The organism is Streptomyces sp. NPDC014006 (genome assembly GCF_043088925.1).
Lineage (GTDB): Bacteria > Actinomycetota > Actinomycetes > Streptomycetales > Streptomycetaceae > Streptomyces.
Window position 1 is genome coordinate 57,126 of record NZ_JBICAJ010000008.1, and the last position, 56,225, is coordinate 113,350.

A 56,225-nucleotide genomic window follows, 5' to 3' on the forward strand; every position below is an offset into this window, starting at 1 on the left:
TCCGTCGACAACCCGGCGCCCTTCATCGAGGCCCCTCGCAAGCGCACCAAGAAGACCCCGAAGTCGACCCGGGGGAACTTCGAGATGGCGGCCTGGCTCTTCATGCGCCTGTCCGGCGTCGTGCTGGTCGTCCTGGTCATCGGCCACCTGCTGATCCAGCTGGTGCTGGACGGCGGCGTGTCCAAGATCGGCTTCGCCTTCGTGGCCGGCCGCTGGGCCTCGCCGTTCTGGCAGGTCTGGGACCTGCTGATGCTCTGGCTGGCGATGCTGCACGGCGCCAACGGCCTGCGCACGGTCATCAACGACTACGCGGAGCGCGCGAACACCCGCCTGTGGCTCAAGGGCCTGCTCTACACCGCCACGGTGTTCACCATCCTGCTGGGCACGCTGGTGATCTTCACCTTCGACCCGAACATCCGCTAGGCACGGGGCTGCGAGAATCATGAAGATCCACAAGTACGACACCGTCATCGTCGGCGCCGGTGGCGCCGGTATGCGGGCCGCCATCGAGGCGACCAAGCGCAGCCGCACGGCCGTCCTGACGAAGCTCTACCCCACCCGCTCCCACACGGGCGCCGCGCAGGGCGGCATGGCCGCCGCGCTGGCGAACGTGGAGGAGGACAACTGGGAGTGGCACACCTTCGACACGGTCAAGGGCGGTGACTACCTGGTCGACCAGGACGCCGCCGAGATCCTGGCGAAGGAGGCCATCGACTCCGTCCTCGACCTGGAGAAGATGGGCCTGCCGTTCAACCGGACCGCGAACGGCACCATCGACCAGCGCCGCTTCGGCGGTCACTCGCGCAACCACGGCGAGGCGCCGGTCCGCCGCTCCTGCTACGCGGCCGACCGCACCGGCCACATGATCCTCCAGACGCTGTACCAGAACTGCGTCAAGGAGGGCGTGGAGTTCTTCAACGAGTTCTACGTCCTTGACCAGCTGATCACCGAGGTCGACGGCGTCAAGCGCTCGGCCGGTGTCGTGGCGTACGAGCTGGCCACCGGTGAGATCCACGTCTTCCAGGCGAAGTCCGTGATCTACGCCTCCGGCGGCTGCGGCAAGTTCTTCAAGGTGACGTCCAACGCGCACACCCTGACCGGTGACGGCCAGGCCGCGGTGTACCGCCGGGGCATCCCGCTGGAGGACATGGAGTTCTTCCAGTTCCACCCGACCGGCATCTGGCGCATGGGCATTCTGCTCACCGAGGGTGCCCGCGGTGAGGGCGGCATCCTGCGCAACAAGGACGGCGAGCGCTTCATGGAGAAGTACGCGCCCGTCATGAAGGACCTGGCGTCCCGTGACGTCGTCTCGCGCTCGATCTACACGGAGATCCGTGAGGGCCGCGGCTGCGGTCCCGAGGGCGACCACGTCTACCTGGACCTCACCCACCTCCCGCCGGAGCAGCTGGACGCCAAGCTGCCCGACATCACGGAGTTCGCGCGCACCTACCTCGGCATCGAGCCGTACACGGACCCGATCCCGATCCAGCCCACCGCGCACTACGCCATGGGCGGCATCCCGACGAACGTCGAGGGTGAGGTCCTGGCGGACAACACCACCGTCGTCCCGGGCCTGTACGCGGCCGGCGAGGTGGCCTGCGTGTCCGTGCACGGCGCCAACCGTCTGGGCACGAACTCCCTGCTGGACATCAACGTCTTCGGCAAGCGGGCCGGCATCGCCGCCGCGGAGTACGCGCAGAAGGCGGACTACGTCGAGCTGCCGGAGAACCCCGAGTCCCTCGTCGTGGAGCAGATCGAGCGTCTGCGCAGCTCGACCGGCACCGAGCGGGTGGCGGAGCTGCGGCGCGAGCTGCAGGACACCATGGACGCCAACGTCATGGTGTTCCGCACCGAGCAGACGATCAAGACGGCAGTCGAGAAGATCGCCGAGCTGCGTGAGCGCTACAAGAACGTGGCGATCCAGGACAAGGGCAAGCGGTTCAACACGGACCTGCTGGAGGCCATCGAGCTGGGCAACCTGCTCGACCTGGCCGAGGTCATGGCGGTGTCCGCGCTGGCCCGCAAGGAGTCCCGTGGCGGTCACTACCGCGAGGACTACCCGAACCGCGACGACGTCAACTTCATGCGCCACACCATGGCGTACCGCGAGGTCGGCGCCGACGGGACCGAGTCCATCCGTCTCGACTACAAGCCGGTCGTCCAGACCCGCTACCAGCCGATGGAGCGTAAGTACTGATGGCTACCCCTGTTCTGGACAAGGACGAAGCGGCCGGCCGGCCCGAGCCCGGTTTCGCCGACTCCCCCTACATCACCGTCACCTTCCGGGTCCGCCGGTTCAACCCGGAGGTCTCCGCCGAGGCGACCTGGGAAGACTTCCAGCTGGAGATCGACCCCAAGGAGCGCGTCCTCGACGGCCTCCACAAGATCAAGTGGGACCTGGACGGCACGCTGACCTTCCGCCGCTCCTGCGCCCACGGCATCTGCGGCTCCGACGCGATGCGGATCAACGGCAAGAACCGTCTGGCGTGCAAGACGCTGATCAAGGACATCAACCCGGAGAAGCCGATCACGGTCGAGCCCATCAAGGGCCTGACGGTCCTGAAGGACCTCGTGGTCGACATGGAGCCCTTCTTCCAGGCGTACCGGGACGTGATGCCCTTCCTGATCACGAAGGACACCAACGAGCCGACGCGCGAGCGTCTGCAGTCCGCCGAGGACCGCGAGCGCTTCGACGACACCACGAAGTGCATCCTGTGCGCCGCGTGCACGTCGTCCTGCCCGGTCTTCTGGAACGACGGCCAGTACTTCGGCCCGGCGGCCATCGTCAACGCGCACCGCTTCATCTTCGACTCGCGTGACGAGGCCGGCGAGCAGCGCCTGGAGATCCTGAACGACAAGGACGGCGTCTGGCGCTGCCGCACGACGTTCAACTGCACGGACGCCTGCCCGCGCGGCATCGAGGTCACGAAGGCGATCCAGGAAGTGAAGCGCGCGCTGATCACGCGCCGCTACTAAACCTGCCCGCCGGTCGCCCGGCTCGGCCCCGAGGGCCCCGTTTCCGACTCCGGAAGCGGGGCCCTCGCCGCGTCCGGGGCGGCTGCTCCGTGCAGCGCGGGCGTATCCGGTCCCGCATGTCGGCGGGCATACCAGGTTCCGTGTATCGCGGGCGTCTCGGACATCGCATACGGCACGGCAACGGCCCTCCGTCCGGAACCTTCCAGCGCGGAACGGAACGCGTCCGCACCGACGAGCACGCATCGCGCCGGTCGGCGGAAGGCGGACGGGGCTGTCGGGCGTTTTTGTCGGGTTTCCTCACTGACGAGCTCTAATGTGACGACATGTCTGACGAAGAGTCGTACGAGCTGCTCGGGTTCGACAACGTGGTGTTGCCTGTCGGGGAGCTCGGGGAAGCCGTGGGGTTCTACGAGCGGGCCGGGTTCGTCGTCGGGTTCCGGCTGGACGAGGCCGGGATCGCACTGCTGAAGGTCGGCGGGGAGACGCCGGGCGTGCTGCTGCGGCAGGAGGACGCGCTGGGGCACCGGTCGCCCGCGTGGCCCACCCCGCGGGTGTGGGTGGAGGTGCCCGATGCGCGACTCGCCGCGCTGCGGCTCGTCGGGGCCGGGATCACGCCGCTGGAGATGCCCTTCGCGGTGGCCACCGGGTGGACCGTCGAGATCGCCGACCCCTGGGGCAACGTCATCGGGTTCACGGACTACACCAAGCGGCCGGAGCTGGCGCGCCGGGGCTGAGCCGACCCAGAGTTGAACGCGTTCAAAAACAGGTCTACAGTCATCACTGTCAGCGTTTTGAACGCGTTCAAGAAGGGGTGGGGCATGGACCGCACCGTCATCGCCTACGTCATCTACCTGGTCGTCAGCATCGGGCTGACCGTCTGGGTGGCCCGGACCCTCAGCCGCAACGGGCGGATCTTCCTGGCCGATGTCCTGCACGGCAACGAAAAGCTCGCCGAGGCCGTCAACCACCTCCTGGTCGTCGGCTTCTACCTGGTCAACCTCGGCTTCGTCGCCCTCTACCTGAGCGGCGACGAAACCATCGAGGACACCCGCGGCATCTTCGAGGCCCTGTCCACCAAGATCGGCGTGGTCCTGCTCGTGCTCGGCGTGATGCACCTGGGCAACGTGTACGTGCTCAACCGGATCCGGCGGCGCGGTGTGATGGAGCGCGAGCAGGTGCCGCCCGTCCCGCCGCAGGGCTGGGTGGCGCCGAGCACCGGGGCGTGAGCGTCGTGACCGGCGCACCGGCACTGCGCGGGCTCACCGTCCTGTACGACGCCCGGTGCGCCCTGTGCACGTTCCTGCGGGACTGGCTCACACGGCAGCCGCAGCTGGTGCCGCTGGAGCTGGTGCCCGCCGGGTCGGACGAGGCCCGGCGGCGCTTCCCGGGCCTCGACCACGGGGCCACGCTCGAGGAGGTCACCGTCGTCGGCGACGGCGGCCAGGTCTACCGGGACACCGCCGCCTGGATCGTCGTGCTGTGGGCCCTGCGCGAGCACCGCCCGCTCGCCCACCGCCTCAGCACCCCGGCGGGCGCGAAACTCGCCCGGGGTGCCGTGCTCGCCGCCGCCAAGTGGCGGAGCCGGCAGGAGGGGTGGGGCGGCCGGGTGTACCGGCGCGGCGACGGGTGGTCGTACGAACCCGGGGCCGGCTGGACGTACAACCCACCCGGCTGTGACGACGGCGCCTGCGCCACTGACTAGGCTCTGGTGTCGTGCCCGCCAAGAACGACAGCCCGCATGAGGGCCCCGTGACCCCGAAGTCCGAGAAGTCGGAACAGACCCGTGCGCTGATCCTGGAGACAGCGATGCGGCTGTTCCAGGAGCGGGGCTACGACAAGACGACCATGCGGGCCATCGCCCAGGAGGCCGGCGTCTCCGTCGGCAACGCCTACTACTACTTCGCCGGCAAGGAGCACCTGATCCAGGGCTTCTACGACCGGATCGCCGCCGAGCACCAGGCGGCGGTCCGCGGCGTCCTGGAGCGGGAGAGCGACTTCGAGGCGCGGCTCGCCGGCGTGCTGAGGACATGGCTGGACGTGGCGGCGCCGTACCACGAGTTCGCGGTGCAGTTCTTCAAGAACGCCGCCGACCCGGACAGCCCGCTCAGCCCCTTCTCGCAGGAGTCGGAGCACGCGCGCGAGGAGGCGATCAGCGTCCACCGGGAGGTGCTGCGCGGGGCGGCGAAGACGAAGGTGCCCGAGGAACTGCGCGATGCCCTGCCCGAGTTGATGTGGCTCGCGCAGATGGGGCTCGTGCTGTACTGGATCTTCGACCGGACCCCGGGCCGCGAGCGCAGCTACCGGCTCGCCGAGCGGGGCGCGCGCATCACCGCGCGGGGCGTGGCACTGGCCCGCTTCCGGGTGCTGCGCCCGCTGGTGCGCGAGGTCCACGAGCTGTTCACGGACTTCCTGCCGGGCATGACGAAGATGCTGCCGGCGCCGGGGGGCGAGGACCGGGCCCGGTGATCGGGGCCCGGCCCTCGTCGGCCTCTCGACGGAATACCGTCAGATCCACGTCAGCTGCCACAGCCGGAACACGCCGTTGCCGTCGGACAGGTACTGGCCGCCGCTGACGTCCACCTTCGTGACCACGTACTCCTTGCTCTGCCACAGCGGGATCACCGGCACGTCGTCGGCGATCCGTCCCTGCAGCCGGCGGAAGTCCACGGCGGAGCGGCTGCGGTCGGCGTACTGCTGCGAGGCGCGGATCAGGGCGTCGACCGTCGTGTCGCCGTAGCCGGTGTTCATGGTGGCGTCGCTGCCGATGAGCGGGCTCGTGAAGGTGTCCGGGTCGGGGTAGTCGGCGACCCAGCCGACGGCGTACGCGTCGAGCTTGCCGGTCGCCCAGTGCTTCTGGAAGTCGGTCCACTCATAGCCCTTGACGTCGACCTGGAACAGGCCGCTCGCCTCCAGTTGCCGCTTGAGCTCCTTCGCCTCCTGCTCGGCGGCGCCGCTGCCGATGCCGTAGCCGTAGGTGAAGCGGACCGGCAGGCTGACGCCGGCCTCGGTGAGCAGCTTCCGCGCCTTGGCGGTGTTCTGCTTGGGGTAGCTGTCGAAGAACGACGCGGTGTGGCCGATGATGCCGGTCGGGATCAGCGAGTACAGCGGTTCCACCGTGCCGTCGTAGACGTCGCCGGCGAGCTGCTCGCGGTTGATCAGCCAGGCCACGGCCCGCCGCACGCGCGCGTCGTGCAGCGGGGCGCCCTTGTGGGTGTTGAAGTACAGGTTGCGGGTCTCGGAGCTGTCGGCCTCGAAGACGCGCTGGCCGGGGTCGCTGGCGTTGAGCCCGGCGAGGACTTCCGGCGGCAGCTGGCGGGTGGCGACGTCGACCTGCTTGGCCTTCCAGGCGCCCTGCAGGGCCGTCGGGTCCTTGTAGTAGCGCAGCTCGATGGGCGCGCCGGTGTTCTTGATGGCGCCCCGGTAGCGGGAGTTGGGCTTCAGGACGGCCTTGCCGCCCTTGGTGTACGACGCCAGTTCGTACGGTCCGGTGCCGTCGACGGCGGTGCCTTCGCGCAGCGCGTCGGCCGGGTACTGCTCGGCGTCGACGATGGAACCGGCGCCGGTGGCCACCTTGAACGGGAAGGTGGCGTCCGGTGTGGACAGATGGAAGGTGACCGTGCGGCCCTGGGCGTCCACCGAGGCGAGCGTGGACAGCAGGGACCCCGGACCCACTTCTGAGTTGATCTTCTTGATGCGGTCGAACGAGAACTTCACGTCCTTCGCACTCACCGCGCGGCCGCTGGGGAACGACAGGTCGTCCCGCAGTTCACAGCGGTAGGTGCGCAGGCTGCCCGCGGCGAAGGAGCAGCTCTTGGCCGCGTCCGGCACGGGTTGCGTACCGCCCGGCTCATAGGTCAGCAGCGACTGGAAGACGTTGCTGAACAGAGCCCAGGAACCGGCGTCGTAGGCGCCGGCCGGGTCGAGTGACGTGATGGTGTCCGTCGTACCGACCACGATCGTCTTGTTCTTGTCGTCCTGTGACGGCAGCATCTGCCAGCCGACCACACCGACGGCCGCCAGGACGAGTACAGCCGCCAGAACGCGCATGCGAGGTGATCGCATGGTCGTGTTGCCCTCCCACGGGCCCGATCAGGGCCCCCTGTGCATGTGCCACTCCCCCAAGTGGCGGCCACTCCCCTATTAGTGGCGCGGCTCAATTAATCACAGGAGTTTCATGTGAGGGAAGAGGATTTGGTTGATTCGTGAAGGTTCGTTCAGGCGTGCCGTGAGGCCAGTTCGATCACCGTGATGTCCGAGGGAGCGCCGACGCGGGTCGGCGGTCCCCAGGCGCCCGCGCCGCGGCTGACGTACAGCTGGGTGTCGCCGTAGCGCTCCAGGCCGGCCACGGTCGGGTTGGCGGCCGCCGCGACGAGGTTGCCGGGCCAGAGCTGGCCGCCGTGGGTGTGGCCGGAGAGCTGCAGGTCGACGCCGTGCCGGACGGCCTCGTGGATTTGCACCGGCTGGTGGGCGAGCAGTACGCACGCGCGCGTGGTGTCCCGGTCGCCGAGGGCGCGGGTGAAGTCCGGGCCGTGGCCCTCGCTCTCGCCCTGTACGTCGTTGACGCCGGCGAGGTCGAACCACGGCATCTCGGTGCGGGCGTTCTCCAGGGGGTGCATGCCGAGCCGCCGGACCTCCTCGACCCAGCTTGCGGCGCCGGAGAAGTACTCGTGATTGCCGGTGACGAAGTACGCGCCGTGCCGGGCCCTCAGCCGGGCGAGCGGCGCCGCGGCCGGGCCGAGGTCCTTGACGCTGCCGTCGACGAGGTCGCCGACGACCGCGATCAGGTCGGGCTGGGTGGCGTTGACCGTGTCGACGACCTTCTGGGCGAAGCCGCGGCCCAGGATCGGGCCGAGGTGGATGTCGCTGACCACGGCGATCCGGTAACCGTGCGCGGCGCGTGGCAGCTTGGCGAGCGGCACTGTGACCCGCTTCACGCTCGGGCCGCGCAGCACGCCGTAGGTGCCGTATCCGACGGTGCCGACGGCCGCGGCAGCCGCCGCGCCGGCGACGAAGCGGGAGACGACCAGACGGCGGGAGGGATCGGCGGCGGGCGTGGGTGGCCGCGGCGGCTCCGCGGACTCCGGGAGCGTGGCCGCGGGGGCGGATTCCGGCCGCGGTACGGCAGCCCCGGCTCTCCCGCGCCGCCGCGGCAGCCGCAGGAGCAGCGGCCGTAGCAGCTCGCCCGCGAGGACGGCCAGCAGCAGGTAGATCGACAGGGCCAGCCACAGGAAGCCCGGCCAGGCGAGGACCCGCTGAAGCCAGAAGGGGGCGCCGGTGCGCTCGGCGACGAGCGCGCCGACGGCCAGCGCCCAGCCGCCCGCGATCAGGACGGCGCCCAGGCGGCGGGTGCGGCCGGGACCCTCGGTCGTGTCGCGGAACAGGCGCCGCCACACGTACCAGTTCGCCGACACGACGACGGCCAGCGCGAGCAGCGCCACCAGCGCGAAGACGATGACCACCGTGCGTGTCCCCCGTTGCTGTCCGGTTCCGGCCGGTCGGTTATGACATGCGGCGCAGTGCGCGCACTCCACGCAACCCGATGACCCCGATGGCCGTCCCCAATACGAAGGAAACGACCGCGAGCAGCAGGTGCACCCAGAAGTACGCCGTCGGGTGCCCGTCGTCGAAGGCGAGCCCGCTGCTGTCCTTGATCAAATTCTTGATGAAAGTGACCCAGATGACGAGGCTCCAGACCCCGAAGGCGAGCAGGAACCACGAGACCCGGCGGCTGAGCTTCATACCTCCAGTATCGCCGCCAAGTGTCCGCTTCCGCGTCCGGGGTGGGGGGCGGGACGGGACTTCGACGGGCGCGGGAGGTACGTTCTGCGTCGTGCCCGCTCACCGCACGACCGGCAGGCGATCCCTGCTGGTCACCTCCGCGACCCTGTTGTCCCTCGCGCTGACCGCCCCGGCGGCCCTCGCGGCCCCGGCTCCCCCGCCCAGTCCGTCCGTCACACCCCCCGCCTCCATGTCCCAGGTGGGCGGCGCGCAACTCGGCCGGCCGGGTACGCAGGTCAACCTGGCCGCCGGTGTCCCGGTGCTGCCCAAGGACGTCACCGCGCGTTCCTGGATCGTGGCCGACGCCGAGTCGGGTGAGGTGCTGGCCGCGCACAACGCGCACTGGCGGCTGGCGCCGGCGAGCACGATGAAGATGCTGTTCGCGGACACGGTGCTGCCGAAGTTTCCCGCCTCCACACAGCACAAGGTGGTGGCGACCGACCTGGCGGGCATGGGCGCCGGCTCCAGCCTGGTCGGGATAAAGGAGAACGAGACCTACACGGTCCACGACCTGTGGCTCGGTGTCTTCCTGCGCTCCGGCAACGACGCGGTGCATGTGCTGTCGTCGATGAACGGCGGCGTCGAGGCCACCGTGAAGGAGATGAACCAGCACGCCGAGGAGCTCCAGGCGCTCGACACGCACGTGGTCAGCCCCGACGGTTACGACGCGCCCGGGCAGGTCTCCTCGGCCTACGACCTGACGCTGTTCGCCCGTTCCGGGCTGCAGAAGAAGGACTTCCGCGAGTACTGCTCGACGGTGAAGGCCGAGTTCCCGGGCGAGACGAAGAAGGACAAGTCGGGCAAAGTCATCCGTCAGCCCTTCGAGATCCAGAACACCAACCGCCTGCTGAGCGGCACCGACCACGACGTCCCCGTCTACCAGGGCATCGCGGGTGTGAAGAACGGCAACACCACCAACGCGGGCGCCACCTTCACCGGCGTCGCCGAGCGGGGCGGGCATGTGCTGCTCGTCACGGTGATGCACCCGGAGAAGAGCGAGCACAACGAGGTCTACAAGGAGACCTCGCGGCTGCTCGACTGGGGCTTCCAGGCGGCCGGGAAGGTGCAGCCGGTGGGTGAGCTGGTGGCGCCCAAGAGCGTGAGCGGCGCCGCCCAGCCCGGCGCGACGGCTTCCTCCGGTACGGCGGGCGGCACCGCGTCCGGCGGGGTCTCGGGCGGCAGGGCGGCGGCGAGCGCCGCGACCGCGAGCGGCTCCAGCGGCATGGGGATCGCGTTCGGCATCGCCGGCGGGGTGCTGGTACTGCTGGGCGGCGGCGCGTTCGTCGTCAACCGCCGTTGGCCGGCGGGGCGTCGGCACTGACACCCTCGCTCTCGTCGGCGCTGACGTCCTCTTCCTCGTCGGCGCCGGCGCCCTCCTCCTCCTTGCTGCGCGTCGCCGTCCACGCGGCGCAGTACAGCAGCAGCTTGCAGGTGAAGTTGATCCACAGCAGCAGGGCGACGGGGACGCCGAACGCGCCGTACATGCTCTTCGCGGCGACGCCCTGGATGTAGCCGCTGAGCAGCAGCTTGAGCAGTTCGAAGCCGACCGCGCCGAGCAGGGCCGCGACCGTCAGGCGGTGGCGTGTGGGCTCCACGCCGGGCAGCAGGGTCAGCACGTACAGCAGGAGCAGGAAGTCGGCGAGGACGGCGACGGCGAACGCGGCGACGCGCAGCAGGGCGCTGCCCCAGCCGTGTTCGTCGAGACCGGCCTGGTGGGCGATCCAGCCGACGGCGGCGGAGGCGACGGTGGAGGCGGCGAGCGTGACGAGCACCGCGCCGCCGAAACCGAGCAGGATGCCGCCGTCCTTCGCCCTGCTCACCAGAGGGTTCTCCGCCGTGTCCGGCAGCTCCCACACCGCGCGCAGGCAGTCCCGCATCTGGCCGACCCAGTTGATGCCGGTCAACAGCAGCACCGCGCCGGCGATGAGGCCGACGGTGCCGGCGTTGTCCACCAGGCCCTTGATGTCGAGCTGGTCGGAGATGCCGGGGACCTGCTGGGCGATCTTGTTCTCGAGGGTCTTCTGCTGGTCCTCGCCGAGGGTGGCGGCGGCGACCGCGGCGGCGACCGTGAGCAGCGGGAAGAGCGAGACGAAGCTGACGAACGTCATCGCGGCGGCCAGCCGTGTCCACTTCACGCGGTCCAGCCGCTCGTACGACCGCCACGCGTGCGTCGTCATCAGCCGCTTCAGGGGCGGTCCGATGACGGGGAGTCCTGTCAGCCAGTCCATGCTCGTGATCTCCCCTGGCTACGGCCCGGTGATGCACGGCCGTTGTCTCACTTATCACCCGTTTCGTTCAGAGTCGGGATGTTAGTAAACTACCGGCGCATTTAGTGTCGATAGCGTCTTTTCATGGCAACCGACACCGTGCCCGTCACCGGGTGGGGCCGCACCTCCCCCACCGCCGCCCGGCTGATCCGCCCCCGCGACTACGCACAGGCCGTGGCCGCCGTCCGCGACTGCGGGGCCCGCGGAGGCATCGCGCGCGGGCTCGGCCGGGCGTACGGGGACGCGGCGCAGAACGCCGGCGGCTGCGTGTTCGACATGACGGGCCTGGACCGCATCCACGTCGTGGACGCCGACGACGGGACCGTGCTGTGCGACGCCGGGGTCTCCCTGCACCGGCTGATGCAGGTGCTGCTGCCGCTCGGCTGGTTCGTCCCGGTCGTCCCCGGCACCCGCCAGGTGACGGTCGGCGGGGCGATCGCCGGTGATGTGCACGGCAGCGACCACCCCGTCGCGGGGGCCTTCTCCCGCCACGTGCTGTCCTTCGAACTCCTCACCGCCGACGGCTCCGTGCACACCGTCGGCCAGGGCACCCCGCTGTTCGACGCGACCGTCGGCGGTCTGGGCCTGACGGGGGTGATCCTCACGGCCACGCTCCGGCTGCCGCCCGTCGAGACGGCCCTGATGTCGGTCGGCACCGAACGCGCCCGTGACCTCGACGAGGTGATGGCCCGCCTGGCGAACGCCGCCCGGCGCCACCGCCACGCCACCGCCCGGATCGACCTGCTCGCCCGCGGCGCGGCCACCGGCCGGGGCATCGTCACCCACGCCGACCACGCGCCGGCGGCCGCCCTGCGCCCGGGCACGCGCGCGTGGCGTGAACCGCTGGCCTTCCGCCCCCGCCGGCTGCCCGCCCCGCCCGCCTTCCTCCCCACGGGACTGCTCGGCCGCACCACCGCCGCCCTGACCGGTGAACTCCGGCACCGCAGGGCGGCACACGCGCGTACCGAACTGCGGCCGATCCCCGCCTTCTTCCACCCCCTGGACGGCGTGCCGCACTGGAACCGCGTCTACGGGCGCGGCGGCCTCGTGCAGTACCAGTGCCTCCTCGGGTACGGCGAGGAGGACGCCCTGCGCCGTATCGTGCGCCGTCTCGGCGCGCACCGCTGCCCGTCCTTCCCGGCTGTGCTGAAGCGCTTCGGGGAGGCCGGGTCGGGCTGGCTGTCCTTCCCGGCGCCGGGCTGGAGCCTCGCCCTGGACCTCCCGGCGCACCTGCCCGGCCTCGCCGCCCTCCTCGACGGCCTGGACGAGGAGGTCGCCGCGGCGGGCGGCCGGGTCTGCCTGGCCAAGGACGCCCGGCTGCGCCCGGACCTGCTCACCGCGATGTACCCGCGCGTGGCCGACTTCCGCCGGCTGCGCGCGGAGCTGGACCCGGACGGGGTGTTCACGTCCGACCTCGCCCGCCGCCTGAGCCTGTAGACACCCCTCGCCACCTCCAGGAGCCATTCGTGAAGGACGCCTTCGGTCTTCCGCAGTCCCTGCTCGTCCTCGGCGGCACGTCCGAGATCGCGCTGGCCACCGCCCGCCGGCTGGTCGCCCGCCGCACCCGCACGGTGTGGCTGGCCGGGCGCCCCTCCCCCGGCCTGGAGCGGGCCGCCGAGAGCCTGCGCGCCCTCGGCGCCGACGTGCGCACCGTCGCCTTCGACGCGCTCGACCCCGAGGCCCACGAGACGGTCCTCGGCAAGGTGTTCGCGGAGGGCGACATCGATCTGGTGCTGCTCGCCTTCGGGGTGCCCGGCGACCAGGCGCACGACGAACGCGAGCCGTCCGCCGCGGTGCGCGTCGCGCAGACCAACTACACCGGCGCCCTCAGCGCGGGCCTGGTCAGCGCCGGCGCCCTGCAGGGCCAGGGGCACGGCTCGCTCGTCGTGCTGTCCTCCGTGGCCGGTGAGCGGGCCCGCCGCTCGGACTTCATCTACGGCTCCAGCAAGGCCGGCCTGGACGCCTTCGCGCAGGGCCTCGGCGACGCGCTGCACGGCACCGGCGTGCACGTCATGGTCGTACGGCCCGGGAGCGTGCGGACCGCGCAGACGGGCGAGCGGGAGGAATCACCGCTCGCGACGACGCCGGAGGCGGTCGCCGCCGCCATCGAACTCGGCCTGCGCCGCCGCTCGGAGACGGTGTGGGTGCCGGGCACCCTGCGCGTGGTGATGACGGCGCTGCGGCACCTGCCGCGGGGGGTGTTCCGCAGGCTGCCGCTCTAAAGGGCGCCTGTGTTCCGCAGGCTGCCGCTCTAGGGGGCGCCGCCCGGGGAGACGGCCTCTAGCGCAGGGAGCCCTGTTCGACGCTGCCGGCCTGGGGCGGGACCACCGCGCCGCCGAAGGTGAACTCGCGCAGCTTGCGCCACACGCCGTCGGCGCCCTGCTCGTACAGGGCGAAGCCGGTGCAGGACCAGTCGGCCGCGTAGTCGGCGAGCTCGGCGTAGGCGCGGTCCATGGCGGCGTCGTCGATGCCGTGCGCCACCGTGACGTGCGGGTGGTAGGGGAACTGCAGCTCCCGCTCGATGGGACCGGAACCGTCCCGGACCTGCTGCTGGAGCCGGGTGCACTCCTGGGCACCCTCGACGACCTTGACGTACACGACCGGGGACAGCGGGCGGAAGGTGCCCGTGCCCCTCAGCCGCATCGGGAAGGGGCGGCCGGCCGCGGCGACCCGGGCGAGGTGGACCTCGACGTCCGGCAGGGCGGCCTCGTCGACCTCGGTCGGCGGCAGCAGCGTGACATGCGTGGGGATGCCGTGGGCAGCGGCGTCACCGAAGCCCGCGCGCAGCTGTTGGAGCAGGCTGCCGTGAGGCTCCGGGACCGCGATCGACACGCCGATCGTTACGGTCCCCACGTCGTCTCCTGTCGTCGTGCTGTCCCGGCGGGTCCGGGGCAGGGGTGGCTGCCGCGGCAGCCATCGGTTATCGACTGTACGGCTGCCGCCGCGGTGTTGCGCGGGTGCGGACGTGTGCTGTACGGCTCACCGCGCAGGGTGAGCCGCCGTACCGTTTCCGCTTCGGTGTCGTGCCGGTCGGGTCAGTGCTTGGCCGGCAGGAATCCGACCTTGTCGTAGGTCTGCGCCAGCGTCTCCGCGGCCACGGCACGCGCCTTCTCCGCGCCCTTGGCGAGGATCGAGTCCAGCGTCTCCGGGTCGTCCAGGTAACTCTGAGTGCGCTCCCGGAACGGCGTCACGAACTCGACCATGACCTCGGCCAGGTCCGTCTTGAGCGCGCCGTAGCCCTTGCCGTCGTACTTCTCCTCCAGCTCGGTGATACCCGCCCCGGTGAGGGTCGAATAGATGCTGAGGAGGTTCGACACGCCCGGCTTGTTCTCCGGGGCGAAGCGGATGACGGTGTCGGTGTCGGTGACCGCGCTCTTGACCTTCTTCGCCGTGGTCTTCGGCTCGTCGAGGAGGTTGATGAGGCCCTTCGGCGTGGACGCCGACTTGCTCATCTTGATCGACGGGTCCTGAAGGTCGTAGATCTTCGCCGTCTCCTTGAGGATGTACGGCCTGGGCACGGTGAAGGTCTCGCCGAAGCGGCCGTTGAAGCGCTCGGCGAGGTCACGGGTCAGCTCGATGTGCTGGCGCTGGTCCTCACCGACCGGGACCTCGTGCGCCTGGTACAGCAGGATGTCGGCGACCTGCAGGATCGGGTAGGTGAACAGGCCGACGGAGGCCCGGTCGGCGCCCTGCTTGGCGGACTTGTCCTTGAACTGGGTCATGCGGGAGGCCTCGCCGAAGCCGGTGAGGCAGTTCATGACCCAGGCGAGCTGGGCGTGCTCGGGCACGTGGCTCTGCACGAAGAGGGTGCAGCGGTCCGGGTCCAGGCCGGCGGCGAGCAGCTGGGCGGCGGCGAGGCGGGTGTTGGCGCGCAGGTCCGCCGGGTCCTGCGGGACCGTGATCGCGTGCAGGTCGACGACCATGTAGAAGGCGTCGTGGGACTCCTGGAGGGCCACCCACTGGCGCACGGCGCCGAGGTAGTTGCCGAGGTGGAACGAGCCGGCGGTGGGCTGGATGCCGGACAGCACACGGGGTCGATCAGAGGCCATGGGGCCATTCTCTCAGAGCGGGCGGGTCGGACGGGAACCGGTCGGAAACAGGTGGGAACCGGATCGTCGCGCAGTGTGCAACAAGATCGTCCTACCGGTGAGACGGAGGACACAGTGCGCACGCCCCACGGCCCGGGCGGCGGCTGCCGCTACGTCTGCGCGGCGGTCATGGCTGCCGCGTGCTGCTCGCCCTTGCGGCGGGCCCGCTTGCCGTAGGCGGCCGTCCACAGGGCCAGGGCGCCGAGGACGCCGTAGATCAGGACGGGGCTCAGGGTGACCATGGTGTCGGTGCTCAGAGTGCAGGCCAGCGCGATGCGCACCCCGGCCTCCAGGCAGTAGGCCACGCCCCAGACCGTCGTCATGGTCCGCAGGGTCGTGCGGAAGCCCTCGTACTCCCACAGGCCGTTCCACCAGGCGGTGCTCGCGGCCGTGCCGTCGGTGGCGAACTTGCGGCCGAAGTAGAACATCAGCGGGCGCGGCGCCAGCAGCGTGACCAGGCACAGCAGACCGAACAGCCCGGTGACGGCCGAGTCCTTGATCAGCAGGGACAGGGCCGAGCGGGGGCCGACGACCGAGACCACGGCCGTGATCACCAGGAACACCAGGGTCACGACGGCGAACTCGTCCAAACGGCGCCGCCAGGCCAGGTGGACGGCGCTGTCGAGCACCGGCCAGGCACCGCTCGCGAGCAGCGCGGCGAACTCGCTCCAGCCGTGATCGCGCAGGGCGTTGTAGGTGAGGATCGGGGCGGCCACGTTGAGCCCGATGGTGAGGGCCCAGCCGCCCAGGGCGGCGCCCCGGGACCGGGCGGGCGGCGCCGGGCGGTCCCCGGCCGGTGGAGCCGGGCTGTCCGGCGCGGTGGGCGTGCCTGGTGCGGTGGTGGCGTCCTGAGCCGTCATCGTTCCCCCGATGCGTTGTGACGCGGCCGACTGCCGCGTGTGCAGGCGTCCCGGGGCCGCGGGTCGATGCGGTACGGCGGGTGGTCGGCGCGCGGCGGCCGGCCGGGAGCGGGCTTGATCATTCATGACCGCGATCGGCTTGCGCAATAGGTGGCGGAGCCTCCGCATACGACGAAACGGGGACGCCGGGGCCGGGCCGTGTATCGGAAGAGGGACGTGCCCCTGGGCGGACCGGGTGGAGGTGACCGGTGGGGGGCGGGACGCAAAGGTGGCGGGACGGCTTCGGCAACGGGCGGTGCCGGCGGGCGCGTTGGCGGCGCTGCTCGCGCTGGGGACGGCATCCGCGCCACCGGCGGTCGCCGCGGGGCACCCGGTCGCCCGGACCGGTGCCGGGCGCGTCCGGGGACTTGCCGCCGGGGCCGCCGGGTCGCTGCTGATACGCCGCGCGGCGGCCCGGCGCAGTGCCGGGCCGCCGCGGGACGAGCCTCGTCAGGAGCTGATCGATTCGTGAGCTCCCGGGTGGGTCAGCCCAGGTCGATCTCCGGGTAAAGCGGGAAGCCGGCCACCAGGTCGGTGGCGCGGCGGGAGATCTCGTCGGAGATCTTCTCGTCCAGGACGTGGGCCGCCTTGGACGGGGCGCCGGACTTGGTGGTGCCGGGCTCGGCCGCCGTCAGGACACGGTCGATCAGGCCGGCCACCTCGTCCATCTCCGCGGTGCCCAGGCCCCGGGTGGTCAGCGCGGGGGTCCCGATACGGATGCCGGAGGTGTACCAGGCGCCGTTGGGGTCGGCCGGGATCGCGTTGCGGTTGGTGACGATGCCGGAGTCGAGCAGGGCCTGCTCGGCCTGACGACCGGTGAGGCCGTAGGAGCCGGCGACGTCGATCAGGTTGAGGTGGTTGTCCGTGCCGCCGGTGACCAGGGTGGCGCCGCGGCGCATCAGGCCCTCGGCGAGCGCGCGGGAGTTGTCGACGATCCGCTGGGCGTAGTCCTGGAACGCGGGCTGCCGGGCCTCGGCGAGGGCGACGGCCTTGGCGGCCATGACGTGCGGGAGAGGGCCGCCGAGGACCATCGGGCAGCCGCGGTCGACCTGGTCCTTGAGCGAGTCGTCGCACAGGACCATGCCGCCGCGCGGGCCGCGCAGCGACTTGTGCGTGGTCGTGGTGACGATCTGCGCGTGCGGGACCGGGTCGAAGTCTCCGGTGAGGACCTTGCCCGCGACCAGGCCGGCGAAGTGCGCCATGTCGACCATGAGGGTCGCGCCGACCTCGTCGGCGATCTCCCGCATGATCCGGAAGTTCACCAGACGGGGGTACGCGGAGTAGCCGGCGACGATGATCAGCGGCTTGAACTCGCGGGCCTGGGCGCGCAGGGCCTCGTAGTCGATGAGGCCGGTGGCCGGGTCGGTGCCGTAGGAGCGCTGGTCGAACATCTTTCCGGAGATGTTCGGGCGGAAGCCGTGGGTGAGGTGGCCGCCGGCGTCCAGGGACATGCCGAGCATCCGCTGGTTGCCGAAGGCCTGGCGCAGCTCGGCCCAGTCGGCGTCGCTCAGGTCGTTGATCTGGCGGACGCCGGTCTTCTGGAGGAACGGTGCCTCGACGCGGTCGGCGAGGACGGCCCAGAAGGCGACCAGGTTGGCGTCGATGCCGGAGTGCGGCTGGACGTAGGCGTGCCGGGCGCCGAACAGCTCGCGGGCGTGCTCGGCGGCGAGGGACTCGACGGTGTCGACGTTGCGGCAGCCGGCGTAGAAGCGGCGGCCGACGGTGCCCTCGGCGTACTTGTCGCTGAACCAGTTGCCCATCGCCAGCAGGGTGGCCGGGGACGCGTAGTTCTCCGAGGCGATCAGCTTGAGCATCTCGCGCTGGTCGGCGACCTCCTGGCGGATGGCGTCGGCGACCCGCGGCTCGACGGCGCGGATGACATCGAGGGCGGCGCGGTAGGCAGTGGACTCGGTGGACAGAGGCTCGGCTGGCATAGGGACCTCCGGACGTGGGCGTTCAGCGTTCACGGTACGGCCCAGGCGCACGGCACTGTGTCATTCCGGGCCGCTCCCCGATGGTCCATCCCATCCCAGCGCGCCAGTCACGGCCCGCTGTCAGCCTACCCGGCGCGTCGGAGAGCGCTGGGGGGCCGTCCACCATGCGGGCCGGCTAGAGGATCACGTGTGGCAGGAAGCGGGCGTACTCGTCGGTGATCAGGCCGGAGGACTCGCGGATGCCGAGGCCGGCCGCCTCGTCCTCGACGACCCAGGCGCCGAGGACGACGTGGTTGCCGTCGAAGGCGGGCAGCGGGGCGAGCTGCTGGTAGCAGCAGGGTTCGTCGCGGAGGGCGGGTGCGGTGCCCGGTTCGTGGACCGTGACGCCGTCGCCCTCGCGGCCGAGCAGCGGCTTGGCGACCCAGCCGGTTCCTGCGGCCAGTTCGCGGGGGCCGTCGAGGTAGGACGGGAGCAGATTGGGGTGGCCGGGGTACAGCTCCCACAGGATCGCCAGCAGCGCCTTGTTGCTCAGCAGCATCTTCCACGCGGGCTCGATCCACAGGGTGGAGCCGGTGCCGCCGCCGTTGTCGAGGGTGCCGAGGACATGGGCGGCGAAGCGGTCGGTGGTGAGCCACTCCCAGGGGTACAGCTTGAAGCAGCTGCGGATGAAACGGAGCCGGTTGTCGACGAAGCGGCCGGACAGCGCGTCCCAGCCGATCTCCTCCATGGAGATCCAGTCGGTGTCCAGGCCGGCCTGCTCGGCGGTCTCCTTGAGGTAGGCGACCGTCATCAGGTCCTCGCCGAGTTCGTCGGCGGCGGAGTGCGCGAAGTACAGGGGGCTGCCCGGCGGCAGCAGCCCGGCCTGTCGGCGCCAGGCGGCGACGAGACGTTCGTGGAGGGAGTTCCACTGGTCGGCGCCGGGGAAGCGGTCCTGCATCCAGAACCACTGCGGGGACGCGGCCTCCACCAGGGAGGTGGGCGTGTCGGCGTTGTACTCCAGCAGCTTGGCGGGGCCGGTGCCGTCGTAGCGCAGGTCGAACCGGCCATAGACGGAGGGCAGTTCGGCGCGGCGCCGCCAGGCATCGGTGACCGCATCGGCGACGCGCGGGTCGGTGATGCCGAGGTCGGCGAGGCGGCCTTCCCTCACGATGTGGCCGGCGGCGGCCAGGCACATACGGTGCAGTTCCTCGACGGTCTCCTCCAGCGCCTCGACCTCGTCGAGGGAGAAGACGTAGTAGGCGCTCTCGTCCCAGTAGGGGCGCAGGGAGTCGTCGGGGTAGCGGGTGAGCGGGTAGATCAGGCCCTGCGCCTCCACGGTCCGCTGCCAGCCGGGGCGGGGGGCGACGGTACGCCGTTCCATGGGTCAGCCGCCGCCGCTGCCCTTGCCGCCGCCGAAGCCGCCGCGGTCGACGCCGTAGCCGTGGCTGCCGCCGCTGCCGCCCGAACCGCCGCCGCCCTTGCGGGGCTTGCTGAAGGAGCCGCCGTCGACCCAGCCGCTGTTCCTGTTGCCGCCGTAGTACCAGGTGCCGGTCCCCGTGCCCGACTTGCAGTTCTTGTCGGAGACGACCTTGTAGCCCTTGAGGGCGTTGTAACTGTCGCGGTCCACGCAGCGTTTGTCCGGGTCCGAGGAGCAGGCGGTGAGGGCTGCGGCGAGCAGTCCCATCCCGCCCAGGACCACCGTGCCGGAGCGCAGTTGTCGCCGTGCGTCGGCCATGTCTTTCCCCCGTGATTGCGGTCGTTGCTCCGTCGAGAGGATGTCTCGTTCTCGGCTGTCAGCCTAGAGACCGGTGAGAGGGGACGTACAGGAGCCCCCGCCCGGCCGCTCGCCTAGAGTCGCTGAATGCTCTTCGGAATGTTGTGCGCGCTCGGTGCGGCGGTCTGCTTCGGTACGGCGACGGTGTTGCAGGCGATCGCGGCGCGGGCGGCCGCCGCTCCGGGCCGCGGCGGGGACGCGGCGCTGCTGCTGCGGGCGGTGCGGCAGTGGCGGTATCTGGCGGGCCTCGCGCTGGACGGGGTCGGCTTCCTGCTGCAGATCGCCGCGCTGCGCTCGGTTCCGATCTACGCGGTCGGCGCGGCCCTCGCCGCGTCGCTGGCGGTGACGGCGGTCGCCGCGGCGCGGCTGCTGCGGACGCGGCTGAGCGGGGTGGAGTGGGCCGCGGTGGCGGTGGTGTGCGCGGGCCTGGCGATGCTGGGACTGGCCTCGGGCACGGAAGGCGACGACAGCGGACCGGCGTGGCTGGACTGGGCGATGCTGGTGACGGCGGCCGGGGTGCTGCTGCTGGGCGCGGCGGCCGGGCGGCTCACCGGGCGGGCGCGGGCGCTGCTGCTGGGGCTGGGGGCGGGTTTCGGCTTCGGCGTGGTGGAGGTGACGGTCCGGCTGATCGACTCCCTCGACCCGTACGACCTGCTGCGGAACCCGGCGGCGTACGCCCTGCTGCTCGGCGGGGGCGCCGCGTTCCTGCTGCTGACGTCGGCCCTGCAGCGGGGTTCGGTGACGACGAGCACGGCCGGCATAGTGATCGGCGAGACGGTGGGCCCGGCCCTCATCGGCGTGGTCTGGCTCGGCGACCGCACCCGCGAGGGCCTGGCCTGGCTGGCCGTCCTCGGCTTCGCGGTGGCGGTGGCCGGAGCCCTCGCCCTGGCCCGCTTCGGAGAGGCCCCGGAAACCGCGCCCGAGGGGGCGTGAGCCACGGCGCCTCCGGGGGACGCCGGGGACACGGGCGGCCCGGCGGGGGCTGACGGCGCGGGCACCCCAATGCCCCTTCCCCGACGACGGGATGGCCCGTTCAGGGCATCACGCGGCACAAGGCCTCCAGGGTGTGGGGCCAGGTGTGGTCGGAGGGGGTGCCGTAGCCGACCACCAGGGCCTCGAAGGGGTCGGTGGTCGTGTCGGGGTGGCGGTAGTAGTCGAGGCCGGTGAGGGCGAGGCCCTGCCAGGCCGCCGCCTGCACCACCGCCTGCTCGGTGCCGGGCGGCAGCCTCAGTACGGCGTGCAGCCCGGCCGCGATGCCGGTGACGCGGACCTGCGGTGCCCGGGCGGCGAGCGCGGCGACCAGGGCGTCGCGGCGGCGCCGGTAGCGCAGCCGGGCGGCGCGGATGTGCCGGTCGTAGGCGCCGGAGGTGATGAACTCGGCCAGGGTGAGCTGGTCGAGGACGCCGACGGAGCGGGTGCCGCCGCGGCCGAGGACCTCCGGCACGAGTGACTCGGGGAGCACCATCCAGCCCAGACGGAGTCCGGGCGCGAGGGACTTGCTGGCGGTGCCGAGGTAGACGACGTGGTCGGGACCGAGGTCCTGGAGCGCGCCGACGGGCTGGCGGTCGTAGCGGAACTCGCCGTCGTAGTCGTCCTCCAGGATCAGTCCGCCGGTGCGCCGCGCCCACTCCACGACGGCGGCGCGGCGCTCGGGTGGCAGGGCGCCGCCGAGCGGGAACTGGTGGGTGGGGTTCAGCAGCACCGCGTCGGCGTCGCCGAGGGCGTCGATCCGGGGCCCGGCGTCGTCGTGGGGCAGCGGGACGGTGCTCAGGCCGGTGCGGTGCACCAGGTCCCAGTGCACGTCGAGGCCGTACGACTCGACGCTGAGGCTGCGCAGGCCGCGGCCGTGCAGGACCTCGGCGAGGAGTTTCAGACCGCCGCCGAAGCCGTTGCAGACGACGATGCGGCCGGGGTCGGCGCGTACCCCGCGGGCGCGGGCGAGGTAGCCGGCGAGCGCGGTGCGCAGCTCGATGCGGCCGCGCGGGTCGCCGTAGCCGAGGACGTCGTGGGGTGCGGCGGCCAGGGCGCGGCGGGCGGCCTTGAGCCACTCGACGCGCGGAAAGGAGGAGAGGTCGGGCACGCCGGGGACGAGACTGTGCGTGGGCCGGCCGGGCTCGCGGCGGCGGGGTGCCGGGTGCTCGTGCGCACGGGGCGCCGCGGCGTGCTCGGCGACCCGGGTGCCCGAGCCCTGCCGGGCGGTGAGCCAGCCCTCGGCGACGAGGTCGGCGTACGTGTCGGCGACGGTGTTGCGCGCGATGCCGAGGTCGGCGGCGAGCGAGCGGGAGGACGGCAGCCGGGTGCCGGGCGCGAGCCGTCCGCCCCGCACGGCCTCGCGCAGCGCGTCGGTCAGGCCGCGGCGCACACCGGGACCGGACGGTTCCAGATGCAGGTCGACCCCGAAAGTGGCCCAAGGTTTCGCCATGGGAATGGACCATACCCCTGGGCTGCTTCGCTCCTAGAGTCGAGTGCATGACCTCAGAGAACATCGCTTACTCCCCCGAGACCCCGGCCCGCCTGAACTGGTCGCAGCAGGCGCCCGAGGTGTACAAGGCGATGGTCCGCCTGGACGTCGCCGCCCGTAAGGGCCTCGACCCGAAGCTGGCCGAGCTGGTGAAGATCCGCGTCTCGCAGCTCAACCACTGCGCGTTCTGCCTCGACATGCACACCAAGGACGCGCTCGCGGCCGGCGAGAGCGTGGAGCGGATCGTGCAGCTCAGCGCCTGGGAGGAGTCCCGGCACTTCTACACGGGCAAGGAGCTGGCGGCGCTGGAGCTGGCCGAGGCGGTCACCGTCCTCACCGACGGTTTCGTGCCGGACGAGGTGTACGAGCGGGCCGCCAAGGAGTTCGAGGAGGCGGAGCTCGCGCAGCTGATCGCCGCGATCACGGTGATCAATGCCTGGAACCGGTTCGGCGTGACCTGCCGTATGACCCCGGGCCACTACACCCCGGGCCAGCACGCGTGACGGTGCGCACGACCCTGCTGGACCCCGGGGTGCGCGAGGCGATGCAGCGGCTGGGCGCCGCCGCCAAGCAGGGCCTGGGCGACCCCGCCCTCGCCGAACTGGTCATGATCCGCGCCTCGCAGCTCAACCAGTGCGCGTTCTGCCTGGACATGCATCTGACGATCGCCCGCAAGAGCGGCGAGTCGGAGGAGCGGATCCAGCTGCTGAACGCCTGGCGGGAGGCGGGCGACCAGTACAGCGTCCGGGAGCGGGCGGCGCTGGAGCTGACGGAAGCCGTGACCGTCCTCACCGGGGGAACCTCCGGTACGGCGTCGGGGGTAGGTTTCGTACCCGACGCGGTGTACGACGGTGCCGCCGCGCACTTCGACGAGCGCGAACTGGCCCATCTCCTCGGCCTGATCGCGGTCATCAACAGCTGGAACCGGCTGATGGTCAGCCGCCGCATCCCTCCGAAAGGCCCCGCATGGTGACCAAGGCCGACACGTTCCGCGCGCTGCACCACCACCGCGCGCCGGGCGACCCCCTCGTGCTGCCGGGCCCGTGGGACGCCGCGAGTGCCCGGGTCTTCGCCGAGGCCGGTTTTCCGGCGCTCGCCACCCCGAGCGCCGGCGTGGCCGCCGCTCTCGGGTACGCCGACGGTGAGACCCCGGCCGACGAGATGTTCGCCGCCGTCGCCCGGATCGTGCGGGCGGTGGACGTCCCGGTGTCGGCGGACATCGAGGACGGCTACGGACTCGCCCCGAAGGAGCTGGTGGAGCGGCTGCTGGAGACGGGCGCCGTGGGCTGCAACCTGGAGGACTCCACGGGCGGCCGGCTCAAGGACCCGCACGAGCATGCCGAGTTCCTCGCCGAGGTGCGGGCCGTCGCAGGGCAGCAGCTCGTCCTCAACGCCCGGATCGACACCTTCGTCCATGGCGACGGCGACCCGGAACGGGCCGTCGAGCGGGCCGCGTTGTACGTCGCGGCGGGCGCGGACAGCGTGTATCCGATCCTCGCCCCCGTCGACGTACTGCCGCTGCTGCGGGCCGGGATCGAGGGGCCGCTGAACGCGCTCGCCCGGGTGGGCGAGGGCCCCGCGCCCGCCGAACTGGGCGAGCGCGGGGCCACCCGGATCACCTTCGGACCGGGGCTCCAGCGGCGGGCGGCACAGGCCCTGCGCGAGATCGCCGAAGGGCTCTAGCCGTCAAGGGCGCCGGCCGTCAGGACAGCCACGCCTTCCACGTGGAGGGGTGGTTGTCCACCCACTTCTTCGCCGCCTGCTCGGGCGACAGCTTCTGCTCGGCGATCATCAGGGCGACCTCGTTCTGGTCCTCGGTCGTCCAGCGGAACTTCTTCAGGAAGGCCGACGCCTTGCCGCCGCGGTGCGCGAAGTCCGCGTTGAGGTACTTCTGCAGCGGGGTGTGCGGGTAGGCGCAGGCGACCTTCGCCGCGTCCGCGTCGCAGCCCTCCTTGTACGGCGGCAGCTTCACCTCGGTCATCGGCACCCTCTTGAACAGCCACTGGGGTGCGTACCAGTAGGTCAGGAAGGGCTTCTTCTCCTTGGCGAACTGCTTCATCTGGGTGATCTGCGCCGCCTCGGAACCGGCGAAGACGACCTGGTAGTTCAGCTTCAGGTTGGTCACCAGCGCCTTGTCGTTGGTGACGTACGACGGGGAGCCGTCCATCAGCTGGCCCTTGCCGCCGCTCTCGGCGGTGCGGAAGAGCGAGGCGTACTTGTTGAGGTTGCGCCAGTCGGTGATGTCGGGGTGCTGCTTGGCGAGGTACGTCGGCACGAACCAGCCGATGTGGCCGGTGACGCCGAGTCCGCCAGCCCGGGCGATGGTGTGCTTGTCCTCGACGTACCGCTTCTCCTGGTCCGGGTGGCCCCAGTCCTCCAGGATCGCGTCGACGCGGCCCTGGCTGAGCGCGTCCCAGGCGGGCACCTCGTCGACCTGGACGGTGTCGACGCGGTAGCCGAGCTTGTGCTCCAGGAGGTACTGGGCGACGGCCACGTTGGACTGCGCGCCCACCCAGGACTGCACGGACAGGGTGACCGTCTTGGCGCCCCTCGCGTTCGCGAACGGCGAGGCCTGCTTGGTCATGTCGGCGGCGCCGCAGCCGGTGAGCAGCAACAGGGAGCCGGCCGCGGCGACGGCGGCTGTCGTACGAAGTCGCATGTCAGGCTCCCTTCCCCGCGCGGCGGTCCGTCGGCTGGGTCACCCGGTCGAGCATCAGACCGAGGCAGACGATGGCGATGCCGGCGACCAGGCCGGTGGCGAGGTCGCCCTGCGCGAGACCGAAGACGACGCTGTAGCCGAGGGCGCCGCTGCCGACCAGGCCGCCGATGATGACGACGGCGAGGACGAGGACCACGCCCTGGTTGAGCGCGAGCAGCAGCGCGGGCCGGGCGAGCGGCAGCTGGACCTGGCGCAGCTGCTGGGCCGGGGTCGCGCCGAGCGAGCGGGCCGACTCCAGCGCGGCCGGGTCGACCTGGCGCAGGCCCTGCGTGGTGATGCGGACGACGGCGGGCAGCGCGTAGACGACGGCGGCGGCGACGGCCGGGGCGCGGCCCACGCCGAACAGGGCGACGACCGGGATCAGGTACACGAACTGCGGCATCGTCTGGAAGACGTCCAGCACAGGCCGCAGCAGCGTCTCGAAGCGGTCGCTGCGGGCGGCCGCGATACCGGTGGCGAAGCCGATGACGAGGGTGACCGCGACGGCCGCGAGCACCTGCGACAGCGTGTCCATGGACGGCTTCCACACGCCGAGCGCACCGATCACGCCCATGGCGAGGGTGGCGGTGAGCGCGGTGCGCCAGGTGCCGATCAGCCAGGCGAGCGCGGCGACGATCAGCAGCACCGACCACCACGGCAGCCACAGCAGCGTGGAGCGGACGGGGTCCAGCACCCAGGTGGTGAAGTGCGCGGCCCATTCGGCGGTACCGCCGATCACGGGCACGCCGGAGTACAGGTGGGAGGTCATCCAGTCGACGACCCGGTTGACCGGCTCGGCGATGCCCACGGTCCAGCCCGACGGCCACTCCAGGGCGCCGGCGAAGCGGCCCGCGAGGGCGACGGCGACCACGGCGGCGAGCGCGCCGGCGGCGAGGGAGCGCCGCACCTGCGGCATGCCGGCGCCGGCCGCGCCGGTCACCCGGTCCAGGACGACGGCGAGCAGCACGATCGGGATGCCGGCGGCGAGGGCGGCGCCGACGTCGACGGAGGCCAGCGCCTGGTAGACGCGGTCACCGAGACCGCCGGCGCCGATCACGGACGCGATGACGGCCATGGACAGCGCCATCATGATCGTCTGGTTGAGGCCGAGCAGGAGTTCCTTGCGGGCCAGCGGGATGCGCGCGGTCAGCAGCCGCTGCCGGGCGGTGGCACCGAGCGAGTCGACGGCCTCCAGCACCTCCTTGTCGGCGCCGCGCAGACCGAGCGCGGTCAGCCGGGCCATGGGCGGGGCGGCGTAGACGACGGTCGCGAGGACGGCCGCGGGGACGCCGATGCCGAAGACCAGGACCACGGGGAGCAGGTAGGCGAAGGCGGGCAGCACCTGCATGGTGTCCAGCAGCGGGCGCAGGGCCCGGTCCAGCCGGTCCGACAGCCCGGCGGCCAGCCCCAGCACCGCTCCGACCAGTACGGACGCGACGACGGCCACGACCATGAGGGCGAGCGTCTGCATGGTCGGCACCCACATGCCGAGCAGCCCGCAGGCGAGGAACGCCACCGCCGTGCCGAGTGCGAGCCGCGCTCCGGCGGCCCGCCAGGCCACCAGCGCGCCGAGCGCGGTGACACCGGCCCAGCCGAGGCCGAGGAGCAGCAGGTAGACGGCGCGTACGGAGATGACGACCGCGTTGCTGACGTAGCCGAAGAAGTACAGGAACAGCGGGTGGCTGTCGCGATGGTCGATGATCCAGTCGCTGACCTTGGTGAGCGGCTGGGTGAGGTCGACGGTGAGCGCGCTCGGCCAGGCGGTGCCGGGCCAGTGGCTGGTCGCCGGCGGGACCAGTACCGCGGCGATCACGGCGAGCACGGCGAGCTTGCGGACCGCGGGGTGCGTGAGCAGCGCGGGGGCGGTACGGGGGCGCGTGGCGGTGACCGTTGCCATCAGACGCCCTCCGTGCCGGCGGCCGGGGCAGCAGCGGCGTCCGGGGCAGCAGCGGCTGCGGCCGGGGCGGTGTCGGCGGCGCCCGCGACCACGCCGAGCAGGGCGTCGGCGTCCACGACGCCCAGGCAGCGTCCGTGGTCCACGACCCGGGCGGGTTCGCCCGCACGGGCCACCGCCTCGATCGCTTCCGAGACCGTGGCGTCCGGGCGGACCGCCGGGCCGCTGCCGGCCTCGTCGGCCGTCGCCGGCCGCATGGCCTTGCGCACCGTCACGACCTGTTCGCGCGGCACGTCGCGGACGAACTCGCGGACGTAGTCGTCGGCCGGGGTGGCGACGATCTCCTCGGGCGTGCCGAGCTGGACGACGCGGCCGTCGCGCATCAGGGCGATGCGGTCGCCGAGCTTGAGGGCCTCGCTGAGGTCGTGCGTGATGAAGACCATCGTGCGGCCCTCCTCGCGGTGCAGCCGGACGACCTCTTCCTGCATGTCCCGCCGGATCAGCGGGTCGAGCGCGCTGAACGGCTCGTCGAACAGCAGGACCTCGGGGTCGACCGCGAGGGCCCGGGCGAGACCGACGCGCTGGCGCTGGCCGCCGGACAGCTGGCCGGGGCGGCGCTGCTCCATGCCCTCGAGGCCGACCTTCGCGACGATCTCGGCGGCCTTCTCGCGGCGCTCGGACCGGCCGAGGCCCTGGATCTCCAGGCCGTACGCCACGTTGTCGAGGACCGTGCGGTGCGGGAGCAGGCCGAAGTGCTGGAAGACCATCGCGGCACGGTGCCGGCGCAGTGCGCGCAGCCGGGAGCGGTCCATGGCGCGCACGTCCTCGCCGTCGATGGCGATGGTCCCGGCGGTGGGCTCGATGAGCCGGGTCAGACAGCGCACCAGCGTGGACTTTCCGGAGCCGGACAGGCCCATGACGACGAAGACCTCGCCCTTGCGCACGTCGAAGGAGACGTCCCGGACGGCGGCGGTGCAGCCGGTGCGCTCGCGCAGCTCGGCGGCGTCCAGCGCGGCCAGTTCCGGGTCGCCCGGGATGCGGTCGGCCTTGGGGCCGAACACCTTCCACAGGCCGTCGACACTGAAGACGGGGGCTGCGGGGTCGGTGGTGGTGGGGGGCTTGCGAGTGGGCACGGTCATGGTCATCGCACCTCACCTCCGATCAGGTCGGCGGCCTTCTCCCCGATCATGAGCACTCCGATCATCGGGTTGACGGCCGTCATGGTCGGGAAAACGGACGCGTCGGCGATCCGGATGCCGTCCAGGCCGCGGATCCTCAGCTCCGGGTCGACGACGGCGAGTTCGTCGTCGGCGGCGCCCATCTTGCAGGTGCCGGCCGGGTGGTAGACGGTGTGCGCGACCTTGCGGGCGTACTCGCTCAGCTCCTCGTCGGAGGTGATCTCCGGGCCGGGGCACACCTCGCGCTTGAGCCAGCCGGCCAGCGGCTCGGTCCGGGCGATCTCGCGGGCGATGCGGATGCCGTCGACGAGGGTGCGGGCGTCGTAGTCGTCCTCGTCGGTGAAGTAGCGGAAGTCCAGGGCGGGCTTCACGGCCGGGTCGGGGCTGGTCAGGTACAGCCGGCCGCGCGACTTCGGCTTGGGGATGTTCGGCGTCATCGACACTCCGAACTCCGGCCGCCGGTAGCCCAGTCGCTCCGAGTTGTCGGTGAACGGGATCTGGTAGAAGTGGAACATCAGGTCGGGGCCCGCCTGCTCGGGGTCGCGGCGCACGAACAGACCGGCGTCGGAGTCCATCGCCGAGTTCTCCGGGATGGGTCCGTGGGTCTCCCAGACGATGACCGACTCGGGGTGGTCGAGCAGGTTCTCGCCGACACCCGGCAGGTCCTGCACCACCGGGATGCCGAGCGCCTCGAGGTCCTTGCGGGGGCCGATGCCGGAGTGCAGCAGCAGGCGCGGCGAGTCGACGGCGCCCGCGCACAGCACGACCTCGGTGCGGGCCCTGATCAGCAGCTCCTCGCCGTCCTTGGTGCGCACACGGACGCCCTCGGCGCGGCCGTCGGTGATCTCGAGCTTGTGGGCCCAGGTCTCCAGCAGGATCGTCAGGTTGGGCCGGGAGTCCATCACCGGGTGCAGATACGCCACCGACGCCGAGGAACGCTTGTTGTTCTCCGGGTGGTAGGCGAGGTCGAAGAAGCCGACGCCCTCGGTGAACGGCTTGCGGTTGAAGCCCTCGACGCGGGGTACCCCGAGCGCGGAGCGGGCCGCGTCGACGAAGTCGCGGGCGATGGCGTTGCGGTCCTTCTCGTCGACGGAGACGATGTTGTTCAGCAGCCGGGCGTAGTACGCCTCCATCGGCACCGCGCCCCAGCCCTTGGCGCCGGCCGCCTCCCACTCGTCCCAGTCGGAGGGCAGCGGCTTGAAGGAGATGAGGGTGTTGTGCGAGGAGCAGCCGCCGAGCACGCGGGCGCGGCTGTGCCGGATGTGGGAGTTGCCGCGGGGCTGCTCCACCGTCGGGTAGTCGTAGTCGAGTTCGCCGCCGAGCAGGCCCATCCAGCGGCGCAGGGTGAGGACGTCGTCGCGGCCGACGTCGCTGGGGCCGCCCTCGATGACGGCGACGGTGGTGTCGGGGTTCTCGGTCAGCCGGGAGGCGATGACGGAGCCGGCGGTGCCGCCGCCGATGACGACGTAGTCGTAGATGTGTTCGTGGGGAGTGTTCTCGGGCGTGGGGGGCATGGGGGGCATGGGGGTGCTACTCCAGGAAGCTGTCGGGGAAAGAGCGGGGCTCAGCCGGCGAACCAGCGGACGGGCTTCGGCGCGAGGTTCTGGTAGACGTGCTTGGTCTCGCGGTACTCGGCGAGTCCGGCCGGGCCGAGTTCGCGGCCCACGCCGCTCTTGCCGAAGCCGCCCCACTCCGCCTGCGGCAGGTAGGGGTGGAAGTCGTTGATCCAGACGGTGCCGTGGCGCAGCAGGCCGGCGACCCGGCGGGCGCGTCCGGCGTCGGTGGTCCACACGGCGCCGGCGAGGCCGTACTCGGTGTCGTTGGCCAGCGCGACGGCCTCGTCCTCGGTGCGGAAGGTCTCGACGGTGAGGACCGGGCCGAAGACCTCCTCGCGCACGACGCGCATCTCGCGGTGGCAGTGGTCGAGGACGGTCGGCTCGTAGAAGTAACCGCCCTCGGGCCGTACGTCGCTGGGTTCGGGCCGCTTGCCGCCGCAGCGCAGCACGGCGCCCTCCCGAAGCGCGGAGGCGACGTACGCCTCGACCTTGGCGCGGTGCTGTTCGGAGACCAGGGGGCCGCACTCGACGCCGTCGGCGGTGCCGCGCCCGAGGCGGATCGATTCCGCACGCCGGACGAGTTCGGTGACGAAGCGGTCCCGGACGGACTCCTCGATGATCAGCCGGGCGCCGGCCGAGCAGACCTGGCCACTGTGGATGAACGCGGCGTTCAGGGCCTGGTCGACGGCCGTGTCGAAGCCGTCGTCGGTGGCGCAGGCGTCGGCGAAGACGACGTTGGGGTTCTTGCCGCCGAGTTCGAGGGCGACCTTCTTCACGCTCGGCGTGGCGGCCTGGGCGACCTTGGTGCCGCTGGCCAGGCCGCCGGTGAAGGAGACGAGGTCGACGTCGGGGTGCTCGGCGAGGCGGGCGCCGACGGTGTGGCCGGGGCCGGTGACGAGATTGGCGACACCGGCGGGCACTCCGGCCTCCGCCAGCAGGTCCATGAGCGCGATCGTGGTGAGCGGGGTGATCTCGCTGGGCTTGATCACAAAGGTGTTGCCGGCCGCGAGGGCGGGCGCGATCTTCCAACTGGCCTGGAGCAGGGGGTAGTTCCAGGGGGTGATCAGCGCGCACACGCCGACCGGCTCGTGCACGACGACGCTGTGGACGTCGGGCGTGCCGGCGTCGACGACCCGGCCGGGCGCCTCGCCGGCGACCAGGTCGGCGAAGTAGCGGAAGGCGTCGGCGACGCAGTCGACGTCGACGCGGCCCTCCTCGACGGTCTTGCCCGCGTCCCGGCTCTCCAGCAGCCCGAGTTCGTCCCGGTCGCGCACGAGCAGGTCGGCGACGCGGCGCAGCACGGCGGCGCGTTCGGCGACGGGGGTGCGCGGCCAGACGCCCTGTCCGCCGGCGAAGGCGTCGCGGGCGGCGGCGACGGCCGACTCGGCGTCCTTCTCGTCACCCTCGGCGACCACGGCGAACGGCCGGCCGTCCGCGGGGTCGAGGATCTCGCGCGTGGCTCCGGAGACCGAACCCCGCCATTCCCCTCCCACGTGATGGGTCCGCCCCGCGTTCTGCTGTATGTGGTCCGCCATGATCGGTACTTGCCTTCCGTTCCTGTTCGGTGCCCGTGTGTCACATCCGTGTCACCCACGGGGACCGTGAGCGCATGCCCGTACCCCTCAAGGCCATGCGAAATCCATCGCCGAAAGTGCGCTGCCTCACGGAAATCAGGAACATAAAGGGACAAAAGGGGGCCGCTGCGTTCATGCTCGGCGGGCGCGCCCACCCGTGATCAGCTGAACAGCAGCTCGCGCACGGTCGCGCGGAGCCAGGCGTGCGCCGGGTCCGCGTCGTGGCGGGGATGCCAGGCCAGGCCGAGCGGCAGCGGCGGCAGGGACAGCGGGATCTCGAAGGACACCAGCCCCAGCGTGTCGGCCAGCGGCATGCCCCAGGAGCTGATCAGCCCCACCAGGTCCGTCTCGCGGAGCACGAACAGCGAGGACGGGAAGGTGCCGACGGTGCCCGTCACCCGGCGTCGCAGTCCCCGTTCGGCGAGGGCGGTGTCCACGGGGCCGTGCAGCTTTCCGCGCCGGGAGACGATGAGGTGATCGGCCGCCGCGAACCGCTCGGCCGTCACCTCCCCCGCCAGCAGCGGATGCCCGGAACGTACGACACCCATCATCCGGTCCTCGCGCACGATCTCCACGTGCACCTCGGGCGCGGTGGAGTCGACCACCCCCACCTCCAGATCGGCGGTGCCCTCACGCAGGAACGGCGCGTCCACATGGCTCTCGCTGAGGAAGCGCAGCCGGATGCCGGGTGCCTCCTCGGCCGCGCGGGCGAAGAGGGCCGCGCCCTGGGCGGCGGGCAGGGTGTCGTGGCACAGGATCGTGACCGTACGGCTGATCGTCCGCAGGTCGGTGTCGGCCGGAGGCGCGAACAACGCCCGCGCCCGCTCCACAACGGCGCTCACCTCGGCGCGTACGGCCAGAGCGCGCGGGGTCGGCACCATCCGCCGCCCGGCCCGCACCAGCACCGGATCGCCGAGCGCCTTGCGGATGCGGCCCAACGTCCGGCTCATCGCGGGTTCGGACAGGTGCAGCCGGCGGGCGGCGCCCTGGACGCTCTGCTCCTCCAGCAGCACGTCGAGGGCGAGCAGCAGGTTGAGGTCGATACCGGCGGATTGCGTCATGTGCATCCATCCCTTGCAAAGGTTGCACTGGAGTGCAGGTCGGCTCCGAGCCTACGGTGGCGGGGCATCCCACTCGTCTTCCAGCTCCCGGGAGGAGCCGTGCCCTCGCACGCCCTGAAACGCTCGACCCTGCTGACCGTGTGCGCCTGCGCGCTGATCGCGCAGAGCATGGTCGCCGCCATCAACCTGCTCATCCCGCAACTGGGTTCGTCGTCCCTGCACCCCTCGCACACCGAGATCCTGTGGACGGTCGACGCGTACGTCATCGTCTTCGCGGGCCTGCTGATACCGGCGGGCGCGCTCGGCGACCGGCACGGCCGCAAGGGCGCCCTGCTCGCCGGGCTGGCCCTGTTCGCGATGGGTGCCGCCACCAGTGCGCTCGCCTCCGGCCCGGCGCTGCTGATCGCGGGCCGCGGAGTGTCCGGCGCCGGCGCCGCGCTGATCACCCCGGCGACGATGTCGATCCTGGTCCATCTCGCGGGGCCCGAGCGCCGCGCCCAGGCCATGGCGTCCTGGACCCTGGCCATCGGCCTGGGCGGTCTGGCGGGCAATCTGGGCGGCGGGCTGGCCGGCCAGTTCCTGTCCTGGCGAGCCCTGTTCTGGGTGATGGTGCCGCTGGCGGCCGTACTCGCCGTGGCGGTGTCCCTCACGACCCCGCGCATGCCCCGCTCCATGACCGGCAGCCCCGACCCGGTGGGCACCCTGCTGCTCACCGCGGGCCTGGTCGCCGTGCTCTTCGGCATCATCGAGGGCCCTGGTCACGGCTGGACCTCGCCGCGCATCCTGTCGGCGTTCGGCGCGGGCTTCGCGCTGGTGGCCGTCTTCACGGCCCACGCCCTGCGCTCCCGCGCTCCGTTGTTCGACCCGCGGGTGTTCCGCTCCGGCGGGCTGCGGGCGACGACACTGGGCCTGGCCACGGGGTTCTTCGGCCTGTTCGCGCTGTTCTACGTCAACTCCCAGTATCTGCAGGAGGTGAAGGGCTTCGCACCGGCGGTGACGGGCGTGGCGATCGTTCCGCTGATCGTCGGCATGGCCCTGGTCCCGAAGTTCGCGGCCCGCTGGTCGGCGCGGCCCCGCCCGGTCGTCGGCAGCGGGCTCGCTCTGATCGGGCTGGGTCTGGTCGCCGCGTCCACGGCGGACGCGAACACGCCGTACCCGCTGTGGGCTTGCTGGCTGCTGGTCATCTCGGCGGGCATGGGCCTGGCCATGCCCGCGCTCACTCTGGGCGTCGTCGTGTCCCTGCCGCCGCACCGCGCGGGGCTGGGCTCGGGACTCGGCACCGCGGCCCGCGAGATCGGCGCGGCCCTCGGCGTCGCCGTGGCCGGCACGACGCTGGCGGGCCACTCCGGATTCCCGGCCGGCATGGGCCCGGCCCTGCGCACGGTCGGTCTGACGGTGCTGCTCGCGACAGCGGTCGTGGTGGTGGGCCTGCGCGGCTCCGGCCGCGCAGGCCGATCGGGTCCGGGCGCCCCCGCCCGGCCGGCTTCCGCCCCGACACCGACGCCCGCGAAGGAGCCGACGGCCTGAACGCGCCGCGGTTCCGCCCGGGGCAGCGGGCAGCGGACCCGGCCGGCCCGACCCCGCCGGGACGGCCGCACGCCCGGGAACAGCAACGAGGCCCGCCCCGCATCACGCGGGACGGGCCTCGTACGTCGGAGCGCCGGGCAGGCCTTGCACCTGCATCTCCCCGCAGGAAGCGGGGCGTCTTTCCTTGGACCACCAACGCACAGCCTGGCGCCGGATTTCCCGGCGGCCGGTGTGTGATCAACTGTAGCGCACCGGCCGCCGAAGATCTACTCGGACCGAGCGGGGCTCAGAGCAGGCCGAGGCCGCGGACCGCCTCGCGCTCCTCCTCGAGCTCCTTGACGGAGGCGTCGATACGGGCGCGGGAGAACTCGTTGATGTCCAGACCCTGCACGATCTCGTACTTGCCGTCCTTGCAGGTGACCGGGAAGGAGGAGATGAGGCCCTCCGGGACGCCGTAGGAGCCGTCCGACGGGATGCCCATGGAGGTCCAGTCACCCTCGGCGGTGCCGTTGACCCAGGTGTACACGTGGTCGATGGCGGCGTTGGCGGCGGAGGCCGCGGAGGAGGCGCCGCGGGCCTCGATGATGGCGGCGCCGCGCTTGGCGACGGTCGGGATGAAGTCCTCGGCCAGCCACTTCTCGTCGTTCACGGCCTCGGCGGCGTTCTTGCCGGCGACCGTGGCGTGGAAGACGTCCGGGTACTGGGTGGCGGAGTGGTTGCCCCAGATGGTCAGGCGCTTGATGTCGGCGACCGTGGTGCCGGTCTTCTTCGCGAGCTGGGTCAGCGCGCGGTTGTGGTCCAGACGGGTCATCGCGGTGAAGCGCTCGGCCGGTACGTCCGGGGCGGCGGCCTGCGCGATGAGCGCGTTGGTGTTCGCCGGGTTGCCGACGACCAGGACCTTGATGTCGTCCGCGGCGTGGGCGTTGATGGCCTGGCCCTGCGGCTTGAAGATGCCGCCGTTGGCCTCCAGCAGGTCGCCGCGCTCCATGCCCTTGGTGCGGGGGCGGGCGCCGACGAGGAGGGCGACGTTGGTGCCGTCGAAGGCGACGTTCGGGTCGTCGGTGATGTCGATGCCCTGCAGCAGCGGGAACGCGCAGTCGTCCAGCTCCATGGCCGTGCCCTCGGCGGCCTTGAGGGCCGGGGTGATCTCCAGCAGGCGCAGCTTGACCGGCACGTCCGCGCCGAGCAGCTGGCCGGAGGCGATGCGGAAGAGCAGGGCGTAACCGATCTGGCCGGCCGCGCCGGTGACGGTGACGTTCACGGGAGTGCGGGTCATGGCGTTCTCCGTATGACAGCTGGCGGTGGGGCGTCACTGCCCCGGGCGGATGATCGATCTCTTGGTATCAAGAGAGATCCAGCGGTCAGGCTATCGCGCATCCGGCATCCCGGACGGCCGGGGCTGTGTGGCCCACCCCACAGACTGGCACATCGGGGGCGAAAGCGGTGGGAAAAAGGGGCGGCGGCCGCCGGTCGGGGAGAAGAGGACCTGGCGGCCGCCGGTGGGGGTACCGTTGCCGGACTCCCGTGGGGGGATACCGTGCCCCTGCCCGCGCCGGCCCAAGCCATGCACCCCCGGGCCGATCTCCCTTCTTTCTTCACTTCGCGCACGCCTTCCGCCCGGACGCCGGCGTCACGCAGGCGGTGGCCTCCCCGCGCGTCCCTGACGGCCACCGTCAGGGTGTACGCGAGGGTGTCGCCGGTGCTGCCGGCGCTGCTGCACTTGACGGCGGGCGGCAGGTTCACGGGCGCACCGGCGGTCGGCGACGAGTGGGCGTCCCTGCCCGCGTCCTTGGTGCCGCCGCCGCGTTCGGCGAAGAAGAACACCGCGGCGATGACGACGAGTACGCACGCCGACGAGCCCGGCGAGGAACATCGTCAGCCGCTGCTGGCCGGCGCTGTTCGCGGGCCGCTGCGGCCCCGGGGACGGACCCCGGTAGCCGGCCATCCGCCACGAGTTCTGCCGCGCGCTGTCGCGGGCGTCGGGGGCCGCCGGCTGCGGCGGCACCGTCGGGGACACGCCCGTGGGTCCGGCGACCGGGGTGGCCGTGGCGCTGGTGCCCTTGCGGGCCGTCCGCCCGCCGAGCTCGCCCGCCTCGGGGGCCGCGAGGTCACCGAGGGCGGCGCGCGCCTGTGAGATCCGAATGGCCTCCATGGTCATGTCGTGGCGCAACTCCGAACGGCTCCAGGCGCGTTCGGCCGGCTCCCACAGCGTGGTCAGGTGGCCGGGATCGCTGCCGGTGACCTCGGCCGGCGCGACGGCCGCACCCTTGCTTCGGCGAGGCCTTGCTTCCCCCTCTTCCCCCGTGACGTGCCCGGTCGTTCCCCCGCGCCCGGCGCCCTGTGCCGCGGTGCCCGTTCCGGCTGCCCACGGGGATGCGCCCACCGGGGATCCCGGTTCCCGGGACGGGGCGCACGGGAGCCTGCGGCAGCGGGGCGTGCCCCGTCGTACGACGGCCGCGCGGTCCGGTGAGTCGTTCCGGAACGTCGCTGATCCTTCGCGCTCACGCGGCGAGGGCGACTCCGACGGCGGCGAGCACCAGCAGGGCGCACAGCAGCAGGACGGCGACGAGCAGCAGCCGTCCGGCGGGGCGCGGCGGGGGCGGCTCCTCCAGCCGCTCCCACCAGGGAACGGTCGGGTCGTCGTGGTACGGCTCGCCGTCCGCGGTGGCGGCGGGCTCGGGGCGCGGCCAGGCTTCAACGGCCACCTCCCGGCGTACCGCGACCCGTTCGGCGTCCTGGTCGGAGAGCCCGGCGACCCGGCACAGCGCGGTGACGGCCTGCCGGGGAGGCGGCTGTACGGCGTTGAGGTAACGCTGCCAGGAGGACTTGCTGTAGGCGGTGCGGGCGCCCAGGGCGGCCAGGCTGAGCCCGGTCGCGTCCTTCAGGTCCCTGAGCTGCGCCACGAAGTGCCGTACCTCAGGCGGCAGCCCGTCCGGCAGCGGCCGCCAGCCGCTCATCGCCACCTCCGCGCGCAAGCCCTCGTCCCTACCCGGTCGGATCGGGTGACGACAGCTGATGCGGAATCGGTTCCGCACGTGTGGCAGGTTCAGGACACGGTAGCGGAATGGTCACTTCCGTGGCACAGCGCGCTGACAGCCGTTGAACAGGCCGCGCACGGTGCGAAAACGTTGTTCCCGGCGGCGGCCCGTCCCCGCTCGGGGGAGAGGACGGTCCGCCGCCGTTTCGTACGGCGGCGTCAGCAGCCGGGGACGACGAGCCCCGTCTCGTACGCCACGACCACCGCCTGGGCACGGCTGTCCAGGTCGGGCATGGGCATGTTCACGCGCATCGCCGCGGCGTGACGCCGCCGCCCGGTCGGGGAGCCAAACGCCCGGCCTGCCGCCGCGGTTGCAGCCGCGGCGGTGCGGACGGCCGCCTCGGCCGGTCACCGTGGCGTCGGCTCAGCTGCTGCTCACCGTGTAGTGCAGGGTGTCCTTCAGGAACGGGATCTGCAGCCACGGCTTGGGCTGGGCCATGAGCGCCAGCAGCACGATGGCCGCGCCGAGCACGCCGTAGGTGACGATGTCCGTGAAGCGGGAGCGGACGGCGAGCATGCCCACGCCCGGCAGGAGCCAGCGCAGCACGGCCCCACCGAGCAGTGCGGCACCGATCAGCAGCGTGCCGATCCGGAACGCGCCCAGTGCCGTCACCAGCAGGCCCACCGCGACCAGGCCGAGCACCGCCAGCATCGGCCACTGCCGGGCCGGCGCCGGGGCGTCACCGCCCGCGGCCCGGCCGCCGCCCTCCGGACGCGCGGTGTCCCGCGTGAACAGCGGGAAGCGCCGGGTGGTGCGGCGCGGCCGCCCGTCGGCGTCGGGCGCGCTGACCGCGTCCCGTACCTGAACGTCGTCCGAGTCCTCAGCCGGCACTGCGCTCCGCCGCCTCGACCACGTTGACGAGCAGCTGGGCGCGGGTCATGGGGCCGACCCCGCCCGGGTTCGGGGAGATGAAGCCGGCCACCTCGGCGACGCCGGGGTGGACGTCACCGACGATCCTGCCCTCGGCGTTGCGCGAGACGCCGACGTCGAGGACGGCTGCGCCCGGCTTGATGTCCTCGGGCCGGATCAGATGGGCGGATCCGGCGGCGGCGATGACGATGTCGGCCCGCTTGAGGTGGGCGGACAGGTCCCGGGTGCCGGTGTGGCACTGGGTCACCGTGGCGTTCTCGCTGCGCCGGGTCAGCAGCAGCGGCATCGGGCGGCCGATGGTCACACCGCGGCCGACGACCACGACCTCGGCGCCCTTCAGCTCGACGCCGTAGCGGCGCAGCAGGGTGAGGATGCCGTTGGGCGTGCAGGGCAGCGGGGCCGGCTCGTTCAGGACGAGGCGGCCGAGGTTCATCGGGTGCAGGCCGTCGGCGTCCTTGGCCGGGTCCATCAGCTCCAGGATGCGGTTCTCGTCGATGCCCTTGGGCAGCGGGAGCTGCACGATGTAACCGGTGCAGGTGGGGTCGTCGTTCAGCTCGCGCACGACCGCCTCGATCTCCTCCTGCGAGGCGGTGGCGGGCAGTTCACGCTGGATGGAGGCGATGCCGACCTCCGCGCAGTCGCGGTGCTTGCCCGCGACGTACTTGCGGCTGCCGGGGTCCTCCCCGACGAGGACGGTGCCGAGACCGGGCGAGACGCCCTTCTCCTTCAGCGCCGCCACGCGGGCGGTCAGATCGGACTTGATCGCGGCTGCGGTGGCCTTGCCATCGAGAATCTGGGCGGTCATGACCCCATCCTCCCGGATGACCGCCCCCCGGTTCCAATCCGGGGCCGAGCATCACCCCTTCTGCCGGTCCTCGGCCTTGATCGACGATGTTGCACTTGCACAACGCCTGTGCAATCCGGCTGGACAAGTAACGCGGATCTAAAGAACGATGAGGGGCACAGTGCCGCGGGCAGTACCGGGGGGACGAACCGCATCTGTAGAAACTTCCTCCGAGCGTTGCCGCGCGTCCCCGCACTCGGCATAACGGAGGAAGGACCGCGCCATGAGTTTCGGCGACCCCAACAACCCCTACGGGCCACCGCCCCAGCAGCCGCCCGCCGCAGGCCCCGGCTACGGATACCCCCAGCAGGCCCCGCCGCAGCCCGGCGTCCCGCCGCAGGGCTACGGCTACCCGCAGCAGCCGGCGTACCCCGGCTACCCCGGTGGCAACGCGATGGTCCCCCAGTCGATGCCCGGCCTGCTGGTGACGGCCCGCGTCTTCCTGTACATCATCTCCGCGGTGCAGATCCTCGCCGGCCTGGCATGGCTCTACGTCGCGGCGTTCGTCAACGACGTGTCGGACGCGGCCAGCGACCTCGACTCCTCCTCCGACGACCCGTTCAGCTCCCTGGGTGACGCCGGCAACATGGCGGCCGGTGTGATCGTGGTGCTGGCGCTGATCGCCCTCGGCCTGGCCACGCTGTCGATCGTCCTCGGCGTGAAGTTCGGCAAGGGCGGCCAGGGCGTGCGGATCACCACCGTGATCTACGGCGCGCTGGGCACCATCGTCGGACTGCTCATGCTGTTCGTCGGCCTCGACACCGGCATGGCGTCCGCGGTGATCTTCCCGCTGCTGTGGGTGGTCTTCGGCGGCATCATCACCGCCGCGCCGGTCGTGCCCAGCGGCACCGCCTGGTTCAACCGCCCGCGGTACTGACGCGAAGCGGACCATACGGTTCGCGCCAATCACATCCGAGGGCCGTGTCTCACCCGAACGAGGGGGACACGGCCCTGGTGCGTTCGCCCTACTCTGGCACCGCGAGCTGTCAGGCACGGGGAGACGCACCTTGTACAGCATCATCGTGGTACCTCCGCCGACCACGGAGGACGAGCGATCCACCACCGAGCAGATCCGTCTCGCCCCCGGCGAGCGGCTCACGTTCGGCCGGTCCGCGCGCGCCAACCGCCTGCGCATCCCCCACGAGGGGGTCTCCCGCAGGGCCGGGGAGATCGCCGCGCAGGGCGCCTTCTGGATACTGAGCAACCTCAGCCGGGACCAGACCTACGTCGTCGAGAACCCGGAGGGCGCCGGCGAGCACGTGAAGGTCGGGCCGGGCCGGCTCGACGCGCCGATCCCCTTCGAGTTCGCGCGGATCGTGCTGCCCGCGGCCGGCGACCTGCTGCCCGTCGAGGTGTGGGCGCCCCGCCACGACTACATGCGCCCCGACAGCGACGGCGACGGCGACACCACCGCGCCCGCCTTCTCCCTGGACCGCACCACGCGCTACTTCGCGGTCCTGGCCGCCCTGTGCGAGCCGCGGCTGCGCGGCACACCGCATGCCCCGCTGCCCACCGTCGACCAGGTCGTGGAGCGGCTGCGGCCGTCCTGGCCGGCCGTCTCCCGCACCACCGTGCAGTGGAACATCGACTACCTCTCCGTGAAGCTGCGCCTCAAGCCGGGCCCGGACACCGCCGACAGCGGGCCCCGGCTGAACGGCAAGAAGGAGTCGCTGGTCTCCCTGGCGCTCCGCTTCGACCTGGTCCGCGAGGACGACTTGGTGATCCTGCGTGCGAACGCGCCCTCCGGATCGCCACGGTGAACGGCCGCGGCGAGCCGTTCGCCGTACCGGTGCCCCAGGGCTACCGGGTCGGGCCGTGGGAGGTCCGGGCGCCGCTCGCCACGGGCGCCTTCGGCAGCGTCTACGAGGCCCGGCGCACCGGCGAGGCGAGCGACCCCGGCCTGCCGCGTACGGCGGCGCTGAAGTTCCTGGCGACCGGCACGAACACCCCACGCCACCTGTCGCACCTGCGCGACCTCGTGGAGCGGGAGATCGCCCTGCACCGCAGGCTGCGCCACCCGCGGCTGATCCGGCTGTACGAGACGCTCACCGTCGACGACCCCGGCCGGCCGGAGCTGGACGGCGCGACCGTGCTCGTGCTGGAGAAGGCGGAGGGCTCCCTGTCCGCGCTGCTCACCGCCTCCCCGCGCCCCGCCGCCGGTCCCGCGCTGCTCGCCCAGATCTGCGAGGGGCTGCACCAACTGCACACCGCGGGCTGGGTGCACGGCGATCTGAAACCGGCCAACGTGCTGCTGATGAAGGACGGCACGGTCCGCCTCGCCGACTTCAACATGGCGGCCGAACTGGAGGGCACCCACGCCTACACCCCGGCGTTCTCCACTCCCGACTACACCCCGCCCGAACTGCTGTGGACGGAGATCGGTGAACGCGGCCGCCGTATCCGCCCGTCCGCCGACATCTGGGCCTTCGGCGTCCTCGCCCACCTCGTCCTCACCGGCTCCTTCCCGCTGTCCGGCGGCACCCCGACCGCCCGCCGCGACGCCGCCGTCGCCTACGCCCGCGGCACCGACGCGTTACGTCTGGCCCCCGAACTGCCCGACATATGGCGGGACATCGTGCGCGACTGCCTGGCCCGCACCCACGCCGAGCGCGTCGGCGGCGAGGAACTGCTGCGCCGGGTGAGCGCGGCGGCCGGCACCGAACGCCCCCGTCGGCTCCCCCGGCTGCGCCGCCGCTCCCGGCGCACCACGGTCACCGCGGCCGTCGTCGCCACGCTGGCCGCCGCGGCGCTGGGGTACGGCGTCAGCGACTGGGCGGACGGCTCCGGCGACGGCAAGAGCCCGGCCACGCCCGCCGCGTACGGCGCCGCCGAACTGCGCACCGACCGGGGCGTACCCGTCGGCTACCGGCGGCTGATCGTCGACTCGGCGCACGACTGCGTCCAGCCGGAGGTCACCCCGGCGCTGATCGCCGCGATGCTGAAGGCGGAGAGCGACTTCGACCCGGACCTCTCCGACCCGCACGCCGGCCGCGAGGGCGAGTACGGCATCGCCCGCTGGACGCCGAGTCTGCTGCGCTGGTGGATCCGCGCCGACGGCGTGCCCGCCACGGCGACCCCCAGGCCGCCCTTCTCCCCCGCCGAGTCGATCCCCGCCATGGCCCGCTACCTCTGCTACATGGAACCGCTGCTGCGCCCCGCCGGCCTGCGCGGCGACCGGCGCGTCCTGCTCGCCGCCGCGTACCGGACGTCGTACAAGAAGGTGAACGCGGCGGGCGGGGTTCCCCCGGCGATCCGCGCCTACGCCGACCGTGTCACGCGCTACCTCAAGGAGTACACCCCGCCCGGGAAGCCGTGACCCTGAGAGGTGTGAGGTACCGGCGGGCGACGGCCGCTGCGACGGTGGGACCACTCCACCACCGGTGGAGCGACCAAGACCGTCCGTTTCTCAGGGGGAACGCACGTGAACATCGTCAAGCCCGCCGCGCTGCTGATCGCGGCCACCGCCCTCGTCGCCGGCTCCACGGCCGCGGCCACCGCCGCCGACCCCGCCGGTACCCGGGTGACCTCGCTCCAGCAGACGGCCGACCAGGTGCTCGCCGGGCACCCCAAGCCGCTGAAGGTCACCGCCGACCAGGTCCGCTACGACGGCCTGACCGTCACCGCCGCGCCGAAGGGCAGGGCCGCGGTGAAGGACCTGGCCTGCGGCTACGGCCACCTGTGCATGGTGGTCAGGGGCACCAAGTTCGACTTCTACAAGTGCCAGACCTGGAACGTCACCAACTGGACCGGCGACGGCCCGTTCACCAACAACCAGACCCCGGGCACGGTCGCCAAGTTCTTCAACCAGGACGGCAGCGTCCGCTGGACCTCGACGGCCTACCAGGCGGGCACCGCCACCTGGGACCCGATCTGGTCGCTGCGCCCCTGCTGATCCACCGCAGCGGACGGCCTCCGGTCCCCTCGGGGGAGGGCCGGAGGCCCTCCGGCGTGGCGTCAGCTCCCGTCCCGGCCGGGGACGGCGGGCAGGACCTTCTCCGCGCCCCGCAGCAGCGCCGCGTCGTCGGGCAGCCCGCCGTCCTGCCGCCAGACGGCGACCTCGTAGGAACCGCCGCTGTCCTTGGTGTCCGGGGCGACCACCAGGGTGCGGGCGATGCCTCCGGGGGCGGCGGTGGCGTTGCCGCCACCCAGGTCGAAGCCGATCCCGATGGTCTGGTCGCAGGACAGCGCGGCCTGCCGCCCGAGGATCTTCTTCCGCTCGGCCGGCGTGCCGGGCAACGCGGGCAGGTCCGCGCGGTTGAGGGCCTCGCACAGCTGGTCGCCGGTGACACGGCCCGCCCGGGCGGCCTTGCGCAGGGACTTGTTACTGGGCGGGGAGCAGCTCGCCGGCCGGTCGGCGGCCTGGCCGCCGCCGGAGCTCTGCTCCATGTGCCAAAGGCCCCCCGCGAGGCCCCTGCACAGCAGCAGCGCCAGCAGCACCTGCGCTCCCCAGCTCATGTCCGGTTCGCCTTCCGGCTGGGCTGCTTCCGGTCTTTCGGACACGGCGATCCGGTCGCCCGTGTTCCCCCCTGTGGTCGGCGCGCCCCGACGGGCGCCGGGGAGCCTGACCGGAACGGCCCCGGCGGTGCCGCCGGGGCCGACTGAGCGGGGTCAGTGCATCGGGCTCAGTGCACCGGACTCAGTGGAAGAAGTGGCGGGTGCCCGTGAAGTACATGGTCACGCCGGCCTTCTTCGCCGCCTCCACGACCTGCTCGTCGCGGATGGAGCCGCCGGGCTGGACGATGGCCCGCACCCCGGCGTCGATCAGGATCTGCGGTCCGTCCGGGAACGGGAAGAACGCGTCCGAGGCCGCGAAGGAGCCCCGGGCCCGCTCCTCGCCGGCCCGCTCGACGGCGAGCTTGCAGGAGTCGACGCGGTTGACCTGGCCCATGCCGACGCCGACGGAGGCGCCGTCCTTGGCGAGCAGGATGGCGTTGGACTTCACCGCACGGCACGCCTTCCAGGCGAAGGCGAGCTGCTGGAGCTCGTCCTCGCTCAGCGCCCCGCCGGAGGCCAGCGTCCAGGTGGCCGGGTCGTCGCCCTCGGCCTGGAGCCGGTCGGTGACCTGGAGCAGCGCGCCGCCGTCGATCGGCTTGACGTCGACCGGGTGGGCGGGGCCGTCGGGGCAGCGCAGCACGCGGATGTTCTTCTTCTTGGTGAGGGCCTCCAGCGCGCCGTCCTCGTAGTCCGGGGCCACGATGACCTCGGTGAAGATCTCGGCGACCTGCTCGGCCATCTCCTTGCTGACCGGCCGGTTCACGGCGATCACACCGCCGTACGCGGAGACCGGGTCACAGGCGTGCGCCTTGCGGTGCGCCTCGGCGACGTCCGCGCCGACCGCGATGCCGCAGGGGTTGGCGTGCTTGATGATCGCGACGCACGGCTCGGCGTGGTCGTACGCGGCACGGCGGGCGGCGTCCGTGTCCGTGTAGTTGTTGTACGACATCTCCTTGCCGTGCAGCTGCTCGGCCGCCGCGAGCCCACCCTCACCGGCGGTGTACAGGGCGGCCGGCTGGTGCGGGTTCTCGCCGTAGCGCAGGGTGTGCGCGCGCTGCAGCGACGAGGCGATGAAGTCGGGGAACTGCGACTCGTCCGCGGGGGCGTAGGCGGAGGCGAACCAGGAGGAGACGGCGATGTCGTACTCCGCCGTGTGCCGGAAGGCCTCCGCGGCCAGGCGCTTGCGGGCGGCGAGGTCGAAGCCGCCGTCCTTGACCGCGGCGAGGACGTCGCCGTAGCGGGCCGGGCTGGTGACGACCGCGACCGAGGGGTGGTTCTTGGCGGCGGCGCGGACCATGGAGGGACCGCCGATGTCGATCTGCTCCACGCACTCGTCGGGCGAGGCGCCCGAGGCGACGGTCTCGCGGAACGGGTACAGGTTGACGACGACGAGGTCGAACGGCTCCACGCCCAGCTCGGCGAGCTGCTCGCGGTGGCTGTCCAGGCGCAGGTCGGCGAGGATGCCGGCGTGCACCCGCGGGTGCAGCGTCTTGACCCGGCCGTCCAGGCACTCGGGGAAGCCGGTCAGCTCCTCCACCTTGGTGACGGGGACGCCGGCGGCGGCGATCCGGCCGGCCGTGGAGCCGGTGGAGACCAGCTCGACGCCTGCCTCGTGCAGCCCGCGGGCCAGCTCCTCCAGGCCGGTCTTGTCGTAGACGCTGACGAGCGCCCGGCGAAGGGGCCGCTTGTTGCTCTCGGCGGTCACTGGATAACTACCTTTCGTCCCTCGATGCGATAGCCGTTGCGGGCGAGGCGCCCCACGACCTCGACGAGCAGCCTTCGCTCGACTTCCTTGATGCGCTCGTGCAGCGCGCTCTCGTCGTCCTCGTCCCGGATCTCCACCACGCCCTGCGCGATGATCGGCCCGGTGTCGACGCCGTCGTCGACGAAGTGGACGGTGCAGCCGGTGACCCTGGCGCCGTACGCGAGCGCGTCGCGCACGCCGTGGGCGCCGGGAAAACTGGGGAGAAGCGCGGGGTGGGTGTTGACGAAGCGCCCGCCGAACCGGGCGAGGAACTCCTTGCCCACGATCTTCATGAACCCGGCGGAGACGACGAGGTCGGGCCGGTGCGCGGCGACGGCCTCGGCGAGCGCGGCGTCCCACTCCTCCCGCGTGGCGTGGTCCTTGACCTTGACGACGAAGGTCGGCAGTCCGGCCCGCTCGGCCCGGGCGAGCCCCTCGATGCCGTCGCGGTCGGCGCCGACGGCCACGATCTCGGCTCCGTACGCCTCGGGCCCGACGGCGGCGATCTCGTCCAGCAGCGCCTGCAGATTGGTGCCGGAGCCGGAGACCAGCACGACGAGGCGCTTGGCCACGGAGTTGGCGGCCACGGTGGGGCCCTTTCTCGGGGGAGCGACGGTGCGCGGCCGGCCCGTCCATCCACACTTGTGTGTTCGTACGAATGCTTCGCGCCCCGGGATACGGGGAAGTCTACGAAGCGGCCGACCGCCAGCAACGATACCGGCACACGGGAAGGCCCCCACGGGACGGGGGCGCGGCCTGCAGGTAGCGTCTGGGAGGAAACTACTCGGGAACGCGGTGGACGCGCGGTGCGTTTCCGGGGTGGAAGCCCATGTCACCTAGGGGAAGACGCTCTCTTGATGCCGGACCGCAGCCTGCGACTCCTCACGTTCCCACCGCACCCGGGCCAGACAGGGGAGCGTGGCACCGTGCTGCTGCGGGAGCGGCCGACTTCCCCGCCCGAGGCGCCCGACGGTCCCGGGCAGGGGCGCGGCGGACAGGACCGCGAGGACGACAACCCCTTCGCGCCGCCGCCGGAGGGCACCCCGGACCGCCCGTGGCAGCCGCGCCACCCGGCGGGCGGACATGGCGGCGACGGCAGGGGCGGCAACGGACAGGGCGATGACGGGCAGAGCGGTGGCTCGCCCTGGGGCCGGTGGAGCGACCGGCAGCCCGACCGCTCCGCCGGTGGCTTCGGCGAGCGGCCCGGCAGCGACCCCGAGAAGCCGGCCGGCGGCGACGGAAGCGGTCCGGCCACGCGCTGGGACCCCACCGACCCGGTGCAGCGGCGCGCCCGGTACGCGCTGCTGTCCGGCATGTGGGCCTTCTTCTTCGCCCTCTTCGGCTGGCCCTACGTGGCGCTGCTGCTCGGTGCGCTCGCCGTGTACTGGGGCATCAGCGGGCTGCGCGGCAGAACCCGGTCCGGCGCCTCCGACGGCGGCGGCCGCCCGCAGACCACGGCCGCGGTCAGCGGCCTCGTCACGGGGTCCCTCGCCCTGGCCCTGGTCGCCGCGGCCTTCGCGTCCCAGCTCGTCTACCGCGACTACTACACGTGCACCGGTGACGCCCTGACCAACGAGGCGAAGCAGTCCTGCAAGCAGCTGCTGCCGTCGGAACTGCGCGGGTTCCTGGGCGAGGGCTGACGAGCGGGTCTACGGCGCGGGGGGTGCCGGCGGGACCTGCGGGGCGGATGGTGTCGGCGGGGCGTCCGGGGCCGGGGGCGGCTCTGCCGGCGGTTCTGCGTCTGGTGCAGTCGGTGGTGCTGCCGGTGATTCGGTGAGGGGGCCGGCCGGCTCGGACTGGTCACGCTCGTCGGGCGCGGTGCCGGTCGTGCCGGTCGTCCTGCCTGCGGCGGGGGCGATGCCGGGTGCCTTGTTGGGGGCGGGCGCGGTGGTGCCGTACGCCGGGCCGGGGAGTGTGGTCGCGCTCTCCACGCCGTAGGCCGTGTAGGGATCGTCCGCGGGGTCCTCGCGGTCGTACCGGGCGAAGGCGTGCTTCGTCGTCTCGATGTCGTAGATCTCCGGCTCCGCGTTCGGCGTGCGGCCCGTGGTGGGCTGCTGCCGGGCCGGTCGCCGTCGCCACCGCAGCCATCTGCCGGAGCGCCGGGTTCCGGGCGGGCCGGCCGGTGCCGGCACCGGCTCGTAGCGCGGGACGCCGATCCTGGGCCGTACGGCCGCAGCGGCGGAGGTCAGCTTGCCGCCGGACCCGGTGCGTTCGGCCGCCGCGGTAGCGGTCTGCGGGCCCCCGGCACCCGTCCTGCGCGAGCGGCCGCGCCAGGCGCGCCGGGCCAGGGCCACCGGGATCGCCGCCACGGCGATCCACAGAACGGTCGCCCCGCCCACCTGCCAGCCCATCGGACCGAAGCGGGAGAGCGCCGCCACCCCGAGCGGGCCGCCCGCCAGCGCCGCGAGGCCGGCCAGCAGCGCCCCGCACAGGACGGAGGCGAGGACGGCGGCCCCGGCCGTCCGGCCCGGCGCCCACGCGCCGCCCGGCAGCGCGACCCGGTCGGTGCCGGTCGCCGCCACCGCCAGGAACCAGCCCACCGTCACCCCGGCCGCCAGCGGCACCGCCGCCGTGGCCCAGTGCAGCGGGGTTCCGGGTCCGCCCGCAGGGACCGCGGCCAGCAGCGGGAACGGCGGCAGCAGCGGGGCCGGATCCGAGCCGAGCGGGCTGGTGAGGTGCCCGACGGCCAGGGCGAAACCGGGGCCGAGTGCGTAGGCGGCGGCCCACACGGCCGCGTTCGGCACCAGCACCAGGCACAGCAGCAGCACCGCGAACCGGCCCGACCAGCCCTCCGTCAGCTGCAGGAACGATCCGCGGGCCGCCCCGTTGTGCCACACCAGCGACACGGCCACCAGCAGCGCCCCGCCCCCGGACAGCACCGCCGCACCGGCGCACGCGGCGCGAGCGGCCGCGCCCAGCCGGGCCCGTCCGTCCGTGCCGAGCAGCAGCCGCCGCACCGGGCCCGGAAGCATCACGAGCACGCTCTCCACGGGCTCGCGGGGATGGCCGTGCGCCGTCCACACCCCCGCGCCGGCCGCCGTGACGACGAGGAGCGGCAGCATGACGGGGCCCGGCCAGGTCCAGGACGGCCTCAGCTCCCCGCGCGAGGACACGTACAGCAGGGCCGCCGCGGCGACGCCGAGGTAGCCGAGGACGACGCCGGTGAAGGCCGTGCGGCCGGCGACGGGCTCCACGCCGTCATGGCCGTAGACGGCGTCGCGGGCCGCCCGGTGCAGCAGCCAGACGGGCACGGCCATGAGCAGCAACGGCGTCACCCCCACGGGGGCGGGAACGCCGGTGAGGGTGTCGGTGCGGACGAGTTCGGCGCCGTGCCCGAGGACCCACAGGGCGGCCGCGATGTGCAGGGCGCCGCCGGGTCCGCTGTCCGGATAGGGGGAGCTGATCCACAGCGCCAGCACGAGCACGGCGAGCGAGCCGAGGCCCAGGCCTGCGGCGACCGCGCCGCCCAGCAGGCTCGCGGCCAGCCCGGACGAGCGGCCGCGCCTCCGGCGGAGCAGGCGGGGCAACGACGTTCGGCGGTCGGTCATCTGGATCACGACCGCCATGCTCCCAACGACACGCGCTTTCCGGGCGTAACAGGCGAAGCTCCGTTGTGTCGCTCAATATACGTTTATGTTCTTTTTCGTACGAAGGGGTGTCCGGTGAAGCAGTGCCCTGCCAACCCGCTCCCTCCGCCCGAGGAACGCCGGCGCCTGCGCGAGGCGGCCTCGCTGACGCAGGCTCAGCTCGCGGCACGGCTGGGCGTGTCCAAGGGTGCGGTGCGTGCGTGGGAGTCCGGCCGTACGACTCCCCGGGGCCCGCAGCGGGAGGCGTACGTGACACTGCTGGAGTCGCTGTCGGGGAGCGGCGGGCCGGTGACGGGGGCTCAGGAGACCGGTGCGATCGCGAAGGTGACCGTGGCCTCCGTGGGACGTACGTCGTCGGGGGCCTCCACGGTGGTGGTCGCCGCGGAGGCGGAGCCGAATCCGGCGGCCGTCGCCGGACCCGGCTCCCTGACGCCCGCTCAGGCCTTCGACGCGCTGTACGCCTTCTGCGCCCCGGCGCTGGTCCGGCAGGCGTATCTGCTCACCGGGCGGCGGGAACTGGCCCGGGAGTCCGTGGAGCGGGCCTTCCAGCGGGCCTGGGAGCGCTGGCCCGAGGTGGCCCGGGACCGGGACCCGGCGGGCTGGGTGCGGATGGCGGTGTACGAGTACGCGCTCTCCCCGTGGCACCGGTTCCGCCCCCGCTACCGCCACCCCGAGCCACCGCCGGCCGCCCCGGCCGACCGCGCGCTGATGGACGTACTCCTGAAGCTCCCGCCGTCGTACCGGCGCACCCTGCTGCTCCACGACGGGGTCGGCCTCGGTCTGCCCGAGACCGCGGCGGAGACGGAGGCGAGCACGCCGGCGACCGCGCACCGCCTGATCCACGCGCGTGAGGCGCTCGCCGCGACCCTGCCGGAGCTGGGCGATCCGGACGTGCTGCACCGGCGGCTGGCGGAGGTGGCCGCGACGGAGCGGCTGCGCGCTCCGCGGCCGACACGGGTGCGCTGCGGGGGTGAACGCCGGGCCCTGTTCTGGACACGGACGGCGATCGCGTTCACGGTCGCGATCATCGGAGCGACGGCGCTCACGCTCCGCTCGGCCCCCACGCAGTACGAGCCGCCTGTCGCCCCTGGTGAGGCGGTACGGGGGGTGCCGCCGAAGACGGCGCCGGGTCCGTTGTCGGAGGCGGAGGTGAAGCTGCGGGCGAAGTTGCGGGACTCTGCCGAGAGTGGGCCGGAGCGGTTGACTCCGTCGGGCTGGTGAGCGGCTTCCCGCCGTGCGGTTCCTGGTCGTTCGCCGGGTGCGGGTCCGTCGTGGCCGGTCGCGGCCGCGCGGCGGAGCCGCATGTCCAACAGAGCCCCCCGCCCCTGAGTGGGTGCGGTGGCCGTGTGCTCGTGATGTGCCGTCGTTGCTCGAACGCCGGCAGGCCCGTCCCCATGACGGGGACGGGCCTGCCTACGGTGAGTCGGGAACTCAGCCGGCCAGGATCTCGCGGGCGAGCTTGGCCGTCTCGGTCGGCGTCTTGCCGACCTTGACGCCGGCGGCCTCGAGGGCCTCCTTCTTGGCCTGTGCGGTGCCAGAAGAGCCGGAGACGATCGCACCGGCGTGACCCATGGTCTTGCCCTCCGGCGCGGTGAAGCCCGCGACGTAGCCGACGACCGGCTTGGTCACGTTCTCCTTGATGAAGGCCGCGGCCCGCTCCTCGGCGTCGCCGCCGATCTCGCCGATCATGACGATCAGGTCGGTGTCGGGGTCGTCCTGGAAGGCCTTCAGGGCGTCGATGTGGGTGGTGCCGATGATCGGGTCACCGCCGATGCCGACGCAGGTCGAGAAGCCGATGTCACGCAGCTCGTACATCATCTGGTACGTCAGCGTGCCGGACTTCGAGACCAGGCCGATGCGGCCCGGCTTGGTGATGTCGGCCGGGATGATGCCGGCGTTCGACTGACCGGGGGTGATCAGGCCGGGGCAGTTCGGGCCGATGATCCGGGTCTTGTTGCCCTTCTTGCCGGCGTACGCCCAGAAGGACGCCGTGTCGTGCACGGCGACGCCCTCGGTGATGACGACGGCCAGCGGGATCTCGGCGTCGATGGCCTCGACGACCGCGTCCTTGGTGAACTTCTCCGGGACGAAGATGACCGTGACGTCGGCGCCGGTCTTGTCGATGGCCTCCTTGACGGAGCCGAAGACCGGGACCTCGGTGCCGTCGAAGTCGACGGTGGTGCCGGCCTTGCGCGGGTTCACACCGCCGACGATGTTGGTGCCCGACGCCAGCATGCGCTTGGTGTGCTTCTGGCCCTCGGAGCCGGTCATGCCCTGGACGATGACCTTGGATTCCTGGGTGAGGAAGATAGCCATGGTGTTGTGTGACCTCGTCCCTTACTTCGCGGCAGCAGCCAGCTCGGCGGCCTTGTCGGCCGCGCCGTCCATGGTGTCCACGCGCTGCACGAGCGGGTGGTTGCGGTCGTCCAGGATCTGGCGGCCGAGCTCGGCGTTGTTGCCGTCGAGACGGACGACCAGCGGCTTGGTGACCTCTTCGCCCTTGCTCTCGAGGAGCTCCAGGGCCTGCACGATGCCGTTGGCGACGGCGTCGCAGGCGGTGATGCCGCCGAAGACGTTGACGAACACGGACTTGACGTCCGGGTCGCCCAGGATGATCTCCAGGCCGTTCGCCATGACCTCGGCGGAGGCGCCGCCACCGATGTCGAGGAAGTTGGCGGGCTTGACGCCCTTGTGGTTCTCACCGGCGTACGCCACGACGTCGAGGGTGCTCATCACGAGACCCGCGCCGTTGCCGATGATGCCGACCTCGCCGTCGAGCTTGACGTAGTTGAGGTTCTTCTCCTTGGCCGCGGCCTCGAGCGGGTTGGCCGCCGCCTTGTCGTGGAGCGCCTCGTACTCGGGGTGACGGAACTCGGCGTTCTCGTCCAGCGACACCTTGCCGTCCAGGGCGATGACCTCGCCGGAGGCGACCTTCGCGAGCGGGTTGACCTCGACGAGGAGGGCGTCCGACTTGATGAAGGTGTCCCACAGCTTGATGAGGACGTTCGCGACCTTGTCGGCGACGTCGGCCGGGAACTTGGCGGCCTCGACGATCTCGCGGGCCTTGGCCTCGTCCACACCGTCGATGGCGTCGATCGCGATCTTCGCGACGGCCTCGGGGCGGCTGGCCGCCACCTCCTCGATCTCCATGCCGCCCTCGACGGACGCGATGGAGAGGAAGGTGCGGTTGGCACGGTCGAGGAGGAAGGAGACGTAGTACTCCTCCAGGATCTCCGGAGCCGTCTCGGCGATCATGACCTTGTGGACCGTGTGGCCCTTGATGTCCATGCCGAGGATGTCCGTCGCGCGGGCGACGGCCTCGTCCGGGGTGGCGGCGAGCTTCACGCCACCGGCCTTGCCACGGCCGCCGACCTTTACCTGGGCCTTGACGACGGACTTGCCACCGAGGCGCTCAGTGGCTGCGCGGGCCGCCTCAGGCGTGTCGATGACTTCACCGGCCAGCACCGGTACATCGTGCTTGGCGAAGAGGTCCCTCGCCTGGTACTCGAACAGGTCCACGCGCTTCCGTCCCTATCAGTGATCTCGCGGTTCGTTGGATGCGTGGGCGTGCCGCGAAGGGCAACGTGACGTCCGCTTGTCACAAGGGAGGCGCACACGGTGTCCGAGCGCGCGGCATGTCCGTCTCGCAGGTTATCCCCGCTGGCGTTTCGGCTCTAAATCGGAGGTCACACCTCAGCGGTGATACCCGTCACATGATGCCGCGATTCACGGCACGGCGTGCCATGCGGTGCGGGACCTCACCGGGCTGGGGTTGACCCGGTGAGGTCCCTGAGCAGCCCCGGCGCCGGCCCTACGGTCCGGTGCGGGACGTGAGGCGGACGATCCCCACCCCAATGGGGACCGTCCGGCCTCCGTACCGCGGGGGTGCCACCGGATGGGCCGACGGTTTTCGGTCATCCGGGTCCGTCGCCCCCGCGGAGTCGGTGACGCGCCGGCCGGCTGCCGCGCGGTGTGCCGGTTGCCGTGCGGCTCCGGTCGCCTCGCGGTGTGCCGGTTGCCCGACGCCGGTCGCCTCGCGGCGCGGTGGATCGGGCGCGTGCGGCGGGCGCCCGCCGCTGTGGTGCGGCGCGGCGCCCGCTTCTCACATGCGGTGCGGTGCCTGCTGCCCGAATACCCCGTCAGTGTCATGCACATACCCGGGGGTGGCGGACCGCGCCACTCCCCCGGCTCCGTGCGCCGCATGCCCGGCCAGCGGGACGCCGGTGGCCTGCACGGTCCCGGACAGATCCTGCGCGAAGGGCGAGACGTCACCCGTCACCCCGTACGCGAAGGCGCCCGCCTGCCCGGCGACGCCGCCCGCGAACGGTGCGGCGTCACCCGCGACGCCGTACGCCGACCCGGTGACGCTGTCCGCCACCCCGTCCACGACCGGCCGGACGACGTCCACGACGGGCTGCGCCGCGCCCGTGACCCCGGCGGCCAGGGGCTGCACCTGGCCGGTCACGCCCTGGGCGAAGTCACCCGCCTGCCCGGTCACGCCGTACGCCAGCGGCGGCACCTGCCCGGCGACCCGGCCGGCGAACGGCGTCAGGTCGCCCTCGGCCCCGTACCCCAGCGCACCCGCGTCGGCGACGGCCTGCCCGGCGACCGGCACCACACCGTTCACGGCGGTGTGGGCCACCGGCGGCAGCACGGCGTCCGCGGCGCCCTGGCCCACCTGCCCGACGAGCCCGGTGGCGTACGACGGCACACCGCCGACGACCGGGTACGCGTCCGCGACGGCGTCCCCGGCGGTTCCGGTGACCCCCTGCGCCGCGTGGCGGGCGACCGGCGTCACGCCGTACACCGCGTCGGTCGCGACGCGGGCGGTTCCGTGGACGGCACCTCCGGCGAGCGGCGTCACGCCCGCCACCGCCCGGCCCGCGAGCGGCACGGCACCGTCGACGGCCGCGCCCGCAACCGGCGGCAGCGCCGCGGACGCCGTCTCCCGCACCACCGGCGTCACCGTGCCGGGAACCTCGGCGACCGTGCCGAGCACCCGCTGCTCCACCCCGTCGACCGCACCGGTGACATGCCCGGGGACGGCGGAGACGGAGGCCAGGGCGGCGGTCCGGACATCATCGGCCTCACGCTGCGCGGCGGCCGAGCCGCGGCCCGCGCCCGCCACGACCGGCCGCGCCGTCGTCCGTACGGCGCCGTCGACGTCCTGCGTCCTGTGCGCCGTCGCCTGCACGCCCTGGAGCCTGGTCTGCGCGGTGGCCAGCGCCTGCTCCAGCTCGGGGGCGAAGGCGGCGAGCGGACCGAAGAGGTAGTCGATGCCGTCCTGCGGGGTGTGCGGCAGCTGCTCGGCGGCGTGCGCGGCCGTGCTGTGCGCCGCGTGCGCGGTGTTCGCGGCGTGGGCCGCTTGGGCGCCGGTGATGGCCTGCGCGCCGCGCAGCCGGGGGGTGTGCGCGGTGGCGACCTCGGCGTCGACGTAGTGGCGGGCCTGGTCGGCCGTGGACGCGGGCGTGTGCACGGCGGCACCGCCGAGGAGGCCGGTCGCCGTGGACGTCGCCCGGGTGGTGGCCGGGGCGGTGGTGCCGGTGACCGTGGCGGTGGCGTCCTGGGCCGTGCCGGTCAGCGCGGAGACGGTGCCGTGCGAGGTGGCCAGGACGGTGTCGACGGTGTCCGTGACCGCGCCGAGCGTGTCACCGGCGTCGGCCGTGGCGTCCGGGGCGGACACCGACGGGGCGGGCAGTTCGTCGGCGCTGGCCACGGCCGAGCCGAGCGCCCACGCGCCGGTGACACCGGCGGCTATCACGATGGAGCGGCGGATGTTCTTGTTCATGCGTGCTTCGGATCCTTCGGGTTCTGGAGCGGCGCGGCCGCGCACCTCCGGGTCGGTGACCTCGGGGGTGGGCTGCGCCGTGGAGTGGGGCTTGGGGTTCGGGATCATCCGTCCGGCAGCGCCGCGCAGGGCGGGGCGTCCGGAGGAGCGGGCAGACCTGTGCCGCCCCCGCGCGGCAGGTCCACGGCGGGGGAAGGTCTGCCTAGGCGGGGAAGACGGGGATGTCCCGGTACCTGTCCTGGATCCGAGGTGCGGCGCCCGGGGCCGCGGTTCCGGCCCGCGCCGGCAACGGCAGCCGGTCGCGCGGCGTGACCGCGTACGCGTCCCCGTGCCCGGGCGTGCCGTCACCGGCGGCCGACCCGCCCACCACGGCACCACTCGGACCGTCGGCAGGCCCCTGCGGCACGGTGTCCCGGCCGGGTTGAGCGGAGAAGGGATGAGCGGAGAGGGGGCGAGTGGAGAGGAGGTGCGCTGTGTGGCGGGGCCGGGGCTGTGCCGACGCGGCCACCGGGCCGGAGCGGTGGGCGCGGAACGCCGAAGCGTCGGCGGCCCACACGGGTCCGGCCGGCGCGGGTGCTGCACTGTGGCCGGCAGAGACACCGCCGCCGTCAATGCCGGGTGCGGAGGGCACGGGCAGTTGCGGGGCCCGGTGAAGAGCAGGCAGCGACGGCGCCTGCGGCAACGCGGGCGGCGCCGGAAGCGCGGGGAGCGGCTGGGGGGCCGACGGGACCGGCAGCGTCTTCACGGTAGCCGCCGCGTCGTCGATGCCCGCCGTCTCGTCGATGCCCACCGCGTCGTGCACGCCCGCCGTCATGGCGTCCCGCACCTCACCGACGGGCCGCACCACGCGCGCGTCCACGGCCCTCGACGCAGGACGCGTCGCCGAGGGCGCAAGCGACGGCGTCTCCGCCGAGGCGCTCGCCACCGTGGCCGTGGCCTTCGTCAGGGGTGCCGTCGGCGCCTGCTCCGCCGCCTGCGCGCGCTGCCCGCAGAGCAGTCCGAGCACGAGCAACCCGCCCAGCAGCAACGCCGCCTGGAGTGCACGCCTCCCGGCCACCGCGCGCACGACGCGCACAGCGGCACCGGAGAGAGCGGGCTGCCAGGTCAAGAGGGCGGGATCCTCCCGTGCGAGGTAAGGCGAAACGAGCCGGGATTGCAGGGCGCACGCCTCGGGCATACGCGGCATCGATCCTTGCATGCGACGCCCGAGGTTGCGCAAGCCCCCTGTTACCGATGGGTAGTCATGTCCGGTATGGGCAGCGGCCGCTTCTCGATCGCCGCCGCCATCACCTCAGGGAAAAGGTCGGGCGTGCAGGCGAACGCCGGTGCCCCCAGCGCGGCGAGCGCGGCCGCGTGCTCCCGGTCGTAGGCGGGCGCCCCCTCGTCCGACAGCGCGAGCAGCGCCACGAACTGCACCCCGGACGCCTTCATCGCCGCGACCCGCTTCAGCATCTCGTCGCGTATGCCGCCCTCGTAGAGGTCGCTGATCAGGACGACCACCGTCTCCGCGGGCCGGGTGATCCGCGACTGGCAGTAGGCGAGCGCCCGGTTGATGTCCGTGCCGCCGCCCAACTGCGTCCCGAACAGCACGTCCACCGGGTCGTCCTGCTGGTCCGTGAGGTCGACGACGGCCGTGTCGAACACGACGAGCCGTGTGCTGATCGACCGCATCGAGGCCAGCACCGCGCCGAAGACGGAGGCGTGAACGACGGACGCCGCCATCGAACCGGACTGGTCGACGCACAGCACGACGTCCTTCTTCACCGACTGCGAGGCGCGCCCGTATCCGATGAGCCGCTCCGGCACGATCGTCCGCTGCTCCGGCAGGTAGTGCTTGAGGTTGGCCGCGATCGTCCGGTTCCAGTCGATGTCGTGGTGGCGCGGGCGCCGGACGCGGGCACTGCGGTCCAGGGCGCCGGTGAGGGCGGCCCGGGTGCGGGTGGCGAGCCGCTTCTCCAGGTCGTCCACGACCTTGCGCACCACTGCACGCGCGGTCTCCTTCGTGGTCTCCGGCATCGCCTTGTTCAACGACAGCAGCGTGCCGACGAGGTGCACGTCGGCCTCCACCGCCTCGAGCATCTCCGGCTCCAGCAGCAGGGTGGACAGACCGAGCCGGTCGATGGCGTCACGCTGCATGACCTGGACGACGGAGGAGGGGAAGTAGGTGCGGATGTCCCCGAGCCAGCGCGCGACGGACGGCGCCGAAGCACCCAGGC

51 protein-coding genes and 1 riboswitch (2 of these 52 cut by a window edge) are annotated in these 56,225 nt (G+C 72.5%); of the genes, 21 read left to right on the forward strand and 30 right to left on the reverse strand.

Features of this window, described 5'->3' with window-relative positions; genetic code table 11:
* From ACF1GV_RS26110 to ACF1GV_RS26140, 7 genes are all read left to right on the forward strand, one after another.
* Positions 1-423, forward strand: partial view of a succinate dehydrogenase hydrophobic membrane anchor subunit gene (locus ACF1GV_RS26110; protein WP_363265870.1) — the 3' portion only. Its footprint begins 60 nt before the window's first position; 423 of the gene's 483 nt are visible here — the last part of the coding sequence; its start codon lies beyond the left edge, outside the window; its stop codon occupies positions 421-423.
* 19 nt (positions 424-442) lie between these two features.
* A complete protein-coding gene (sdhA, locus tag ACF1GV_RS26115; protein ID WP_391685214.1) occupies positions 443-2,197 on the forward strand; it encodes a succinate dehydrogenase flavoprotein subunit in 1,755 nt (584 codons plus the stop codon).
* On the forward strand, positions 2,197-2,976 hold the full coding sequence (locus tag ACF1GV_RS26120; protein WP_363265868.1) for a succinate dehydrogenase iron-sulfur subunit: 780 nt from the start codon (positions 2,197-2,199) through the stop codon (positions 2,974-2,976). Before sdhA ends, ACF1GV_RS26120 begins: the two co-directional genes overlap by 1 nt.
* A 323-nt stretch (positions 2,977-3,299) precedes the next feature.
* A complete protein-coding gene (locus tag ACF1GV_RS26125) occupies positions 3,300-3,710 on the forward strand; it encodes a VOC family protein (protein WP_391685216.1) in 411 nt (136 codons plus the stop codon).
* Positions 3,711-3,794: 84 nt separating this feature from the next.
* Complete coding sequence (locus ACF1GV_RS26130; RefSeq protein WP_363265866.1) at positions 3,795-4,202, forward strand: hypothetical protein; 408 nt, start codon at positions 3,795-3,797, stop codon at positions 4,200-4,202.
* The gene (locus tag ACF1GV_RS26135; protein WP_391685218.1) at positions 4,199-4,678 is read left to right on the forward strand and encodes a thiol-disulfide oxidoreductase DCC family protein; all 480 of its coding nucleotides are present in this window, start codon (positions 4,199-4,201) and stop codon (positions 4,676-4,678) included. The genes ACF1GV_RS26130 and ACF1GV_RS26135 overlap by 4 nt, the downstream gene beginning before the upstream one ends.
* 11 nt (positions 4,679-4,689) lie before the next feature.
* Positions 4,690-5,442: a TetR family transcriptional regulator gene (locus ACF1GV_RS26140; protein WP_391685220.1), complete on the forward strand. Its 753-nt coding sequence runs from the start codon at positions 4,690-4,692 to the stop codon at positions 5,440-5,442.
* Positions 5,443-5,481: 39 nt separating this feature from the next.
* Here the strand turns inward: ACF1GV_RS26140 and ACF1GV_RS26145 are convergent, their stop codons facing one another.
* From ACF1GV_RS26145 to ACF1GV_RS26155, 3 genes are all read right to left on the reverse strand, one after another.
* Positions 5,482-7,023, reverse strand: coding sequence for an ABC transporter substrate-binding protein (locus tag ACF1GV_RS26145; RefSeq protein WP_391685222.1), 1,542 nt, complete (start codon positions 7,021-7,023; stop codon positions 5,482-5,484).
* Between the two features lie 167 nt (positions 7,024-7,190).
* Entirely contained in the window at positions 7,191-8,435 is a 1,245-nt protein-coding gene (locus tag ACF1GV_RS26150; protein ID WP_391685224.1) for a metallophosphoesterase, read from the reverse strand.
* A 40-nt stretch (positions 8,436-8,475) separates the two neighbouring features.
* Positions 8,476-8,715, reverse strand: a complete 240-nt coding sequence (locus tag ACF1GV_RS26155; protein WP_363265862.1) for an SCO4848 family membrane protein — start codon at positions 8,713-8,715, stop codon at positions 8,476-8,478.
* Positions 8,716-8,806: 91 nt separating this feature from the next.
* Here ACF1GV_RS26155 and ACF1GV_RS26160 point away from each other — a divergent pair, with 91 nt between their 5' ends.
* On the forward strand, positions 8,807-10,075 hold the full coding sequence (locus ACF1GV_RS26160; RefSeq protein ID WP_391685227.1) for a D-alanyl-D-alanine carboxypeptidase family protein: 1,269 nt from the start codon (positions 8,807-8,809) through the stop codon (positions 10,073-10,075).
* On the opposite strand, the gene ACF1GV_RS26165 is transcribed toward ACF1GV_RS26160, so the two are convergent.
* A complete protein-coding gene (locus tag ACF1GV_RS26165; RefSeq protein WP_391685229.1) occupies positions 10,041-10,982 on the reverse strand; it encodes a YihY/virulence factor BrkB family protein in 942 nt (313 codons plus the stop codon). The two genes, ACF1GV_RS26160 and ACF1GV_RS26165, sit on opposite strands and share 35 nt — an antisense overlap.
* Before the next feature lie 123 nt (positions 10,983-11,105).
* Here ACF1GV_RS26165 and ACF1GV_RS26170 point away from each other — a divergent pair, with 123 nt between their 5' ends.
* Both ACF1GV_RS26170 and ACF1GV_RS26175 read left to right on the forward strand, forming a co-directional pair.
* A complete protein-coding gene (locus tag ACF1GV_RS26170) occupies positions 11,106-12,458 on the forward strand; it encodes an FAD-binding protein (protein ID WP_391685231.1) in 1,353 nt (450 codons plus the stop codon).
* Between the two features lie 29 nt (positions 12,459-12,487).
* Entirely contained in the window at positions 12,488-13,243 is a 756-nt protein-coding gene (locus ACF1GV_RS26175; protein ID WP_391685233.1) for a decaprenylphospho-beta-D-erythro-pentofuranosid-2-ulose 2-reductase, read from the forward strand.
* Between the two features lie 58 nt (positions 13,244-13,301).
* On the opposite strand, the gene ACF1GV_RS26180 is transcribed toward ACF1GV_RS26175, so the two are convergent.
* From ACF1GV_RS26180 to ACF1GV_RS26205, 6 genes are all read right to left on the reverse strand, one after another.
* A complete protein-coding gene (locus ACF1GV_RS26180) occupies positions 13,302-13,874 on the reverse strand; it encodes a 2'-5' RNA ligase family protein (RefSeq protein ID WP_391685235.1) in 573 nt (190 codons plus the stop codon).
* Positions 13,875-14,056: 182 nt separating this feature from the next.
* Positions 14,057-15,070, reverse strand: coding sequence for a tryptophan--tRNA ligase (gene trpS / locus ACF1GV_RS26185; protein WP_391685237.1), 1,014 nt, complete (start codon positions 15,068-15,070; stop codon positions 14,057-14,059).
* 149 nt (positions 15,071-15,219) lie between these two features.
* Positions 15,220-15,969, reverse strand: a complete 750-nt coding sequence (locus tag ACF1GV_RS26190; protein ID WP_391685239.1) for a VC0807 family protein — start codon at positions 15,967-15,969, stop codon at positions 15,220-15,222.
* Positions 15,970-16,493: 524 nt separating this feature from the next.
* Positions 16,494-17,942, reverse strand: coding sequence for a glycine hydroxymethyltransferase (locus tag ACF1GV_RS26195; RefSeq protein WP_391685241.1), 1,449 nt, complete (start codon positions 17,940-17,942; stop codon positions 16,494-16,496).
* A gap of 32 nt (positions 17,943-17,974) precedes the next feature.
* A riboswitch (ZMP/ZTP riboswitch) is annotated at positions 17,975-18,063 on the reverse strand.
* A 54-nt stretch (positions 18,064-18,117) separates the two neighbouring features.
* Positions 18,118-19,302, reverse strand: a complete 1,185-nt coding sequence (locus ACF1GV_RS26200) for a glutathionylspermidine synthase family protein (RefSeq protein ID WP_391685243.1) — start codon at positions 19,300-19,302, stop codon at positions 18,118-18,120.
* Between the two features lie 3 nt (positions 19,303-19,305).
* Positions 19,306-19,656, reverse strand: coding sequence for a hypothetical protein (locus ACF1GV_RS26205; protein ID WP_391685245.1), 351 nt, complete (start codon positions 19,654-19,656; stop codon positions 19,306-19,308).
* A 138-nt stretch (positions 19,657-19,794) separates the two neighbouring features.
* Here ACF1GV_RS26205 and ACF1GV_RS26210 point away from each other — a divergent pair, with 138 nt between their 5' ends.
* Positions 19,795-20,628: a DMT family transporter gene (locus ACF1GV_RS26210; protein WP_363265925.1), complete on the forward strand. Its 834-nt coding sequence runs from the start codon at positions 19,795-19,797 to the stop codon at positions 20,626-20,628.
* A 100-nt stretch (positions 20,629-20,728) separates the two neighbouring features.
* Here ACF1GV_RS26210 and ACF1GV_RS26215 read toward each other — a convergent pair whose 3' ends face one another.
* Complete coding sequence (locus ACF1GV_RS26215; protein WP_391685247.1) at positions 20,729-22,117, reverse strand: PLP-dependent aminotransferase family protein; 1,389 nt, start codon at positions 22,115-22,117, stop codon at positions 20,729-20,731.
* A 47-nt stretch (positions 22,118-22,164) separates the two neighbouring features.
* On the opposite strand from ACF1GV_RS26215, the gene ACF1GV_RS26220 reads away from it, so the two are divergent.
* The 3 genes from ACF1GV_RS26220 to ACF1GV_RS26230 are packed head-to-tail and all read left to right on the forward strand — an operon-like array spanning position 22,165 to position 23,839.
* Positions 22,165-22,659, forward strand: a complete 495-nt coding sequence (locus tag ACF1GV_RS26220; protein WP_391685249.1) for a carboxymuconolactone decarboxylase family protein — start codon at positions 22,165-22,167, stop codon at positions 22,657-22,659.
* On the forward strand, positions 22,656-23,129 hold the full coding sequence (locus ACF1GV_RS26225; protein WP_391685251.1) for a carboxymuconolactone decarboxylase family protein: 474 nt from the start codon (positions 22,656-22,658) through the stop codon (positions 23,127-23,129). Before ACF1GV_RS26220 ends, ACF1GV_RS26225 begins: the two co-directional genes overlap by 4 nt.
* A complete protein-coding gene (locus tag ACF1GV_RS26230; RefSeq protein ID WP_391685253.1) occupies positions 23,123-23,839 on the forward strand; it encodes an isocitrate lyase/phosphoenolpyruvate mutase family protein in 717 nt (238 codons plus the stop codon). The genes ACF1GV_RS26225 and ACF1GV_RS26230 overlap by 7 nt, the downstream gene beginning before the upstream one ends.
* A gap of 19 nt (positions 23,840-23,858) precedes the next feature.
* Here the strand turns inward: ACF1GV_RS26230 and ACF1GV_RS26235 are convergent, their stop codons facing one another.
* The 6 genes from ACF1GV_RS26235 to ACF1GV_RS26260 form a co-directional block, all read right to left on the reverse strand.
* Positions 23,859-24,815 carry an ABC transporter substrate-binding protein gene (locus tag ACF1GV_RS26235; protein WP_391685255.1) on the reverse strand — a complete coding sequence of 319 codons (957 nt, stop codon included), beginning with the start codon at positions 24,813-24,815 and terminating at the stop codon, positions 23,859-23,861.
* Between the two features lies 1 nt (position 24,816).
* On the reverse strand, positions 24,817-26,751 hold the full coding sequence (locus ACF1GV_RS26240; protein ID WP_391685257.1) for an ABC transporter permease: 1,935 nt from the start codon (positions 26,749-26,751) through the stop codon (positions 24,817-24,819).
* Complete coding sequence (locus ACF1GV_RS26245) at positions 26,751-27,893, reverse strand: glycine betaine/L-proline ABC transporter ATP-binding protein (protein WP_391685259.1); 1,143 nt, start codon at positions 27,891-27,893, stop codon at positions 26,751-26,753. Before ACF1GV_RS26245 ends, ACF1GV_RS26240 begins: the two co-directional genes overlap by 1 nt.
* Positions 27,890-29,440 (reverse strand): GMC family oxidoreductase, encoded by a 1,551-nt coding sequence (locus ACF1GV_RS26250; RefSeq protein ID WP_391685261.1) that lies wholly within the window; start codon positions 29,438-29,440, stop codon positions 27,890-27,892. The genes ACF1GV_RS26245 and ACF1GV_RS26250 overlap by 4 nt, the downstream gene beginning before the upstream one ends.
* A gap of 50 nt (positions 29,441-29,490) precedes the next feature.
* Complete coding sequence (locus ACF1GV_RS26255; RefSeq protein ID WP_391685263.1) at positions 29,491-31,017, reverse strand: aldehyde dehydrogenase family protein; 1,527 nt, start codon at positions 31,015-31,017, stop codon at positions 29,491-29,493.
* A gap of 200 nt (positions 31,018-31,217) precedes the next feature.
* A complete protein-coding gene (locus ACF1GV_RS26260; protein WP_391685265.1) occupies positions 31,218-32,117 on the reverse strand; it encodes a LysR family transcriptional regulator in 900 nt (299 codons plus the stop codon).
* 99 nt (positions 32,118-32,216) lie between these two features.
* Between ACF1GV_RS26260 and ACF1GV_RS26265 the strand changes: the two genes are divergently transcribed.
* On the forward strand, positions 32,217-33,644 hold the full coding sequence (locus ACF1GV_RS26265; protein ID WP_391685267.1) for an MFS transporter: 1,428 nt from the start codon (positions 32,217-32,219) through the stop codon (positions 33,642-33,644).
* A 286-nt stretch (positions 33,645-33,930) separates the two neighbouring features.
* Here the strand turns inward: ACF1GV_RS26265 and ACF1GV_RS26270 are convergent, their stop codons facing one another.
* The 4 genes from ACF1GV_RS26270 to ACF1GV_RS26285 form a co-directional block, all read right to left on the reverse strand.
* Positions 33,931-34,920 carry a malate dehydrogenase gene (locus ACF1GV_RS26270; RefSeq protein WP_391685269.1) on the reverse strand — a complete coding sequence of 330 codons (990 nt, stop codon included), beginning with the start codon at positions 34,918-34,920 and terminating at the stop codon, positions 33,931-33,933.
* 1,225 nt (positions 34,921-36,145) lie between these two features.
* Positions 36,146-36,601: a helix-turn-helix domain-containing protein gene (locus ACF1GV_RS26275; protein WP_391685761.1), complete on the reverse strand. Its 456-nt coding sequence runs from the start codon at positions 36,599-36,601 to the stop codon at positions 36,146-36,148.
* 444 nt (positions 36,602-37,045) lie between these two features.
* The gene (locus tag ACF1GV_RS26280; RefSeq protein WP_391685271.1) at positions 37,046-37,513 is read right to left on the reverse strand and encodes a DUF3017 domain-containing protein; all 468 of its coding nucleotides are present in this window, start codon (positions 37,511-37,513) and stop codon (positions 37,046-37,048) included.
* Positions 37,503-38,357, reverse strand: coding sequence for a bifunctional methylenetetrahydrofolate dehydrogenase/methenyltetrahydrofolate cyclohydrolase (locus ACF1GV_RS26285; protein WP_363265836.1), 855 nt, complete (start codon positions 38,355-38,357; stop codon positions 37,503-37,505). The genes ACF1GV_RS26280 and ACF1GV_RS26285 overlap by 11 nt, the downstream gene beginning before the upstream one ends.
* Positions 38,358-38,619: 262 nt before the next feature.
* On the opposite strand from ACF1GV_RS26285, the gene ACF1GV_RS26290 reads away from it, so the two are divergent.
* The 4 genes from ACF1GV_RS26290 to ACF1GV_RS26305 all read left to right on the forward strand — a co-directional run bounded on the left by ACF1GV_RS26290 (position 38,620) and on the right by ACF1GV_RS26305 (position 42,288).
* Positions 38,620-39,273, forward strand: coding sequence for a hypothetical protein (locus tag ACF1GV_RS26290; RefSeq protein WP_391685273.1), 654 nt, complete (start codon positions 38,620-38,622; stop codon positions 39,271-39,273).
* Positions 39,274-39,403: 130 nt separating this feature from the next.
* On the forward strand, positions 39,404-40,156 hold the full coding sequence (locus ACF1GV_RS26295) for an FHA domain-containing protein (RefSeq protein ID WP_391685275.1): 753 nt from the start codon (positions 39,404-39,406) through the stop codon (positions 40,154-40,156).
* On the forward strand, positions 40,153-41,712 hold the full coding sequence (locus ACF1GV_RS26300; protein ID WP_391685277.1) for a protein kinase: 1,560 nt from the start codon (positions 40,153-40,155) through the stop codon (positions 41,710-41,712). The genes ACF1GV_RS26295 and ACF1GV_RS26300 overlap by 4 nt, the downstream gene beginning before the upstream one ends.
* Before the next feature lie 105 nt (positions 41,713-41,817).
* Positions 41,818-42,288: a hypothetical protein gene (locus ACF1GV_RS26305; RefSeq protein WP_363265831.1), complete on the forward strand. Its 471-nt coding sequence runs from the start codon at positions 41,818-41,820 to the stop codon at positions 42,286-42,288.
* Between the two features lie 62 nt (positions 42,289-42,350).
* On the opposite strand, the gene ACF1GV_RS26310 is transcribed toward ACF1GV_RS26305, so the two are convergent.
* From ACF1GV_RS26310 to purN, 3 genes are all read right to left on the reverse strand, one after another.
* The gene (locus ACF1GV_RS26310) at positions 42,351-42,851 is read right to left on the reverse strand and encodes a DUF6215 domain-containing protein (protein WP_391685279.1); all 501 of its coding nucleotides are present in this window, start codon (positions 42,849-42,851) and stop codon (positions 42,351-42,353) included.
* Positions 42,852-43,032: 181 nt separating this feature from the next.
* Positions 43,033-44,595, reverse strand: coding sequence for a bifunctional phosphoribosylaminoimidazolecarboxamide formyltransferase/IMP cyclohydrolase (purH, locus tag ACF1GV_RS26315; RefSeq protein ID WP_391685281.1), 1,563 nt, complete (start codon positions 44,593-44,595; stop codon positions 43,033-43,035).
* Positions 44,592-45,221 (reverse strand): phosphoribosylglycinamide formyltransferase, encoded by a 630-nt coding sequence (purN, locus tag ACF1GV_RS26320; protein ID WP_363265828.1) that lies wholly within the window; start codon positions 45,219-45,221, stop codon positions 44,592-44,594. The genes purH and purN overlap by 4 nt, the downstream gene beginning before the upstream one ends.
* Positions 45,222-45,491: 270 nt before the next feature.
* Here purN and ACF1GV_RS26325 point away from each other — a divergent pair, with 270 nt between their 5' ends.
* On the forward strand, positions 45,492-46,274 hold the full coding sequence (locus ACF1GV_RS26325; RefSeq protein WP_391685283.1) for a hypothetical protein: 783 nt from the start codon (positions 45,492-45,494) through the stop codon (positions 46,272-46,274).
* 9 nt (positions 46,275-46,283) lie between these two features.
* Here ACF1GV_RS26325 and ACF1GV_RS26330 read toward each other — a convergent pair whose 3' ends face one another.
* Positions 46,284-48,200 (reverse strand): DUF6350 family protein, encoded by a 1,917-nt coding sequence (locus ACF1GV_RS26330; RefSeq protein ID WP_391685285.1) that lies wholly within the window; start codon positions 48,198-48,200, stop codon positions 46,284-46,286.
* Between the two features lie 96 nt (positions 48,201-48,296).
* Here ACF1GV_RS26330 and ACF1GV_RS26335 point away from each other — a divergent pair, with 96 nt between their 5' ends.
* On the forward strand, positions 48,297-49,442 hold the full coding sequence (locus ACF1GV_RS26335) for a helix-turn-helix domain-containing protein (RefSeq protein ID WP_391685287.1): 1,146 nt from the start codon (positions 48,297-48,299) through the stop codon (positions 49,440-49,442).
* Positions 49,443-49,652: 210 nt separating this feature from the next.
* Here the strand turns inward: ACF1GV_RS26335 and sucD are convergent, their stop codons facing one another.
* From sucD to ACF1GV_RS26360, 5 genes are all read right to left on the reverse strand, one after another.
* Entirely contained in the window at positions 49,653-50,537 is an 885-nt protein-coding gene (gene sucD, locus ACF1GV_RS26340) for a succinate--CoA ligase subunit alpha (protein ID WP_363265824.1), read from the reverse strand.
* Positions 50,538-50,558: 21 nt separating this feature from the next.
* Positions 50,559-51,740, reverse strand: a complete 1,182-nt coding sequence (sucC, locus tag ACF1GV_RS26345) for an ADP-forming succinate--CoA ligase subunit beta (protein WP_391685289.1) — start codon at positions 51,738-51,740, stop codon at positions 50,559-50,561.
* A 583-nt stretch (positions 51,741-52,323) separates the two neighbouring features.
* Positions 52,324-54,009 (reverse strand): hypothetical protein, encoded by a 1,686-nt coding sequence (locus ACF1GV_RS26350; RefSeq protein ID WP_391685291.1) that lies wholly within the window; start codon positions 54,007-54,009, stop codon positions 52,324-52,326.
* Between the two features lie 202 nt (positions 54,010-54,211).
* Complete coding sequence (locus ACF1GV_RS26355) at positions 54,212-55,117, reverse strand: hypothetical protein (RefSeq protein ID WP_391685293.1); 906 nt, start codon at positions 55,115-55,117, stop codon at positions 54,212-54,214.
* 119 nt (positions 55,118-55,236) lie between these two features.
* Positions 55,237-56,225, reverse strand: the 3' portion of a protein-coding gene (locus tag ACF1GV_RS26360) for a VWA domain-containing protein (RefSeq protein ID WP_391685295.1). Its footprint extends 274 nt past the window's final position; the window shows 989 of its 1,263 coding nt (coding positions 275-1,263); its start codon lies off the right edge, out of view — the gene reads right to left on this strand; its stop codon occupies positions 55,237-55,239.

Excerpts from the sequence above, each read along its gene's own strand:
- ACF1GV_RS26285 (WP_363265836.1), bottom strand. The coding sequence starts at position 38,357 with ATGACCGCCCAGATTCTCGATGGCAAGGCCACCGCAGCCGCGATCAAG.
- ACF1GV_RS26275 (WP_391685761.1), bottom strand. The coding sequence starts at position 36,601 with ATGAGCGGCTGGCGGCCGCTGCCGGACGGGCTGCCGCCTGAGGTACGG.
- ACF1GV_RS26250 (WP_391685261.1), bottom strand. The coding sequence starts at position 29,440 with ATGCCCCCCACGCCCGAGAACACTCCCCACGAACACATCTACGACTAC.
- ACF1GV_RS26165 (WP_391685229.1), bottom strand. The coding sequence starts at position 10,982 with ATGGACTGGCTGACAGGACTCCCCGTCATCGGACCGCCCCTGAAGCGG.
- ACF1GV_RS26240 (WP_391685257.1), bottom strand. The coding sequence starts at position 26,751 with ATGGCAACGGTCACCGCCACGCGCCCCCGTACCGCCCCCGCGCTGCTC.
- trpS (WP_391685237.1), bottom strand. The coding sequence starts at position 15,070 with ATGGCCTCTGATCGACCCCGTGTGCTGTCCGGCATCCAGCCCACCGCC.
- ACF1GV_RS26245 (WP_391685259.1), bottom strand. The coding sequence starts at position 27,893 with ATGACCATGACCGTGCCCACTCGCAAGCCCCCCACCACCACCGACCCC.
- ACF1GV_RS26260 (WP_391685265.1), bottom strand. The coding sequence starts at position 32,117 with ATGACGCAATCCGCCGGTATCGACCTCAACCTGCTGCTCGCCCTCGAC.
- ACF1GV_RS26230 (WP_391685253.1), top strand. The coding sequence starts at position 23,123 with ATGGTGACCAAGGCCGACACGTTCCGCGCGCTGCACCACCACCGCGCG.
- ACF1GV_RS26210 (WP_363265925.1), top strand. The coding sequence starts at position 19,795 with ATGTTGTGCGCGCTCGGTGCGGCGGTCTGCTTCGGTACGGCGACGGTG.
- ACF1GV_RS26120 (WP_363265868.1), top strand. The coding sequence starts at position 2,197 with ATGGCTACCCCTGTTCTGGACAAGGACGAAGCGGCCGGCCGGCCCGAG.
- ACF1GV_RS26145 (WP_391685222.1), bottom strand. The coding sequence starts at position 7,023 with ATGCGCGTTCTGGCGGCTGTACTCGTCCTGGCGGCCGTCGGTGTGGTC.
- ACF1GV_RS26310 (WP_391685279.1), bottom strand. The coding sequence starts at position 42,851 with ATGAGCTGGGGAGCGCAGGTGCTGCTGGCGCTGCTGCTGTGCAGGGGC.
- ACF1GV_RS26155 (WP_363265862.1), bottom strand. The coding sequence starts at position 8,715 with ATGAAGCTCAGCCGCCGGGTCTCGTGGTTCCTGCTCGCCTTCGGGGTC.
- sucD (WP_363265824.1), bottom strand. The coding sequence starts at position 50,537 with ATGGCTATCTTCCTCACCCAGGAATCCAAGGTCATCGTCCAGGGCATG.
- ACF1GV_RS26170 (WP_391685231.1), top strand. The coding sequence starts at position 11,106 with ATGGCAACCGACACCGTGCCCGTCACCGGGTGGGGCCGCACCTCCCCC.
- sdhA (WP_391685214.1), top strand. The coding sequence starts at position 443 with ATGAAGATCCACAAGTACGACACCGTCATCGTCGGCGCCGGTGGCGCC.
- ACF1GV_RS26130 (WP_363265866.1), top strand. The coding sequence starts at position 3,795 with ATGGACCGCACCGTCATCGCCTACGTCATCTACCTGGTCGTCAGCATC.
- ACF1GV_RS26200 (WP_391685243.1), bottom strand. The coding sequence starts at position 19,302 with ATGGAACGGCGTACCGTCGCCCCCCGCCCCGGCTGGCAGCGGACCGTG.
- ACF1GV_RS26220 (WP_391685249.1), top strand. The coding sequence starts at position 22,165 with ATGACCTCAGAGAACATCGCTTACTCCCCCGAGACCCCGGCCCGCCTG.
- ACF1GV_RS26270 (WP_391685269.1), bottom strand. The coding sequence starts at position 34,920 with ATGACCCGCACTCCCGTGAACGTCACCGTCACCGGCGCGGCCGGCCAG.
- ACF1GV_RS26125 (WP_391685216.1), top strand. The coding sequence starts at position 3,300 with ATGTCTGACGAAGAGTCGTACGAGCTGCTCGGGTTCGACAACGTGGTG.
- ACF1GV_RS26350 (WP_391685291.1), bottom strand. The coding sequence starts at position 54,009 with ATGAACAAGAACATCCGCCGCTCCATCGTGATAGCCGCCGGTGTCACC.
- ACF1GV_RS26325 (WP_391685283.1), top strand. The coding sequence starts at position 45,492 with ATGCCGGACCGCAGCCTGCGACTCCTCACGTTCCCACCGCACCCGGGC.
- ACF1GV_RS26195 (WP_391685241.1), bottom strand. The coding sequence starts at position 17,942 with ATGCCAGCCGAGCCTCTGTCCACCGAGTCCACTGCCTACCGCGCCGCC.
- ACF1GV_RS26330 (WP_391685285.1), bottom strand. The coding sequence starts at position 48,200 with ATGGCGGTCGTGATCCAGATGACCGACCGCCGAACGTCGTTGCCCCGC.
- ACF1GV_RS26215 (WP_391685247.1), bottom strand. The coding sequence starts at position 22,117 with ATGGCGAAACCTTGGGCCACTTTCGGGGTCGACCTGCATCTGGAACCG.
- ACF1GV_RS26205 (WP_391685245.1), bottom strand. The coding sequence starts at position 19,656 with ATGGCCGACGCACGGCGACAACTGCGCTCCGGCACGGTGGTCCTGGGC.
- ACF1GV_RS26255 (WP_391685263.1), bottom strand. The coding sequence starts at position 31,017 with ATGGCGGACCACATACAGCAGAACGCGGGGCGGACCCATCACGTGGGA.
- ACF1GV_RS26190 (WP_391685239.1), bottom strand. The coding sequence starts at position 15,969 with ATGACGGCTCAGGACGCCACCACCGCACCAGGCACGCCCACCGCGCCG.
- ACF1GV_RS26290 (WP_391685273.1), top strand. The coding sequence starts at position 38,620 with ATGAGTTTCGGCGACCCCAACAACCCCTACGGGCCACCGCCCCAGCAG.
- ACF1GV_RS26235 (WP_391685255.1), bottom strand. The coding sequence starts at position 24,815 with ATGCGACTTCGTACGACAGCCGCCGTCGCCGCGGCCGGCTCCCTGTTG.